Raw genomic sequence first — 41,712 nt, forward strand, 5'->3', positions numbered from 1 at the left:
CCGTTCTCCCGCCTCTCGTCACCTTCCCCAAAATTTCCCTTGCCCGCCCGCGCCCGTTTCGGGTATCACTTTGTACATGATTAGACAGGTACGATTTGACAAGAAACAACGGGTGGTCGACGAACTCGTCCGGCGCATCGAAAGCGGCCTCATGGAGGACGGCTTTCTGTTGCCTGGCGAGCATCAGTTGGCTCAGGAATTCAATGTCAGCCGTGGCACGTTGCGTGAAGCGCTGGCCGAACTGAAGCGGCGCAACTACATCGCCACGCAAAGCGGGGTCGGTTCGATTGTCACGTTCGACGGCGTGGCGCTCGACCAGCGCAGTGGCTGGGCGCAGGCGCTGGCCGACAGCGGGGCGCTGATCAACACCGAAGTGTTGCGCCTGGAAGCCGTGACCCGGCCGGATCTGCTCTCGCGCTTCGGCACCGACCAGTTCATCACCCTCGACCGACGCCGCCGTTCCAATGACGGCACGCTGGTCTCCCTCGAACGCTCGCTGTTGCCGGCCACTGGAGGCCTGGAAAGCCTGCCGCGTGTCGGTCTGATCGACAACTCGCTGACCATCACCCTGGCCGCCTACGGCTACATCGGCGAGCGCGGCGATCAGTGGATCGGCGCCGAACCGCTGAACGCGGTGGACGCCGAACTGCTCGGTCGCGCAGAGGGCACAGTGTTCCTCAAGGCCCTGCGCACCACTTACGACCGGCAGAACCGCTTCATGGAGCAGGTCGAAAGCCTGCTCGACCCGGTGCATTTCCGTCTGCACCTGCAATTTGGAGAACAGAAATGACCGCGCTCAACCGTGCCCTCGGTGCGTTTTATGGCCTGGCCCTCGGTGATGCGCTGGGCATGCCGACGCAATCGCTGAACCGCGAAACGATCAAGACCCGCTTCGGCCACATCACCGATCTGCAGGACGCCGGTCCCCTGCAACCGATCGCCGCCAACATGCCCAAAGGCTCGATCACCGACGACACCGAACAGGCGATTCTGGTTGGCGAGTTGCTGGTTGAAGGCAAAGGCCGGATCGAGCCGGCAGTGCTCGCGCAACGGCTGATCGAGTGGGAAGCCGAGATGCAGGCCAAGGGCTCACAGGATTTGCTCGGCCCATCGACCAAACGCGCCATTGAAATGATTCTCGCCGGCCACTCGCCGGAAGAAGCCGGGCGCTACGGCACCACCAACGGCGCGGCGATGCGCATCACTCCGGTGGGCATCGCGGCAGACGTCGCTGATCCCGAGCGTTTCATCGCGGCCGTGGTGCAGGCCTGTCAGGTCACCCACAACACCACGCTGGGCATTTCCAGCGCGGCGGCGGTGGCGGCGGTGGTTTCCGCCGGGATCAACGGCATGGACCTGGGCGAGGCGCTGAACCTCGGCCAGCAGATTGCGCAACAGGCGGAAGCGCACGGGCACTGGGTCGCGGGTGGACGTATTGCTTCGCGCATCAGTTGGGCGCGAACCATCAGCGTCGACAGCGACAAGGCGCTGCTGGCGGACCTGCTGTACGACGTGATCGGCACGTCGGTGGCATCGCAGGAGTCGGTGGTGGTCTCGTTCGCGCTGGCGCAACAGGTGGCGGTCGGCGAGATGAGCGCGTTCGATGCGTTGTGCATGGCCGCCAGCCTGGGCGGTGACACCGACACCATCGCGGCGATTCTCGGCGCCATGCTCGGGGCCTGCCTGGGCCTCGAGAGCTGGCCGGCGCCGATGATCGCCACGGTCAAAGCGGTCAATCATCTGGAGCTTGAGCCCCTCGTGAAAGGACTCCTCACCTTACGCTGAGGACCCCGTGCAGGAGCTGCCGAAGGCTGCGATCTTTTGATCTTCAGCAGTCTTCAGGCAGCCGGAAAATCAAGATCAAAAGATCGCAGCCTGCGGCAGCTCCTACAGGAGATGTGCAGGCGATTGAATTGCCCACAACCACAATAAAGGCAAACAGGAGCACTGTTCATGAGTTCATCAAACGCCGGGCAAAGCGCCGGGCAACTGGAAACCCGGGGCATCGAGCCGGTGCCGGAAGCCGAGTGCAACGGCCATCCGCTGCAACTGTTCTGGGTCTGGTTCGCCGCCAACATTTCCATTCTCGGCCTGCCGCTGGGCGCCACGCTGGTAGCGTTTCGCGGGTTGGCGATCTGGCAGGCGATCATCGTTGCCATCGTCGGCGCCGCCGGTTCGTTCGCCGTGGTCGGGATCATCTCGATTGCCGGCCGTCGTGGCCGTGCGCCGAGTCTCACGTTGTCGCGAGCGATCTTCGGCGTACGCGGCAACATCGGCCCGACGCTGGTCTCGCTGATGTCGCGTCTGGGCTGGGAAACCGTCAATACCACTACTGCTGCGTTCGTGCTGCTGTCGCTGTGCTCGATCCTGTTCGGCTCGCCGGTTGAAGCGAAGAGTGCGCCGGTGCTGACGCTGATCTTCATCGCGATTTTCGTGCTGCTGACCCTGTCGGTTTCGGGCCTCGGTCATGCGACCTTGCTGGTGATCCAGAAGTGGGCGACCTACGTGTTCGGTGCGCTGAACATTCTGGTCGGCGGCTTCCTTTGCGCGACCATCGACTGGAGCGCGGTGTTCAACGCCACGCCGGCGCCGATGAGCGCGATGATCATCGGCATCGGCACCATGGCCGCCGGCACCGGGATTGGCTGGGCCAACGCCGGCGCCGACATGTCGCGCTATCAGCACCGCAGCGTCAAGGCTGTGCGGCTGGTGGCTTCGGCGGCGTTCGGCGCGGGGATTCCGCTGGTGCTGCTGATCACCCTCGGCGGTCTGCTGTCGGTGGGCAACAATGACCTGGCGTCGGCGACTGACCCGATCGTGGCAATCCGCGACATGCTGCCGACGTGGATGGCTGTGCCGTACCTGATCACCGCTTTCGGCGGTCTGCTGCTGTCGAACAACCTCTCGGTGTACTCCGCCGGTTTGACCACGCTGACCCTGGGCCTCAAGGTCAAACGCGTCTACGCGGTGGTAGTCGACATCGTGGCGATCTTCGCCGGTTCGATCTACTTCATGCTGATCGCCGACAGTTTCTACGGCCCGTTCATCACCTTCATTTCCCTGTTGGCGGTGCCGATCACCGCGTGGGTCGGGATCTTCGTGGTCGATCTGCTTCACCGTCACTACTACAGCCCCAAAGACCTGCTCGACGTCAGCCCGAGCAGCGCCTACTGGTATCGCGGCGGCATCGAGTGGCGCGCGTTCGGCGCGTGGGCGATTGCCATCGTGCTCGGTTTCAGTTTCACCACCATCGGCACCACCGCCGAGAACGTCTGGTTCAAGGGCTTTTTGTCCGACTCGTGGCTGGGCCACAACGGTCTGGGCTGGATCGTGACCTTCGTGGTGGCCGGTGGCATTTACTTCGTCCTCGGCGGGGCGAAAGATCGTCGCGCCGCGCAAGTCGAGAATGCTCATGCCTAAGATGTTGCACACCGGCCAGGTCATCATCGACCTGGTCATGGCGGTTGATCAGCTGCCGCAAATCGGCGGCGATGTGCTGGCGCAATCGGCCGCCTTCGAGGCCGGTGGCGGTTTCAACGTGATGGCCGCTGCCGTGCGCAATGGCTTGCCGGTGGTCTATCTCGGTCGCCACGGCACTGGGCGTTTCGGCGATCTGGCGCGTCAGGCAATGAACGCTGAAGGCATTCATATCGGCATCCAGACGCCCGCGCAACGCGACACCGGGATTTGCGTGGCGCTGACCGATGCGTCGGCCGAGCGCAGTTTCATCTCCTACATCGGCGCTGAAGGTGAGGTGACCGAGGAGGATTTGAACAGCGTGGCCGCTGAGGCGGGCGATTACGTTTATGTGAGCGGATACAGCCTGCTTCACGCGGGCAAGGCGCAGGCGCTGCTGGACTGGACACTGGCGCTGCCAGAGGGGATCAGCGTGGTGTTCGATCCAGGCCCTTTGGTGGAATCGCCGGATTCACCCCTGATGCGGGCGCTGTTGCCGCGCATCGATGTGTGGACCAGCAACAGCGTGGAGGCGTTGCGGTTTACCGGGGCTGCGGACATTGCGGCGGCCCTGGATCGCCTCGCCGAGCATCTACCGAAAGACGTGCTGATGGTGGTGCGCGACGGGCCGCAAGGGTGCTGGATCCAGCAGGCTGGCGAGCGTCGGCAGGTGTCGGGGTTTGCCGTGAAGGCAGTCGACAGCAATGGCGCAGGTGATGCTCATGCCGGGGTGTTCGTTGCCGGATTGGCGCAGGGTTTGAATGCGCTTGAGGCGGCACTCCGGGCGAATGCGGCGGCGGCTTTGGCGGTGACGCGCTGGGGGCCGGCGACTGCGCCGGGGGCGGCTGAGGTGGATGGGTTTATCCGCGAAGTCTGCGGCGACTGATCTGACGCTTTCGCTGGCAAGCCAGCTCCCACAGGTTTACAGGGTGAAACGCAAATTTGTGTACCCCGCAATCCCTGTGGGAGCTGGCTTGCCAGCGATAAGGCCATCAGCCTCACAGCAAAATCAACCGGCCTTGCGCAACGCCGCAATCAACGCATCCTTGCGCATCGAAGAACGCCCGGCGATATTCTTCGCCCGCGCCTCTTTCCTCAGACTGTCCACGGTCTGCGTCTCGCGCGAAGCCTTGCTGTCGCGCGCATGTCCTTCACGACTGGCTACCGCACGCCGCGATGAATCCTTGCGATCTTCGGACTTGGCGCTCGCCGGTTTCCTGCGCCCGGAGCCGCCAGCCTTTTCGCCGCCGCCCGACTGTTTGTTCACCGTCGCCCAGGCTCGCGCCTCGGCTTCGTCTTTGGACAGGCCTTTGTGCTCATAGCTGTCTTCGATATGTGCGGCCTTACGCTTTTGCTCGGCGGTGTATTTGTCTTTGCTTCCACGAGGCATGGGATTACTCCTTGCATCAGTAGATGGATTTCTTGTGTAGGAGCTGCCGAAGGCTGCGATCTTTTGATCTTGTTTTTTTAAATCAAAAGATCGCAGCCTGCGGCAGCTCCTACACGATCATGCATTCACACAATCACAGCCTTTAGACATCAAGTTTTCGCGCCGCTTCGACCCCAGCCGCACTGAGCTTGATCGGCAGATTCAACGAGTGTTCGCCGGCCTCGTTGCAGGTCACATGACCATGGTGAATCAGTCCGCGATCCTGCAGGGCGGCGAGGGCGCTGGCCACCACTTTCTCGCCGCGATAATTGTCCAGCACCTCTTTGCCCAGTCCGCTTGGATGGGCGTGCAGCAGGCGGGTGAGGACTTCTTTTTCCAGGTTTTTATCGACGTTCATGGTTTCCTCTTCATGGATGTGAATAGGACGCTCGCGTCGGCGAACTACTGGCCGCTGCCTTCGGAGCCCGAGCCACCGGTGGTGGTTTTCGAGCCGATGCCGGGGCCGGCATTATCGGGTGTGGCGGGGGAATCGGGAGTGTTCATGCCACCCTGGCGACCGGGGTCACTGCCTTGGGTGCGTGGATCAGTGCCAGTGGCAGGTGGCTGGTTGATCAACGGAACCCCGGAACCATCGGTGTTCATGCCGGGGGCACTGTTGATGGCAGGGGCGCGCGGTGATTGAACCGGATCGGTGGGGCCTGTGCCCGCTGCAGTGGTAGACGCGGCGAAAACCGCAGGGCTCAGCAGGGCGGCGAAGACGAGGGCAGTCAACCTTGACGGGATCATAGGGCTTCTCCAGTGATTGAATTCCTTACCTGTCTTTGGTCTGCCCTTGGATTGGATTGGTGCCTGATGAACGACGAACGGTCGAGACACAGGGTCATCAGTCGAGGCCGATTTCTTCCTTGAACTGCGCCAGGAAAACCTTCAGGCGCTGATGGCGGATCTGTGCCAGACGCTGACCGGTTCCGGTCTGGAAACCGTCGGCGAGGTGCAGCAGTTTGGTCTGGAAGTGGTCGAGGCAGAAGCGTGTGTCGTTGTAGTCGCGCTCCTTGGCTTCAGGGTCCAGCGGGTCGTAAAGCGCACTGCCCATACGCCCGGCGACGTAGAAGGTGCGGGCCACGCCAAGCATGCCCAGCGAGTCGAGGCGGTCGGCATCCTGGACGATTTTTGCTTCGAGGGTCAGCGGGGTGATGTTGGCGGAAAAACTGTGGGCTTCGATAGCGTGGGTAACGGCGGCGATTTTGCTGGCGGGCCAATCCAGTTCCGCCAGCACGCTGGCAGCTTTCTCTGCAGCGAGGTGCGAAGCCTGCGAGCGCAGGGGCGAGTTCTTCTCGACGGACACGCAATCGTGCAGCAATACGGCGGCGAGCAACACTTCCAGGTCCCCGCCTTCCTCGGCTTGCAAGGTGCGCGCGTTGTGCCAGACCCGTTGCAGGTGGGCGAGGTCGTGGGCACCGTCGTCGCCGGGTTCGAGGGCGTGGGGCAGCAGTGCAGCTGCGAGCGCCTCCACGGGCATAAAAATCTCAGTGTTCATGAGCATCCTTTCAGACTGGCGAAGTTCCTGTGGGAGCGGGCTTGCTCGCGAAGGCATCAATCCAGTCACCATCATTGTTGTCTGTCAGACCGCTTTCGCGAGCAAGCCCGCTCCCACATTGCAATATCGGCGCAGGATATTCTCTGCGCTGCCATGTGACGAGCGCCGCATCCGGCCTTAGTATGGCGCTTTCCATTTTCCGACAAGGCCCGTCCATGACGATCGAAATCCGCCCGGCGACCCCCAGCGATGCGCCGCAAATCCTCGCCTTCATCACCGAACTGGCAGATTTCGAAAAGGCCCGCCACGAAGTGATCGCCAGCGTCACCGACATCGAGCGCAGCCTGTTCAGCGAAGGCGCGACCGCCCACGGCCTGATCTGCCTGCGTGATGGTGTGCCGATCGGTTTTGCGGTGTTCTTCTTCAGTTATTCGACATGGCTGGGCAGTAACTGCCTGTACCTCGAAGACCTCTACATCACCCCCGAACAACGCGGCGGCGGTGCCGGCAAAACCCTGCTGCGGCATTTGGCGAAAATCGCCTGCGACAACGACTGCGGCCGCTTCGAATGGAGCGTGCTGGACTGGAACACTCCGGCCATCGAATTCTACAAATCCCTTGGCGCACAGCCGCAGGAAGAGTGGGTGCGCTATCGCATGGATGGCAAGGTGTTGCGTGAGTTTGCCGAAGGCTGAGGAGAGCAGGGCTGGCTGACGCTGCACATCTGTTGCGGTTTCGTCGCCCCCGCCAGCCATTCGTTGCTCAAGGACGGCGCGTTGACGCCGATGGGCTGGTACGTCTATTCCGAGATCGGCCAGTGGACCTCCGAACATCATCTGGACCTCGGCGTGCAAATGGCCGATCTGCTGCAAACGGCTTACGAGCGTAATCAACTGCGCAATTACAACGCCTGGCTCAACGAGCTCGACGACGCTGCGCCGGCCGAACTGGCCTGGCAAACCGACCAAGCCTGGCGACATCTGCAAACTGCCACATCCCCCGACAGCCGTGAGCACTGCCACGCACTGTTCGACCCTGTCGACAACCGCTGGCGCTTCGCCGCGACCGACATCGACATCCATCAGCCGCCCCCGGAACCTCTGAAGCAAGGAGCTTTGAATTGAGTGGTAAACCCGCCGCCCGCGTCACCGACCCGACCGCCTGCCCATTGCCAGGCCATGGCACCAACCCGATCGTTTCCGGCTCGCCCGACGTCTTCTTCGACGGCCTCGCCGCCGCGCGCATGACCGACAAATCAGCCTGTGGCAGCCCGATCACCGGCGCTGTTTCCGGCACCGTATTCATCAACGGCCTGAACGCCGCAACCCTCGACAGCACCGGTGGCCACGGCAATGTCGTGGTCGGTGGTTCGGGCACGGTGATTATTGGACAAAGTGGCGGAGGGGCAGCGTTTAGTGGGTTGTTGCCGATGCCGGTGCATTTCAATGATCGGATGCAAGTGATTAACGAGATAACGGGGGAGCCTATGGCTAATCATCCTTACGCGATTCAACGCGGCGATGGGCGTGTAGAGCATGGCATTACCAATGATGCGGGATTCACTCATACGGTGAGCTCGCACATTCCCGAATCCATCAAGTTGTTCGTGGAGTAGTTTGGATGACTGCTGAAAATCCTGATTTGAAGGGATGTCAAAGGCTAGTAGTAACGCACGATTTGACCTGTAAAACCGATGGTACTGTTAAGCAGGCTACAGTTGCTCCGAAGCAGATCGTCCTGTTTTTTGTGGGTGGGGCGGGGGATAAAGAAAGTTATTACGGAACCGGACCTAATAATAACGTTGCGGAGGCCCTCAAAATTTTTGTGAAGAATATGGATGCAGAGGGGCTTTGCGCGGATACGTACGACGCACACCATATTGGCTACAACTCTTTCGTCAGTGAAGAAGGGCTGAAGGCAAACGTACTGGATAAAATTTCAGACCTTACGACACCGGTCTACATTATCGGACACAGTCTGGGAGGGTGGAACGGAGCTCACTTATCAAAAGTCCTCGCCGACAAGGGGTACCGAATTCCGGTACTGGTTACTCTTGATCCGGTCGGGGAAGGGCAGATCGTATGGGGTATTTCCAATATCTATCAGAAAGAGCCCGCGCCTAAGGCTGAATATTGGGTGAATGTGAGAGCCGATGCCAAGGACTGGAATTTTTCCGACCTGGTGGCTGATTTCGGAGAACAGTGGGATATGAAGAGCGGTCCGAACATGAATGGCAGGGTTGACGTGAACCACGCTGATGCATGGGCCATTTATATTGCCGATCTTGGCGCCGGGATGTCAGCCAGAGATGTTCTGATGGAATCGGTGGTGTTGCATTTTAAAGGAAGGAAATGTGCGTAAGTTAATTCTGATTTTGATGTTTTCGATGTGTGCTTCATGTGCGATAAGCCACGGAAAACCTACTGCCAAAATCGAGTATTTGGGGGTGGAGCGCTACTTGGATCGAAACATTTACCAAGTCAGTTTTTCGTCCGACGTCGATGTCGACAAACTCTTCAAGTCCAAGATAAGTCAGTCGCTGCTTTGTGCTTTGGGGGAGAGTAGAGATTTTTCGCAGTCGCGCAATCTGAATGAATATGGTGAAGGATGGATTGAGCCTCTGAAGCCTGCAGACGGATCCACTTTCAAAGCGGATCTCATGTTTTATCGTGTGAAAGACTCAACGAGTGAAACGCTGATGAGCAGCAAGGACTTAAGCACTGTATTAGCGGGGCGAAAAACAATCGCATGCAAAGTCAGAATCAACTCCTACTCCTACAAAATCTACTATTCAGAAGTGATGAATATTCCTGTTGCTGAGCTGCTAAAGGAAATTGACAAGTATTGAGATCGGGCTTCTTGCCTGATCACAGGAAGCCTTGTTCTGATGCTCATTTCTCTGCGGATTCCCAATGACCGCTGAGCAACCCATCAAGTGTCTTTCGCACGGAAATCTTGAAAGCCCCGGCCTTCTCTTCATCGAAGGCCGCTTTCCAGTAGATGTAGCCCTGGCTGAAATCCGGAATCTGCGCCGTTTCTCCCACGCGCCGAGTCAGGCTGCGCTGCAAAGCCTCGGCCTGAAAAGGCAGGTGGGGCATTGCGGTGATCTCGCCTCCGGTGACCGGGTTGGTCATCCGAATGCCATCAACGCGGATATGCACGACGGTGCCGTAATGCGGATAACTTTCGATTTTGAGGATGGTCAAGGTCGAGGCTTCTTCACCCGGCCGGGTTTTGTAGGCCCAGATGTCGCCCTCCTTGATAGCGGGCAAGGCGCTGGCAATCGCCGCGAAGCAGAGTGCGCCACAGAGCAGTAACGCCTTTAAAGCGGTTTTCATTTTTTCTTCCCTGAACATGTCGAGAGCGGTCGTCGCATCGACGCGGCCGACATTTTAAAGAGTTGGCAGAGAAACGGATGTTACAGTTGTAAATCCCACAATATGGGAATGATATTTATATATTGAGATTTTCCAGCGCCTAGGTTTATAGTCCGTCGCACTCACTGCCAAAAACAAAACAGGTGAAGCGATGCAGGCGCAATTGATCGCGCTCGATTGGGGGACGACCTCATTACGTGCTTACAAACTCGCGGCCGGTGGCGTGGTGCTGGAGCAGCGTGCGCTGTCGTCCGGGATCATGCAGTTACCGAAGACCCCGCGAGTCCTCAACGGTGGTGAATGCGCCGACGGTTTTGAACTGGCCTTCGAAGACGCCTGTGGTGACTGGCTCGATGCGCAGCCAGATCTGCCGGTGATTGCCTGCGGCATGGTCGGCAGCGCCCAGGGCTGGCGCGAAGCGGCCTACTGCGAAACGCCGGCGAACGTCGCCAATCTCGGAAATTCCCTGCAAACAGTGGTCAGTCTGCGCGGCACGCGGGTGCATATTGTGCCTGGCGTGATCCAGCGTTCGCGCCTGCCCAACGTGATGCGCGGCGAAGAAACCCAGGTCCTCGGCGTGCTGCAGAACCTGCCGGTCGATGCTGGCGGCGATCTGTTGATCGGTCTGCCGGGCAGCCATTCCAAGTGGGTGGAAGTGCTCGAGGGTTGCATCACCCATTTCGATACCTTCATGACCGGCGAAGTGTTCGCCGTGCTCAGTGATCACAGCATTCTCGGGCGTACCCAGCAACAGGGTGCGCCATTTGATGGCCAAGCGTTTGACCGTGGCGTGCAAGTGGCACTGTCGGCGGACGGCGAACTTGGTGTGCTCTCTACGTTATTCAGTGCGCGCACTTTGGGCCTGACCGGCCAACTGGCCCCGACGGCGCAAGCGGATTACCTGTCCGGGCTGATGATCGGCCATGAGTTGGTGGCGCTTGCTGCAGCCCAGCGGCGTCGACGCAACAGTGCGCATCTGCCCTCGATCATCCTCATTGGCAACGCGCAACTCTGCGCCCGCTACAGCCGTGCGCTGGACGCCTGCGGTTTCGCCCGAGTGGCGTTGGCCGAGCAAGCCACCGAGCGTGGCCTGTGGCAGCTGGCGCTGGCCGCCGGGCTGCTCGATTCCTCATCCCGTTAACCCTGACTGGAGGCCTGACATGCTCAAGCAAGCACTGGCACAAAACGGTCTGATCGCGATCCTGCGTGGCCTGCATCCGCAGGAAGCCGCCGCTGTCGGAGAAGTCCTGTATGCAGCCGGATTTCGCGTCATCGAAGTACCGCTCAATTCGCCGTCGCCGTACGAAAGTATCCGCATTCTGCGTCAGACCTTGCCCGCCGATTGCCTGATCGGTGCCGGTACGGTGGTGACCGCGGAGCAGGTCGAGTTAGTGAAAGAGGCGGGCGGCCAAGTGATCGTCATGCCGCACAGCGACGCCAAAGTGCTGCGCGCAGCGAAAGCGGCGGGGTTGTATCTGTCGCCGGGTGTCGCCACACCGACCGAAGCCTTTGCGGCGCTGGAGGAGGGCGCAGACATTCTCAAGCTGTTCCCGGCCGAGCAGATGGGCCCGGCGGTGGTCAAGGCATGGCTCGCGGTGTTGCCTTCCGGGACGGTGCTGGCGCCGGTCGGTGGGATCACCCCGGACAACATGCAGGCGTTCATCGACGCTGGCGTGAAAGGTTTCGGCCTGGGTTCCGGCCTGTTCAAACCGGGCATGAGCGTTGAGCAGGTCGCCGTCAATGCCAAGGCTTACGTCGCTGCCTGGAAAGCCCTGCGCTGAGATTAACTGGCGCTGCGTGCGCTGCATCTAACAAGAGAGACAAGCAGATGAAAATCACCAAACTCACCACCTTCATCGTGCCGCCGCGCTGGTGCTTCCTCAAGGTCGAAACCGACGAGGGCGTGACCGGTTGGGGTGAACCCGTGGTCGAAGGCCGCGCCCACACTGTTGCCGCTGCCGTTGAGGAATTGTCCGACTACCTGATCGGCAAAGACCCACGCAACATCGAGGACATCTGGACCGTGCTGTATCGCGGCGGCTTCTACCGTGGTGGTGCGATTCACATGAGTGCGCTGGCCGGTATCGATCAGGCGCTGTGGGACATCAAGGGCAAGGCCCTCGGCGTGTCGGTCAGCGATCTGCTGGGTGGTCAGGTGCGCGACAAGATCCGCGTGTATTCGTGGATCGGCGGCGACCGTCCGGCCGACACTGCACGTGCCGCGAAAGAGGCGGTAAGCCGTGGTTTTACTGCCGTGAAAATGAACGGCACCGAAGAGCTGCAGTTCCTCGATTCCTTCGAGAAAGTCGATCTGGCCCTGGCCAACGTGGCTGCGGTGCGCGATGCTGTCGGGCCGAACGTCGGCATTGGCGTCGACTTCCATGGCCGCGTGCACAAGCCGATGGCCAAGGTGCTGATGAAGGAACTCGATCCGTACAAACTGATGTTCATCGAAGAGCCGGTGCTCAGCGAAAACTACGAAGCGCTGAAAGAGCTGGCGCCGCTGACCAGTACGCCGATTGCCCTCGGTGAGCGGCTGTTCTCGCGCTGGGACTTCAAGCGGGTGTTGAGTGAAGGCTACGTTGACATCATCCAGCCGGATGCTTCCCACGCTGGTGGAATCACCGAAACCCGCAAGATCGCCAACATGGCCGAAGCCTACGACGTGGCGCTGGCGCTGCATTGCCCGCTGGGGCCGATTGCGCTGGCGGCGTGCCTGCAACTCGACGCGGCTTGCTACAACGCGTTCATTCAGGAGCAAAGCCTGGGCATCCATTACAACGAGAGCAACGATCTGCTCGACTACGTGAAGGATCCGCGAGTGTTCGACTACGACCAGGGCTTCGTGAAGATTCCGAACGGGCCGGGGCTGGGTATCGAGATCAACGAGGAATACGTGATCGAACGCGCCGCCGTCGGCCACCGCTGGCGCAACCCGATCTGGCGCCATGCCGATGGCAGTTTTGCCGAGTGGTGAGTGCCCTCTGACCCACCACAAATCCCCTGTGGGAGCTGGCTTGCCAGCGATGACGGCGGCACATCCGGCATTGATGTGACAGATTCACCGCTATCGCTGGCAAGCCAGCTCCCACAGGGTTAGGCGCAAGTTTTACGACTGTCCTCAAATAATCATAAAAAGAGGCACCCCCCATGCCACCGCAAACCCTCACCGGGCAGGCGTCTTTAGTCACGCCCAGCCGCAAGCGGTTTTTCATCATGGTGCTGTTGTTCATCACCGTGGTCATCAACTACCTCGACCGCAGCAACCTGTCGATTGCCGCGCCCGCGCTGACCAGCGAACTGGGCATCGATCCGGTGCATGTCGGGCTGATTTTCTCCGCGTTCGGCTGGACCTACGCCGCGATGCAGATCCCCGGCGGCTGGCTGGTGGATCGGGTGCCGCCGCGTATCCTCTACAGCGTCGCCCTGCTGCTGTGGTCGCTGGCTACCGTGATGCTCGGCTTTGCCGCGAGTTTCATTGCGCTGTTCGTGCTGCGCATGGCGGTCGGCGCGCTGGAAGCACCGGCCTATCCGATCAACAGCCGCGTGGTCACCACCTGGTTTCCCGAGCGTGAGCGAGCCACGGCGATTGGTTTCTACACTTCCGGGCAGTTTGTCGGTCTGGCCTTTCTGACCCCGGTGCTGGCGTGGCTGCAACATGAGTTCGGCTGGCACATGGTTTTTGTCGCCACCGGTGCGGCGGGGGTTGTCTGGGCGGCGATCTGGTACGCGGTGTATCGCGAACCGCGGGACTTCAAGGGCGCCAACGACGCGGAGATCGACCTGATCCGCGAAGGCGGCGGGCTGGTGGATATTCAAGCGCAGACGGCCAAGGCCTCGTTCAGCTGGACCGACCTCGGTATTGTTCTGAGCAAACGCAAGTTGTGGGGCATCTACCTCGGCCAGTTCTGCCTGAACTCGACGCTGTGGTTTTTCCTGACGTGGTTCCCGACCTACCTGGTGAAATATCGCGGCATGGACTTCATCAAGTCCGGCCTGCTGGCATCACTGCCGTTTCTGGCCGCGTTCATTGGTGTGCTGTGTTCGGGGTTCTTTTCCGACTTGCTGATTCGCCGTGGCTGCAGCGTGGGTTTTGCGCGCAAGTTGCCGATCATTGGCGGGTTGCTGATTTCCACCTCGATCATCGGCGCCAACTTCGTTGAATCGACGCCGCTGGTGATCGCCTTCCTGGCGCTGGCGTTTTTCGGCAACGGCCTGGCGTCGATCACCTGGTCGCTGGTCTCGACCCTCGCGCCGGCACGCTTGCTCGGTTTGACTGGCGGGGTGTTCAACTTCATCGGCAACCTGTCGGCAATTGCCACGCCGATTGTCATCGGTTTCCTTGCCAGCGGTGATTCGTTTGCCCCGGCGATCACCTATATCGCGATTCTGGCGCTGATCGGTGCATTGTCCTACGTGCTGCTGGTGGGCAAGGTCGAGCGTATCGAGTTGTAGTGGTCAGCGTCGGGCGACCATAATGCCGCCCGTTCCCTCGCTCAACGGTAAAGGCTGGATATGCAGGAAGACGCCCCGGAAAAAACCAAGGACGCCGCACCCACCGGCACCCAGACCCTGCTTCGCGGGCTGGGCGTGGTGCAGGCGGTGGCCAGTGGCGCCCGCGATCTGAAAGAGATCGCCCGACTGATCGGCACCACGCGCAGCACCACCCATCGTCTGGCCAGTTGTCTGGTGGACGAACGTTACCTGCGCGTGGTGCCGCAAATCGGCTATCTGCTGGGGCCAAAATTGATCGAGCTGGGGTTTCAGGCCCGCGAAGAGCTGCCGCTGGTGAGTCTGGCCGCGCCGTATCTGGACGAGTTGTCGGCGCTGACCGGCGACACCGTGCACCTGGGGATTCGCGAAGGCGACGAGGTGTTGTACCTGCTGAAGAATCCGGGGCGCAATGGCCCGGAAATGCGCTCGCGGGTCGGCCATCGCATGCCGCTGGCACGCACCGGGATCGGCAAGGCCTTGATGCTCGACGATGCACCGCAGGATTGGCAAAGGCTGTACGACATCAGCCTGCCGGCGGGTGGGAAAAGTCAGTTCTGGCCGCAGCATCCCCAGCAATCGTGGGAGCAGCTCGAGCAGCGCATGACCGAGTACGTGGCCGGCGGATACGCCTTCGATCTGGAAGACAACGAACCGTCGATCCGCTGCGTGGCGGCGCCGATTCGTGATGCGAGCAAGCGCATTGTGGCGGCGATCAGTATCGCCAGCACCGTGCCGTACATGCCGCTGGAAAAAATGGCCGAGCTGATTCCCCTGATCAAAGGGGTCACAGCCCGGCTGTCGGCAGAACTCGGTCTGAAGGTTTAAAGCTTCAACGTCGCCATGTCGATCACGAAGCGATACTTCACGTCACCGGCAATCATTCGGGCGTAAGCCTCGTTGATCTGGCGGATGTCGAGCATTTCGATGTCGCAGGTGATGTTGTGCTCGGCGCAGAAATCCAGCACTTCCTGGGTTTCGGCGATGCCGCCGATCAACGAACCGGCCAGTACGCGGCGGCCCAGCACCAGGTTGGCGGCGTGCACGGGCGGATCGATCGGTTCGATCAGGCCGACCAGAATGTGCACGCCATCAAAGCGCAGGGTTTGCAGGTACGGGTTGAGGTCGTGCTGCACCGGAATGGTGTCGAGCAGGAAGTCGAATTGACCTGCGGCGGCGGCCATCTGCTCGGCATCGGTGGAGACGATCACATGATCGGCGCCCTGACGACGACCTTCCTCGGCCTTGCTCGCCGAACGGGTGAACAGCGTGACTTCCGCGCCCATCGCCTTGGCGAACTTGATGCCCATGTGGCCGAGGCCGCCCATACCGAGAATTCCGACCTTGTCGCCGGCCTTGACCCCGTAATGCTTGAGCGGCGAGTAGGTGGTGATGCCGGCGCAGAGGATTGGCGCAGCGCTGGCCAGATCCAGTTTCTCCGGGATACGCACCACGAAGTGTTCGCTGACGACGATGCTGTCGGAGTAGCCGCCCATGGTGTTGCTGCCGTCGACCCGATCCGGGGTGGCGTAGGTCATGGTCGGGCCTTCGAGGCAATATTGCTCGAGGTTCTGCTGGCAGGCGGCGCAGGTGCGGCAGGAGTCGACCATGCAGCCAACACCGACCAGATCGCCTACTTTATGTTGGGTGACGTTCGCACCGATGGCGGTGACTTTTCCGACGATCTCGTGGCCGGGCATCAGCGGATAAACGGCGATGCCCCATTCATTGCGCGCCTGATGGATGTCGGAGTGGCAGACGCCGCAGTACAGGATCTCGATCGCCACGTCGTCAGCGCGCGGGCTGCGGCGTTCGAATTTCATCGGGGCGAGGGGAGTGGTGGCCGATTGAGCGGCATAACCGATAGCGGTGTACATGAGAAACCTCGCAGAAGCAGTAACAGGTGAGGTGGCGCATTCTGGGCGCCGTCTGCCGTTGCGGCCATGACGATTCCTCCGGGTCTTATGCCTAATCCTCCGGCATGCGGGTCTGGGCGATCGCATTGGCAAAAGGATCTGCGATGATGCTTGCATGCCTTTTTCCGTGACTTTTTTGAAGACCCCTCCAATGCAGTTGACCCGCCACCTTGATGCCAATGCCACGCTGGTTTCGCTGATCGAGCCGCTGGCGCTCCGCGACGGTTACAGCCAGACCGGGTTGCCGGGCGTGCAGGTGTTGCGCGCCAGTTGCGACGTGGCGCGTGGCCCGCACATTTACGAGCCGAGCCTGATGATCATCGCCCAGGGTAGCAAACTGGCGTTCCTCGGCCCGCGCACCATGGAATATGGCGCCGGGCACTACCTGATTCAGGCGCTGCCGGTGCCGTTCGAGTGCGAAACCTTTGCCTTGCCGGACGCGCCGTTGCTGGGGGTGTCGGTAGCGATCGACCGGGTGCTGCTCGGCGAACTGGTGCTGGCCATGGGGCTGGCGCCCGGGCGGCACATTCCGGCGCAAACGCCGGAGTCGATGACCTCGGTGGTGCTCGACGATGACATGCGCGGCTGTGTCGAGCGCTTGTTGCGCTGCCTGCACGATCCGCTGGAGCGGCAGATTCTCGGGCCGGCGCGGGTGCGTGAATTGTTGTTCACCGCGCTGCGCGGGCCACAGGCCGATGTGTTGCGCGCGCTGGTGGAGCAGCAGGGGCAGTTCGCCCGGGTCGCGGCGTCGATCAGCCATCTGCATGCGCATTACACCGAACCGTTGAACGTCGAGACCCTGGCCAGTTGCGCGAACATGAGCGTTTCGTCCTTCCACGAGCACTTCAAGCGCAGCACGCTGTTGTCGCCGGTGCAGTACCTCAAGCGCTTGCGCCTGCTGAAGGCGCAGACCTTGCTGGTCGCCGAAGGACTGGGCGTGGCGCAGGTGGCGCATCGGGTGGGGTATCAGAGTACGTCGCAGTTCAGCCGTGAGTACAAGCGCTACTTCGAGCGTAGCCCGGGTGAGGAGCGCGTTGCCTGAGTCAGTGGCAATATTCCTGATGGGCCCGCGATCCCTGTAGGAGCTGCGGCACGCTGCGATCTTTTGATTTTTCAGATCAGCGTCAAGAGATCGCAGCGTGCCGCAGCTCCTACAGGGGAACGCAGAAATCCTGGGCAACAAAAAGGCCCCCATTCCGGGAGCCTCGTTGTTCAGCGGTTCGACTTACATGTTTGGGTAAGTCGGGCCGCCAGCGCCTTCCGGCGTGACCCAGGTGATGTTCTGCGAAGGGTCCTTGATGTCACAGGTCTTGCAGTGCACGCAGTTCTGGGCGTTGATCTGGAAGCGTTTTTCGCCGTCTTCTTTGGTGATCACTTCGTACACACCGGCCGGGCAGTAGCGCTGCGCCGGTTCGTCGTACATCGGCAGGTTGCGACTCAGCGGGATGCTCGGGTCGGTCAGCTTCAGGTGGCAAGGCTGTTCTTCTTCGTGGTTGGTACCAGAGATGAACACCGAGCTCAATTTGTCGAAGCTGAGTTTGCCGTCCGGCTTCGGATAGTCGATCTTCTTGCAGTCGGCTGCGAGCTTGAGGCAGGCATAATCCGGCTTGGTGTCGTGCAGGGTGAACGGCAGTTTGCCGCCGAAGATGTTCTGGTCCAGCCAGTTGAAACCACCGCCGACGATCGCACCGAACTTGTGGATCGCCGGGCCGAAGTTACGGCTGGCGAACAGTTCGTCGTAGAGCCAGCTCTTCTTGAACGCGTCGACGTAGGAAGTCAGCTCTTCAGTGCCATCCTTCTCGGCGAACAGTGCGTCAGCCACCGACTCGGCGGCCAGCATGCCGGACTTCATTGCGGTGTGGCTGCCCTTGATCTTGGCGAAGTTCAGGGTGCCGAGGTCGCAACCGATCAGCGCGCCGCCCTTGAAGACCATTTTCGGCAGCGAGTTCAGGCCGCCCTTGCAGATGGCGCGAGCGCCGTAGCTGACGCGTTTGCCGCCTTCCAGGTATTGCTTGAGCACCGGGTGATGCTTGAGGCGCTGGAACTCGTCGAACGGCGACAGGTAGGTGTTGCTGTAGGACAGGTCAACGATCAGACCGACCACCACCTGGTTGTTTTCCAGGTGATAGAGGAACGAGCCGCCAGTGTTTTCGGTGCCCATGATGTCCAGCGGCCAGCCGGCGGTGTGTACTACCAGGCCCGGCTGGTGCTTGGCCGGGTCGATTTCCCAGATTTCTTTGAGGCCGATGCCGTAGTGCTGGGCGTCGGCATCGCTGTCGAGGTTGTAGCGCTTGATCAGCTGCTTGCCGATGTGGCCACGGCAACCTTCGGCGAACAGCGTGTATTTGCCACGCAGTTCCATGCCCGGGGTGTACAGGCCTTCTTTCGGATTGCCTTCGCGATCGACGCCCAGATCACCGGTGATGATCCCGCGTACGATGCCGTTTTCGTCGATCAAGGCTTCCTGAGCGGCGAACCCCGGGTAGATTTCCACGCCGAGGTTCTCGGCCTGCTGGGCCAGCCAGCGGCACAGGTTGCCCAGGGAAATAATGTAGTTGCCTTCGTTGTGCATGGTCTTGGGCACAAAGAAGTCAGGAATCTTCTGCGCGCTTTCGGCGTTTTTCAGCACGAAAATATCGTCGCGGGTGACCGGGGTGTTCAGCGGGGCGCCGAGTTCTTTCCAGTCCGGGAACAGTTCGTTCAGAGCGCGTGGTTCGAACACGGCACCGGAAAGGATGTGTGCGCCGACTTCGGAGCCTTTTTCGACCACGCAGACGCTGATTTCCTTACCGGCTTCGGCGGCCTTCTGCTTCAGACGGCAGGCGGCGGACAGGCCAGCGGGGCCGGCACCGACGATGACCACGTCGAATTCCATGTATTCGCGTTCCACAGGCTATCTCCTACTCAAGGCTCAACAGTTTTTTTTCTAATTTGGAGGTTCGGTGTCGTATCCGTTATTGCCTTTACGTTAACGTCAAGGGTAATAATGGGCAAACCACCTTTCTCTCTAGGCGGCGCATTATATCTACACCACTCCGAGCGTCCAATACAAACGTTTGTTTGAATCGGCTCCAGCCCAGAGAAATCAAAGAAGCACGGCTTATGAACGGCCATTTTGCCGTATTGACCGGAATAGGCGTTCCGGTCAAGATACGGGCGGTTTTGCGCTCGCCGTAGGCAGACTGGCGGTTTCAAGAGCACCTCTAAAGACAGGGCACAGGCAGTTCAAGGTGATGCGCAGCGCAACTCCGGCGCGCAGTTTACACACCGTGCGAATCAATGACCCGTCGGTCACCACTGACGAACGGTCATCGCCCTCAGCCGGCGTTTTTAGAGGTGCCCTTGTGCCCGATGAGCATCAACCGCCAGGTTCGCCTAGGCGACTTTCTTTTCACCGGAGAGTAACGAGGAATCCATGAAGGTTCTTGTAGCTGTCAAACGCGTTGTGGATTACAACGTCAAGGTTCGCGTCAAAGCGGACAATTCCGGCGTAGACCTCGCCAACGTCAAGATGTCGATGAACCCGTTCTGCGAAATCGCAGTGGAAGAAGCCGTCCGCCTGAAAGAAAAAGGCGTTGCGACTGAAATCGTCGTCGTCTCCATCGGCCCGACCACCGCTCAGGAACAGCTGCGTACCGCACTGGCTCTGGGTGCCGACCGCGCCATCCTCGTCGAATCCGCTGAAGACCTGACTTCGCTGGCCGTGGCCAAGCTGCTCAAGGCAGTGGTCGACAAGGAACAGCCTCAGCTGGTGATCCTGGGCAAACAGGCCATCGACAGCGACAACAACCAGACCGGCCAGATGCTCGCTGCACTGAGCGGCTACGGTCAGGGCACATTCGCTTCGAAAGTCGAAGTGTCCGGCGACAGCGTTGCCGTGACCCGCGAAATCGACGGCGGCGCGCAGACCGTTTCCCTGAAACTGCCGGCCATCGTCACCACCGACCTGCGTTTGAACGAGCCGCGTTATGCGTCCCTGCCAAACATCATGAAAGCCAAGAAGAAGCCTCTCGAAGTGCTGACTCCGGACGCTTTGGGCGTTTCCACCGCCTCCACCAACAAGACCCTGAAAGTCGAAGCGCCGGCTGCACGCAGCGCGGGCATCAAGGTCAAGTCCGTGGCTGAACTGGTCGAGAAACTGAAAAACGAAGCGAAGGTAATCTGATCATGACTATCTTGGTAATCGCTGAACACGACAACAAAGTGCTGGCTCCGGCCACACTGAACACCGTGGCTGCTGCTGCCAAAATCGGCGGCGACATCCACGTTCTGGTTGCAGGCCAGGGCGCTGGCGCCGTGGCTGAAGCCGCTGCGAAAATCGCTGGCGTGAGCAAAGTCCTGAACGCTGACAATGCCGCTTACGCGCATCAGCTGCCGGAAAACGTTGCGCCGCTGGTTGCAGAGCTGGGCAAGGGCTACAGCCACATCCTGGCCGCCGCCACGTCCAACGGCAAAAACATTCTGCCGCGCGTCGCCGCTGCACTGGACGTTGACCAGATTTCCGAGATCATCTCGGTAGAAAGCGCCGACACCTTCAAGCGCCCGATCTACGCCGGTAACGCCATCGCGACCGTGCAGTCGACCGCACCGATCAAAGTGATCACCGTGCGTGCCACCGGTTTCGACCCGGTTGCCGCTGAAGGTGGTTCGGCGGCCGTTGAAGCCGTTGCTGCTGCACACGATGCCGGCACTTCCAGCTTCGTCAGCGAAGAACTGGCCAAGTCCGATCGTCCTGAACTGACCGCTGCCAAGATCGTCGTTTCCGGCGGCCGCGGCATGCAGAACGGCGACAACTTCAAACACCTGTACGCTCTGGCCGACAAGCTGGGCGCTGCCGTCGGTGCTTCCCGCGCCGCAGTCGACGCAGGTTTCGTACCGAACGACATGCAGGTCGGTCAGACCGGCAAGATCGTTGCGCCACAGCTGTACATCGCCGTTGGTATCTCCGGGGCGATCCAGCACCTGGCCGGTATGAAAGACTCCAAAGTGATCGTCGCGATCAACAAGGACGAAGAAGCGCCGATCTTCCAGGTGGCCGATTACGGTCTGGTGGCGGATCTGTTCGAAGCAGTCCCTGAGCTGGAGAAGCTGGTCTAATCCGGCGGCTTCACTTATAAAGAGCCCGGCCTTGTGGTCGGGCTTTTTTTTGTCTCGAATTTGAGTGGGAGTGTTTTGCCATGGATTTGCGCCGCTGGCTGTTATCGGGATTGATCCTGTTGCCGGGCATGGCTGCGGCCGCCGGCAAATGCGAGCGCCTCGTCGTCACCGGTAGCCCGGATGCGCCGCCGTACCTGTGGCAGGACCCGCAGAACCCCAAACACTTGATCGGCGCCAGTGCCGACCTGTTGCAGCAAGTGGCCAAGGATCTGGGGATCAAGGTCGAGCTGCTCTACGCCGGCAAACGCTCGCAGGCCCTCGATGAAGTGCGTAGCGGCCGAATGGACATGCTGGCCGACACGCCGCTGATGTTCAACGAGCTGGAAAACCTCGACTACATCTATCCGCCGTTGCTGGAAAACGACTACCTGGTGTGGACGCGCAAAGGCTCGACGCTGGTCTACAGCGAAGCCAAAGACCTGCACGGGCACACGGGCGGGATGTCGGAAAAGTCTCGAATGACCCAGGCATTCGGCACTTTCGCCGAGCAGAATCTGACCCTGACGCGTACGGCAAATATCACTCAGGCCTTTCAGAAATTGCTGCTGGGGGAGGTGGAATATGTACTCGCCGGTCGCTACTCGGGCATGGCGGCTGCGCAGGCATTGGGCATGGCCAATGATCTACTGGCCTTCGAGCAACCGATTGACCGGCCAGGTCTGTTCCTCGCGGTTTCGCACAACTCCGCCTGCAACGATCCGTGGTTGCGCGGACAGCTCGCTAAAAAGATGACAGAATTGCCCGCGTCCGGACTGACCGAAGCCGCGCTGCAACGCAACATCGAGCGCTGGAAGGCGCAGCAGCAACAGCCGCAGCCACCTGTCAGTGCCCCAAAACAGTAGGGATTTTTAGTGAGTATTCGACCTCTTTTCGCGGCTGTGGCCGTTCTCGCCCTGGCCGGCTGCGCCAACGATCCTGCGCCCAATGAACAAATGCGCCTGACCGAACAGGCCATCGCCCAGGCCAAGGCTGTCGGTGCGACTGCCGATGAAATGCCGGAAATGAAACTGGCCGAAGACAAGTTCAATCGCGCCAAGGGCAACATGACCGACGAGTCTTACAAGAACGCGCGCATGCGTTCCGAACAGGCCGAGCTGGATGCGCGTCTGGCCGAAGCCAAAGTGCTGACGCAAAAGAGCGAAGAGCAATTGAATGTGTTGAACACCCGCATCATCCGTCTGCGCAAGCAGCTGGGAGATGCCCAATGAGCCTCAAGTCAAAAGCCCTCGGCGGCCTGATCCTGGCCGGTTGCGCGAGCCTCTACGGTTGCGCGGGTCAGCACGGCGAAGCGGCCTTGCAACAGGCCGGCAGTGATTTTCAGAAGGTCAAGGAAGATTCCAACGTGCTGCGTATCGCGCCAAAAGACGTGATTCGTGCCGGCGAGTCCCTGGCTCGGGCCGATCGTCTGTCGACCTACTGGGGCAGCGGTTCGGACGTGGTGCACTACGCCTACCTGAGTCAGCGCTACAGCGAAATCGCACGTGAACACACCAATCTGGTGCTCAACGAAGAACGCGCGGCGAAGCTGGAACTGGAACGTCAGCGCCTGCAACTGGCCCTGCGCGAATCCAAACTGCTGAGCGTGCAGCAGCAGGGCAAGTGGCTCGAAGAACAGATCGTGGCGCTGGCCACCACACAGACCGATCGCGGTCTGGTCATGACCCTCGGCGACGTGCTGTTCGACACCGGTGAGGCGGAGCTGAAGAGTTCGGCCAACCGCGTGGTGTTGAAGATCGTGCAGTTCCTGCAACTCAACCCGAAGCGTGTGGTGCGTATCGAGGGCTACACCGACAGCACCGGCGGTAAACAGGACAACCTCAAGCTGTCGCGCGATCGCGCCCAGGCCGTGGCGGATGTGCTGATGGATCTGGGTATCGAAGACAAGCGGATTCAGGTCGAAGGTTACGGCGACGAATACCCGGTGGACGCCAATGCTTCCGAGCGCGGGCGGGCACAGAACCGTCGGGTGGAAATCGTGTTCTCCGACGAAAAAGGCCAGCTCGGCGCCGCCCGCTGAATTTCGGGTTCGGCGCAGTCTCCTGAACGACGCGTCCCCCTGTAGGAGCTGGCGAAGCCTGCGATCTGTTGATCTTGAAAAAGCAAGATCAACAGATCGCAGCCTCGTTTCACTCGACAGCTCCTACAAAGGCCCGGCCTGTCATGCAGAGCCGGGCTTTTTTACGTCTGTCGATTGGCACGCAAATCCATACAGTTGTAGCTGACACTGCACTGTATGGTCGACTATGGTGGCAACTGTCCCAGTACACTTCTAAACTGTTCCGGTATTGTTTCACACAAGAATAAAACGCCCGTGAAATCGAGTGCTGCGTCATGACCAACCTCCTGCTCTACCAACGTATTGCTCAACAACTGGCGGAAGACATCCGGCGCGGTGTCTATCAGCCCGGGGAACGCGTGCCGTCGGTGCGCAAGATGAGTTCGCAGCTCAATGTCAGCCATGCAACGGTGTTGCAGGCCTACGCCAATCTCGAAGATCAGGGTTTGATCCGGGCGCGGCCGCAGTCCGGTTACTACGTGCATCAGACCCCGGCGCTGACAGCCCCGACCCCGGACATCGCCCGGGTCGAACGCCCAGGCCTGGTCACCCGCGCGAGCATCATTCAGCAAGTATTGGTCGAATCCCGGCGCGAAGGGGTGTTCCCTTTGGGCGCTGCGGTGCCGAGTGTCGATTACCTCCCGGTTCGCGCGCTGCATCAGCAATTGGCCAAGGTCACCCGATTCCATAGCCCGCGGGCGTTCAGCTACATGTTCAGCCCCGGTTTCGAACCGTTGCGCCGGCAAGTGGCGATCCGCATGCGCGATGCTGGCGTGGTGGTCGATCCGTCAGAAGTGGTGATCACCCACGGTTGCGTCGATGCCTTGCAGATGTCGCTGCGGGTGCTGACCCGTCCGGGTGATCTGATCGCTGCCGAGTCGCCGACCTATTACGGTTTACTGCAACTGGCCGATCTGCTGGGCCTGAAAGTGATCGAGATCCCCAGCGATCCGGCCACCGGCATGAGCCTCGAAGCCCTGCAACTGGCCGCCAACCAATGGTCGATCAAGGCCTTGGTGCTGACCACGCGGCTGAGCAATCCACTGGGCGGCACCATGCCGGAAGAGCGGCAGAAACAACTGCTGCGCCTGGCCTCGGACTTCGATATCCAGATCGTCGAAGACGACATCTATGGCGAGTTGATGTTCGAGCAGGGCCGCACCAAGGCCTTGAAGGCCTACGACCGACTGGATCGGGTGATCTACTGCTCGAGCTTTTCCAAAACGTTATCACCAGGCGTGCGGGTCGGATGGATGATTGCCGGCAAGTTCCAGCAGGAAATCCAGCGTCTGCAGACGTTCACCACGCATTCGGCGTGCAGCGTGACGCAAATGGCGATTGCCGCTTATCTGGAAAATGGCGGTTATGACCGGCATTTACGGTACATCCGTCAGGAGTACCGGAAAAACCTCAGCGCGTTCCAGCTGGCGGTGCAGCAGTACTTCCCCGAAGGCACGCAAATGACCCGGCCCACGGGCGGTTTCATCCTGTGGGTGAGCCTGCCGGGGCGGGTCAATACCCAGGATTTGCATGTGCGCGCCTTGCAGCAGGGCATCAGCATTGCGCCGGGGCTGATCTTCAGTAATACCGAGCAGTTCAACCACTGTATCCGCCTGAACTGCGGCACGCCGTGGAATCGCGAGGCGGAAAGGGCGCTGATGACGCTTGGTTTGCTGGCCACTCAACTGTGTCAGGAAACCGCTGGCGGTTTCTGAACGAGCGGCGCGTCGTGCTTGTCTTGTGACGCTCAACAGGCGAGCATATGGCCCTCTGCCGTCAGTGTTGTAGGGTTCATGAAAGCGATTGTTCCTGCCGTCTGGATTTTGCTTTGTTTGATGATGGGCCACGTGCCCGGTGTCATGGCTGCCGCCGTTCAGGAAAAACCCGCGACGTCCGCCCCGGCGAGCAAAGCGACTGCCGGCAAAAAAGCCGATGCGGATAAAAAAGCTCAGGACAAAAAAGCCCCGCAGAAGAAAGCCGCCCCGGTGAAGAAACGGCCACCGATTGCCTCCAAGTCGAAACCGGCCAGTGAAGTGGTGAAAACCAAACTGCCGCCGGCCAAGCTGGACCTGAGCCTGCCCAAGGACATGGTTCAGCAACTCAAACCTGCCGGCACTGTGCCGATGCCCAAACACGACGCGATTCTGCCGCAGATGTTTGGCGAGAAGAACAGTGGATTCCAGCTCAATGGCCGCTTGCTCAGCAACGAAATGCAGTTGCAGCTGCGCAACGAAGAGCGTCGCGAAGTCGAAGGCGCTGCGCTGGATTTCGAGTTCAAGCAATAAATTCAATCGATCCGTGACCCGCGAACCAGACGCTTTGTCGGAGACTGGTCGGTCACATTCAGTTATCGGTAAAAACCCCGGTTCAGGGAATTTGAAACAACCGTTTTAGCGGTTACTCTGTCCGTGTCTCTTTAACACATCGCCCGTCGCGAGGACTTGCCCGTCATGAAATGCCGTGAAGGCTGTGGCGCTTGCTGTATTGCCCCTTCCATCAGCTCTGCCATTCCGGGCATGCCCAACGGCAAACCTGCCGGCGAACGTTGCGTGCAGCTCTCGGTCGAAAACCTGTGCAGCATTTTCGGCCAGCCGGAGCGTCCGGCGGTCTGCTCTGGATTTGCCGCCGATGTCGAAGTCTGTGGCAGCAGCTCGGAAGAAGCGATCAAGTTGATCGGCTGGTGGGAGCAGATGACGGCGGCGTGATGTGTCAAACGAACGGAACTTCAACAATAAGGAATAAGACTATGGGTTCGCTGCATCGTATCGCTGTGTTGTGTGGTTTGACGGCTGTGCTGGCCACGTCGGTAGCTCAGGCTGAGGACTGGAAAGTCGCCAAGGAGCAGGACGGGATCAAGGTCTCGCTGGCCGAAGTGCCGGGTTCCGATTACAAGTCCTACCAGGGTGTTGCCCTGATGAAGACTACCGTTGCCAAACTGCGTGCCTTGCAGGAAGACGTGGCCGGGGCCTGCGCCTGGATTCACGAGTGTAAAACCCAGAAACTGCTCAAGCACGAAGGTGATCAGAGCTGGACCTACACCCAGTTCAATACGCCGTGGCCAGTCACCCCACGCGATTCGGTACTGCACGTCACCACCGTTGAAGGCGCCGATGGCAGCCTGACCCGCAACCTCGAAGGCGTGCCGAAGTACATTCCCGAGGAGAAGGGTTTTGTCCGTGTCGCTCAGGTCAAAGGCTTCTGGAAGTTCGTGCCCAAGGGTGATCAGGTTGAAGTGACCTATCAGGTGCACACCGAGCCGGGCGGCAGCGTGCCGAGCATGATTGCCAACAAGTTCGTGGTCGACGCACCCTTCAACACACTCAAAGCCCTGAAAGAACGCGCCGAGAAGTAGTTTTCGCGCTCACAGCAAAACGCCCCGGTCGAATCGGGGCGTTTTTGTTTTGTCGTTATATTGTGTTTCCAGATATGCGTTGGACGAAATTTTCACAAAGTGTTCCAGACAATTCGCCCGCGCAACTCGGTTTGTCCCCCCGCCCAGGTACTTGCATGAAAGAGTCGGGCAGCGGGGCAGTAATCAATGGCAATGCTGCCGTTGATCGTGCAACATTTGCGCACCGCGCACGCCCCGGGGCCTGGAATGGCCAATAGAGGGCATGGCGCCGCTGTATTTTGCAACTTCAACTTCCAATGGGTCCTAAAACGACATGGCAAACCCGGACGCCCTGAATCAGCAGCGATCTTCCACTCGCCTGCTGCAACCGACCGTCAAATCGCATCTGGCCTACACACTGCTGTGTGCCCTGGTCATGATGGTGATGTTTTCCGTGCTGCGCCTCGCGCTGCTGGTCTACAACCGCGAGATGATCCTCGATACCCCGGCTTCGACCTTCCTCGAAGCTTTCGCCAATGGCCTGCGTTTCGACCTGCGCCTGGTGGTCTATGTCTGCGTTCCGCTGGTGCTGGCACTGTTCAGTGCCCGGGCGATGGCTGCTCGCGGGTTCTTCCGTCTGTGGCTGACCGTGGCGTCCAGCATCGCGCTGTTCCTCGGCCTGATGGAAATGGACTTCTACCGTGAGTTCCACCAGCGCCTCAACGGCCTGGTGTTCCAGTACGTGAAAGAAGACCCGAAAACCGTGATGAGCATGCTCTGGTACGGTTTCCCGGTGGTGCGTTACCTGCTGGCGTGGGTCATCGGCACGGTGATCCTGACCCTGGCCTTCAAGGGCGCCGACCGCGCGACCCGTCCACGTGGCCCGTTCAGCGGCGGCAACGTTGGCACCCGGCAAGTAGCACCGTGGTACACCCGCCTGGCGGTGTTCGTGGTCTGCCTGCTGATCTGCGTCGTGGCCGCCCGTGGCACCCTGCGTCAAGGGCCGCCGCTGCGCTGGGGTGACGTGTACACCACCGAATCGAACTTTGCCAATCAGCTTGGCCTCAATGGTACCCTGTCGCTGATCGCGGCCGCCAAGGACCGCATGGGCGAGGACCGCGACAACATCTGGAAAGCCACGCTGCCGCAGGAACAGGCGCAGAAAGTGGTGCGCGAGATGCTGGTGATGCCGGACGACAAACTGGTCGATGCCGACATCGCTGCCGTGCGTCGTGACTACACGCCGCCGGCCGACAAGACCCTGCCGATCAAGAATGTCGTTGTGATCCTGATGGAAAGCATGGCCGGTCACTCGGTCGGTGCCTTGGGCGCGCCGGGCAACATCACCCCGTACCTCGACAAGCTGTCGAAGGAAGGTCTGTTGTTCGACCGCTTCTTCTCCAACGGCACGCACACCCACCAGGGCATGTTTGCGACCATGGCCTGCTTCCCGAACCTGCCGGGTTTCGAATACCTGATGCAGACCCCGGAAGGCAGCCACAAGCTCTCCGGCCTGCCGCAGCTGCTCAGCGCGCGCAAGTATGACGACGTGTACGTCTACAACGGTGACTTCGCCTGGGACAACCAGTCGGGCTTCTTCAGCAACCAGGGCATGACCAACTTCGTTGGCCGTAACGACTTCGTCAACCCGGTGTTCTCCGATCCGACCTGGGGCGTGTCCGACCAGGACATGTTCGACCGCGGTCTGGTGGAACTGAAGGCACGGGAAAACGGCAAGCCGTTCTACGCGCTGCTGCAAACCCTGTCCAACCACACGCCGTACGCCTTGCCGACGCCATTGCCGGTTGAGCGCGTAACCGATCGCGGCACGCTCAACGAACACCTGACCGCCATGCGTTACGCCGACTGGGCACTGGGTCAGTTCTTCGAAAAGGCGCGCAAAGAGCCGTACTTCAAGGAAACCCTGTTCGTGATCGTCGGTGACCACGGTTTCGGCAACGAGCGCCAGATCACCGAAATGGACCTGGGCCGCTTCAACGTGCCGATGCTGATGATCGCACCGGGCATCCAGGAGAAATTCGGCACCCGTGACCACACCGTGGGTACGCAGATCGACATCGTGCCGACCATCATGGGTCGTCTGGGTGGTGAAGTGCGTCACCAGTGCTGGGGTCGCGACCTGCTGAACCTGCCGGCCGGCGACACCGGTTTCGGTGTGATCAAGCCGTCGGGCAGCGAGCAGACCACCGCCATCGTCACCGCCGACCAGATCCTGGTGCTGCCGAAAGAGAAGGAAATGGCGCCGAAGATCTACCAGTACCAACTGGGCGCGAACCCTTCTGCCGAGATCATTCCGGACGCACCGCGTACCGCCGAACTGAAACTCAAGCTTGAAGCGTTCCTGCAAACGGCGACCAAGAGCCTGATGGACAACACCGCGGGTGTGGTCAACGGCAAGCCAGACTGATGTCGTTGCTTTAACAACCGCGCAATAAAAAAGAGGCCCTTTCGGGGCCTCTTTTTTTTACCGGCTAATTCGTCATATCCGGCCAAGTAACAGCAGTACCAACAGCACCACCAACACCACGCCGATAATGCCCGAAGGACCGTAACCCCAACTTCTGGAGTGCGGGAAGACCGGCAGACCACCGATCAGCAACAGGATCAGGATAATGATAAGAATTGTGCCCATGTCGATTTCCTTGTTGATAGTGTTCGAGAAGTCTTGGTGTTCAAGGGCGGCTGGAAGCTAACTAATTCCAGCCGGCTTACAAGTTCGGACTGGTGCGAATGAAAGAAAATTCAATGTTTTTTTAATGTATTTGGATTACTCGTTTATTTCCTTTAAAGCGCGAGATCAAAAGATCGCAGCCTTCGGCAGCTCCTACACCGATTCCTGTAGGAGCTGCCGAAGGCTGCGATCTTTTGATCCTGTATTCAGCATTCTGATGGAGCGTGGGATACCCGGGATCCTTCGCTACACTTCGCGCAACTCCTACAGAACAACAAGGCTGTCTGCTATGCAAAATCGCATGATGATCACTGGCGCGGGCTCGGGGCTGGGGCGCGAAATCGCGTTGCGCTGGGCGCGTGAGGGTTGGCAACTGGCCTTGTCCGACGTCAGCGAAGCCGGCCTGCAGGAAACCCTGAAGCTGGTGCGCGAGGCTGGTGGCGACGGTTTCATCCAGCGTTGCGATGTGCGTGATTACAGCCAGCTCACTGCGTTTGCCCAGGCCTGCGAAGAGAAGTTCGGTGGCATCGACATCATCGTCAACAACGCCGGCGTGGCGTCCGGCGGATTTTTCAGCGAGTTGTCACTGGAAGACTGGGACTGGCAGATCGCAATCAACCTGATGGGCGTGGTCAAGGGTTGCAAAGCCTTCCTGCCGCTGCTGGAGCAGAGCAAGGGCAAGATCATCAACATCGCCTCGATGGCGGCGTTGATGCAAGGCCCGGCCATGAGCAACTACAACGTGGCCAAGGCCGGGGTGGTGGCGCTGTCGGAAAGTTTGCTGGTGGAACTGGCGCAACAGGAAGTCGGCGTACATGTGGTTTGCCCGTCGTTCTTTCAGACCAACTTGCTCGACTCGTTCCGCGGCCCGACGCCTGCGATGAAAGCGCAGGTCGGCAAGTTGCTGGAAAGTTCGCCGATCAGCGCCGCCGACATCGCCGGCTACATCTATCAGCAAGTGGCCGCCGGCGAGTTCATGATCCTGCCTCACGAGCAGGGGCGCATGGCGTGGGCGATCAAGCAGAAGAACCCGCAACTGATCTACAACGAAATGACCACCATGGCCGATAAAATGCGCGCCAAGGCCAGACAAACCAACGGCTGAACTTGCCCACCGCGTATCGCGTCGTTAGGGTGGCCGCAATGGTCACCCTGTCGAGACGCATCAATGCTCAATTACCTGTGGTTCTTCCTTGCGGCGCTGTTTGAAATCGCCGGCTGTTTCGCCTTTTTCATGTGGCTGCGTCAGGGCAAAAGTGCCTTGTGGGTGATCCCGGCGCTGCTCAGCCTGACCCTGTTCGCCCTGTTGCTGACGCGCGTGGAAGCGGCTTACGCCGGACGCGCCTATGCCGCGTATGGCGGGATCTACATCGTCACGTCGATCGGCTGGCTGGCGGTGGTCGAGCGGGTGCGCCCGCTGGGTTCGGACTGGATCGGCGTGGCGCTGTGTGTGCTTGGCGCCAGCGTGATCCTGTTCGGGCCGCGATTTACCGCTGCGTGAGGCGAGACTGTTTAGCCATTTGCAGGAAACGTCTGAAGGGTGCGGCGACTCAGGGTGTAGGGCAAGACTGAATTGCGCGCGCCCCATTGTAGAGCGCGTGCCCACCGCGCATCTTCAGGGCTGGCTAACCCTGAAGGACGAACTCCATGCTTGTACTCAGCCGTGTTGTGGGCGAGTTGATTTCCATCGGTGACGACATTTCCGTGCGTGTATTGTCAGTCAACGGTTCCAGTGTGCGCTTTGGTGTCGAGGCGCCACAGAAGATCAATGTGCACCGTTCTGAAGTCTACCAGCGGATCCAGCGCAAACAGGCCACTGAAAAAGTCCGCTGAAATCTCAGTCGAACAGATGCTTGGGCACATCGTGTTTGAGCATCAATTGGCATTGCTCGCTTTCCGGGTCGAAGACAATCAGTGCCTGACCTTTGGTCAGCGCCTGGCGTACGCGCAGTACGCGGGTCTCCAGCGGCGTGTCGTCACCGTTGTCGGTGCCGTCGCGGGTGACGAAATCCTCGATCAGGCGGGTGAGGGTGTCGACTTCAAGAGCGTCGTAGGGAATCAGCATGGGCACCTCGGTTCAAACAATGTCGGGATGCTACGGCGATTAATGTAGGGCTGCCAGTTTTTGTATTGCCTGTGCAGCCCTCATCGCTGGCAAGCCAGCTCCCACAGGTTTCTGGGTGGATCACCTTCTTGTGTACACCATCAAACTCTGTGGGAGCTGGCTTGCCAGCGATGGGGCCAGTCCAGCCACCACAGAACCCCGGATCAACTGTCGGACCGCTGCCCCACCAGACTGTCCACCGACGGCACCCGCGTATCGCTCTCCATCTGCGTGTCATGCTCGATCTGGTGACTGAAGCGATCCAGCGAAGCATTGGCCGGCGCCGCATCGCTGGCGAATACCGGCGGACTCAGAATGTACGCCCCGAGCAAACGACTGAGCGCCGCGAGGCTGTCGATGTGCGTGCGTTCATAACCATGGGTGGCATCGCAGCCAAAGGCCAGCAGGGCAGTGCGGATGTCATGCCCGGCGGTGACCGCCGAGTGCGCATCACTGAAGTAATAGCGAAACAGGTCACGGCGCACAGGCAGGTCGTTTTCGCCGGCCAGGCGCAGCAAATGCCGTGACAGGTGATAGTCGTATGGCCCGCCGGAATCTTGCATCGCCACGCTCACCGCATGCTCGCTGGAGTGCTGGCCGGGCGCGACCGGCGCAATGTCGATGCCGACGAATTCGCTGACATCCCACGGCAGTGCCGCCGCAGCACCGCTGCCGGTTTCTTCGGTGATGGTGAACAGCGGGTGACAGTCGATCATCAGTTCCTGACCGCTGTCGACGATGGCTTTGAGCGAGGCGAGCAGGGCTGCAACGCCAGCCTTGTCATCGAGGTGACGGGCGCTGATGTGGCCGCTCTCGGTGAATTCTGGCAGCGGATCGAACGCCACTACGTCGCCGACGCTGATGCCCAGTGAATCGCAGTCGGCCTTGGTTGCGCAGTAGGCATCCAGACGCAGTTCGACGTGATCCCAACTGATCGGCATCTCGTCGACGGCGGTGTTGAAGGCGTGCCCGGAGGCCATCAACGGCAGCACACTGCCACGGATCACGCCGTTATCGGTGAACAGGCTGACCCGGCTGCCCTCGGCAAAGCGACTCGACCAGCAACCGACCGGGGCCAGCGTCAGGCGGCCGTTGTCTTTCACCGCGCGCACGGCAGCACCAATGGTGTCGAGGTGCGCGGAGACGGCGCGGTCAGGGCTGTTTTTCTTGCCCTTGAGGGTCGCGCGAATCGTGCCGCGACGGGTCATCTCGAAAGGAATGCCGAGTTCTTCCAGACGCTCGGCGACGTAACGCACGATGGTGTCGGTGAACCCGGTAGGGCTGGGAATGGCGAGCATTTCCAGCAGGACTTTCTGCAGGTAGTTGAGATCCGGTTCGGGGATTTGTGTGGTCATGGAAACTCCTGATGAGTTGAGGCGCATCGATGGTTTCGATGAGGAAAATTTGTGGCGCCTGTCAGGGCCTCATCGCTGGCAAGCCAGCTCCCACAGTGATTGGGTACACCGGTAAACCTGTGGGAGCTGGCTTGCCAGCGATGGGGCCGTTTCAGGCTCTACATGATCAAGAAACAGCCGGCTGACTGTGCGGAAACAACAGATCGACAAACCGCTCCGCCGTCGGTTGCGGTTCATGGTTGGCCAGGCCGGCGCGTTCGTTGGCTTCGATAAACACGTACTCTGCTTGATCCGCCGCCGGCACCATCAGGTCGAGCCCGACCATCGGAATGTCCAGCGCCCGCGCCGCGCGCACTGCTGCATCAACCAAGGTCGGGTGCAGAATCGCCGTGACGTCTTCCAGCGTGCCACCGGTGTGCAGATTTGCCGTGCGGCGCACGAACAGATGCTCGCCGGCCGGCAGGATGCTGCTGTAGTCATAACCGGCGGCGTGCAGGGTGCGCTGGGTTTCGTGATCCAGCGGGATCTTGCTCTCGCCGCTGGTGGCCGCTTGCCGACGGCGGCTCTGCGCTTCGATCAACGCACCGATCGAATGGTGACCGTCACCGACCACTTCCGCTGGGCGGCGAATGGCTGCGGCCACCACCTCAAAACCGATCACCAGAATCCGCAGGTCGAGACCTTCGTGGAAACTTTCCAGCAGCACGCGGCTGTCAAAATGTTTGGCGGCTTCGATGGCTTGCTGCACCTCCTCGATGCTCTGCAAATCCACCGCCACGCCTTGGCCCTGTTCACCGTCGAGCGGCTTGACCACCACGCGCTGATGCTCATCGAGAAACGCCAGATTGTCGTCGGCATTGCCCGCCAGTTGCTGCGAGGGCAGCTTCAGGCCGGCGGCTTTCAGCACTTTGTGGGTCAGGCTTTTGTCCTGGCACAGGCTCATGCTGATCGCGCTGGTCAGATCGCTCAGCGATTCGCGGCAACGCACCCGACGGCCGCCGTGGCTGAGGGTGAACAGCCCGGCTTCGGCATCATCCACTTGCACATCGATGCCACGGCGATGAGCTTCTTCGACGATTATCCGCGCGTAAGGGTTGAAGTTGGCTTCCGGCCCGGGACCGAGGAACAGCGTCTGGTTGATGCCGTTCTTGCGCTTGATCGCGAAGGTCGAGAGGTTGCGAAAACCGAGCTTGGCGTAGAGGTTCTTCGCCTGACGGTTATCGTGCAGCACCGACAGATCCAGATAACTCAGGCCGCGACTCATGAAGTGCTCGATCAAATGCCGCACCAGCACTTCGCCGACACCGGGCCGCGAGCATTGCGGGTCAACTGCCAGGCACCACAGGCTGCTGCCGTGTTCCGGATCGTTGAAGGCTTTCTGGTGATTGAGGCCCATGACGCTGCCGATCACCGCGCCGCTGTCCTCATCTTCGGCGAGCCAGTACACCGGGCCGCCCTGATGATGCGGGGTCAGTCGTGTGGCATCGATCGGCAGCATGCCGCGTGCCTGGTACAGCAGGTTGATCGCCTGCCAGTCCGCTTCGCTTTGCGCCCGGCGGATACGAAAGCCGCGAAACACGCGGGTGGCCTGGCGATAATCGCTGAACCACAGGCGCAGAGTGTCGGACGGGTCGAGAAACAGTTGCGTCGGTTCCAGCCCCAGAATCTGCTGCGGCGCGGCGACGTACAGGGCGATATCACGTTCGCCGGGCTGCTCGTTGAGCAGTTCCTGCGCCAGCGTCGCCGGGTCAGGAAAGGTGTGACCGATCAGCAGCCGGCCCCAGCCGCAATGCACGGCAATGGGGTCGGCACCGAGTTCGCTGCCGTCTTCGGCCAGACGCGCCTGCAAGCGTTCATACGACGGTGTCTGACCGCGCAGCAAGCGTTGGTTGATCGCCGTGGCGTGAGGTTTCATCAATCAGATTCCTTGTTCACTGAGCCACAGGTTCAGGGCCGCCAGTTGCCACAGTTTCGAACCGCGCAATGGCGTCAGTTGGCCTTGCGGATCAGTCAGCAGTTTGTCGAGCATGGCCGGGTTGAACAGGCCGCGATCCTGACTCGGATCCAGCAGCAGTTCACGCACCCAGTTCAGGGTGTCGCCCTGCAAATGCTTGAGGCCCGGCACCGGGAAGTAGCCTTTCTTGCGGTCGATCACTTCGCTTGGAATCACCAGACGCGCCGCTTCTTTGAGCACCTGTTTGCCGCCGTCCGGCAGCTTGAACTGGCCGGGAATCCGCGCCGACAGTTCCACCAGTCGATAGTCGAGAAACGGCGTGCGCGCTTCCAGGCCCCAGGCCATGGTCATGTTGTCGACGCGTTTGACCGGGTCGTCCACCAGCATCACCGTGCTGTCCAGACGCAGGGCTTTATCGACGGCGGCATCGGCGCCGGGTTGTGCGAAATGTTCCTTCACGAAGTCGCCAGCGGCGTCATTCGCGGTCAGCCATTTCGGTTGCACGGTGGCGGCGTAGTCGTCATAGCTGCGGTCGAAAAACGCTGCGCGATAGGCCGCGTACGGATCCGCTGCGCCATCGACTTGCGGATACCAGTGATACCCGGCAAACAACTCGTCCGCGCCCTGGCCGCTTTGCACCACTTTGCAGTGCTTGGCCACTTCGCGGGACAACAGGTAGAAAGCGATGCAGTCGTGGCTGACCATCGGCTCGCTCATCGCGCGGAATGCGGCGGGCAATTGCTCGATGATCTCTTTCTCGTCGATGCGCAACTGATGGTGCTGCGTGCCGTAGTGTTTGGCGATCAGATCGGAATACTGGAATTCGTCACCGCGCTCGCCGCCGGCATCCTGGAAACCGATGGAAAAGGTCGACAGGTTCTCGACGCCGACTTCACGCAACAAGCCAACCAACATGCTCGAATCGACACCGCCGGACAGCAGCACACCAACATCCACCGCTGCGCGTTGACGGATTGCCACGGCCTCGCGAGTGCTGTCGAGCACGCGGTCGCGCCAGTCTTCGAGGGTCAGGTTTTTCTCGTCGTCGTGTGGGCCGTAGGGCAGGGTCCACCAGGTTTTCTGCTCGGTGCGGCCATCGGCTTCGACGCGCATCCAGGTCGCTGGCGGCAGCTTTTCGATGCCCGCGAGCAAGGTGCGTGGAGCAGGCACCACCGCATGGAAATTCAAATAGTGATTGAGCGCTACCGGATCGAGGATCGGGTTGATATCGCCGCCCTTGAGCAGCGCCGGCAGGGCCGAGGCAAAGCGCAAACGCTGGCCGGTGCGCGACAGGTACAAAGGCTTCACGCCGAGACGGTCGCGAGCGATGAACAGGCGTTGGGCGTCACGCTCCCAGATGGCGAAGGCAAACATGCCGTTGAGTTTCGGCAGCAACGCTTCGCCCCAGGCGTGGTAGCCCTTGAGCAGCACTTCGGTGTCGCCACCGGAATAGAAGGCGTAACCGAGGGCTTCTAGCTCTGCGCGCAGTTCCGGGAAGTTGTAGATCGCGCCGTTGAAGGCCAGGGACAAGCCCAGTTGGCTGTCAATCATCGGCTGCGCCGAGCCGTCCGACAGGTCCATGATTTTCAGGCGACGATGGCCCAGGGCAATCGGCCCTTGGGCATGGAAGCCCCACGCGTCGGGGCCGCGAGGGGCCAGGTGATGGGTGATTCGCTCTACCGCTGCAAGGTCTGCAGGTTGATGATCAAAACGTAACTCGCCAGCTAATCCGCACATAAAGTCCTTACCGGTTTTTCCGTTGGGGAGGGGGCATTCAAGTTCGGCCAAAACGGCCGCTACTCAGAAACTGACCCGCTGCAGATGTGGGAGTTTTAGAACGATGAGTTATAAGTGGGGGTGACTGACCAGCGGCCAGTCGCAATCTTTCATTTGCCGCGAATCAATGTGCGCAGCGCGAAACGGTTGGGGTGGCAGGCCTCGGCGACGCTTCGGGGCAGTGGCAGCGGCTCGTTGTCCAGCCACGCCGCGAGCAGTTCGCCAGACAGCGGCGCGGTGATCAGCCCGCGGGAGCCGTGGCCGCTGTTGATGTACAGGCCGTCGAGCCAAGGGCAGGCGATGGCCGGCACTTGTCGCGCATCCTTGCTCAACACGGCAAAGGCCTGAGCGAAGGCTTCGCGGTCGGCCAGCGGGCCGACGATCGGCAGATAATCGGGGCTGGTGCAGCGGAACGCGGCGCGTCCTTCCAGGGTTTCCGGGGTCAGCTGATTGATGTGCAGGCGCGTCACCAGATCGCTGGAGATCTCTTCGAGCATGGCCAGATTGCCCAGGTGTTCGGCGGTGGTCGGCGTCAGGTCGTCGCTGTTGAAGTCGAAGCTGGCGCCGAGGGTGTGTTCGCCCAGACGTGCTGGCGCGACATAACCTTCGGCGCAGACCACGGTACGCAGCGCTTGGCTCTCGGCGGTTTGTGGCAGGCGCGTGATCTGTCCGCGGATGCGTTTGAGCGGCAGCTCGGTACTTTGCGCGAAGCGTTTGATCTCCGCTGCGCCGGCCAATACCACTACCGGTGCGCTGGCGAGCACGCGCTCGCCGGCGAGGGCTTGCCACTGACCCTCGACCTTGCGCAGTTCCAGCGCATCGTGATGCTTGAGCAGTTCGATGTTTGCTTGCGCGGCTTGGGCCTGACACAGCGCGGGCGGATGCACCCAGCCGCCTTCGGGGTAGAACAAGCCGCCGTGCGCCACAGCAATCCCGGCTTGAGTTTCGGCTTGCGGCTGATCGAGCCAATGCACCAGATCTTCCGGGAACGCTGCTGCCAGTTGCGCCTGACGCTCGGCCTCCTTGGCATTGAAAGCCAGTTGCAGCACGCCGCAATCGTCCCAGTCGGTGCCGCGTTGCAGGGTTTCCAGCAGACGACGGGTGTAGCCGAAACCGCTGACAATCAGTTGCGACAACGCGGTGCCGTGGGCCGACAACTTCAGGTACAGCACGCCCTGCGGATTGCCCGACGCTTCCTGCGCCACAGCCTCGTGACGCTCCAGCAGACTGACTTGCCAACCGCGTGCAGCGAGGCTGGCGGCCGTAGCGCAACCGGCCAGCCCGGCGCCGATCACCAGTGCGCGACGCTCACCGGTCAACGGGGCAGGGCGGGCGAACCACGGTTTGTCCGGCAGCGGCGGCGCGACATCCTGCGGCCAGCCGAGAAACTCGCCGCGCAGGATCTCCCACTTGTGGCCGATGCCCGGTGTGCGTTTCATCTTGAACCCGGCGGCGTTGAGCAGACGCCGCACCCAACCGGTGCTGGTGAAGGTGCTGATGGTCGAGCCGGGCGCGGCCAGTCGAGCCAGTTCGGCGAACAGTTCGGCGGTCCACATGTCGGGGTTCTTCGCCGGGGCGAAACCGTCGAGGAACCATGCGTCGATCTGCGCATCGAGTTGCGGCAGTTGCTCCAGCGCATCGCCGATCAACAGGGTCAGCGTGACCCGGCCGTTGCCGAGGACGATCCGCTGAAAGCCCTGATGGATCGCCACGTAATGCGTCAGCAGTTGATCGGCCAGCGGCTTGAGCGCCGGCCACAGGGCCAGAGCCCGTTGCAGGTCCGCCGGACTCAATGGGTACTTTTCGACGCTGACGAAATGCAGCCGCGCGCCGGCCACCGCGTGTTGCTCGAACAGCTGCCAGGCGCAGAGAAAATTCAGCCCGGTGCCGAAGCCGGTTTCGCCGATCACCAGTCGCCCGTGCGCCGGCAGCGCGGCAAAGCGCTCGGCCAGACGGTTCTGTTCGAGGAACACGTAACGGGTTTCATCCAGCCCCGACTGGTCGGAAAAATATACATCATCGAACACCCGCGAGCGCGGACGTCCGTGGTCATCCCAGTCGAGTTGGGCGTGGGGCAATACAGGTTTCATGGCAGGCTCGGCAACGACAAGGCGGCCATTCTAGCTGATCGGGCGCAGGGTGCTTGATCCATGGCAAGGCTGGTTCAGGGCAGGTCAGGGAAAATGTCAAAAGATCGCAGCCTGCGGCAGCTCCTACATGGGAAACGCATTTCAAATGTAGGAGCTGCCGCAGGTTCGGGCCGCGATCGGACGATCTGTTCAGGTGTTGCAATCATCCGCTAGTCTTGCTGAATCCTGGAAGGAGCCGTCCCCATGTTTGAATCCGCCGAAATCGGCCATGCCATCGACAAAGAGACTTACGACGCCGCGGTGCCCGCACTGCGTGAAGCACTGCTCGAGGCGCAGTTCGAGTTGCAGCAGCAGAAGCGTTTTCCGGTGATTGTCCTGATCAACGGCATCGAAGGCGCGGGCAAGGGCGAGACCGTCAAGTTGCTCAACGAGTGGATGGACCCGCGCCTGATCGAAGTGCGCACGTTCGATCAGCAGACCGATGAAGAACTGGCGCGGCCACCGGCCTGGCGCTACTGGCGGATGCTGCCGGCCAAGGGGCGGATGGGGATTTTCTTTGGCAACTGGTACAGCCAGATGCTCCAGGGGCGGGTCCACGGGCTGTTCAAGGATCCACGGCTGGATCAGGCGATCAATGCCGCCGAGCGTCTGGAGAAGATGCTCTGCGATGAAGGCGCGCTGATCTTCAAGTTCTGGTTTCACCTGTCCAAAAAGCAGATGAAGGCTCGCCTCAAGGCGCTGGCCGACGACCCGCTGCACAGCTGGCGCATCAGCCCGCTGGACTGGCAGCAATCGCAGACCTACGACAAGTTCGTCAAATACGGCGAGCGCGTATTGCGCCGCACCAGCCGCGACTACGCGCCGTGGCACATCATCGAAGGCATGGACGCCAACTACCGCAGCCTGGCGGTTGGCAAGATCCTGCTCGAAGGCCTGCAGAATGCGCTCAAGCGTGCGCAGGTAGAGACTGAGGAGGTCAACGCCGCACCGCTGGGCACGGCGGTCGATCAACTCAATCTGCTCGACAGCCTCGACCTCAATCAGCGGCTGGAAAAGAAAGACTACGAAGAACAACTGATCACCGAGCAGGCACGGTTGTCCGGGCTGATGCGCGACAAACGCATGCGTCGCCATGCACTGGTGGCGGTGTTCGAAGGCAACGATGCGGCAGGCAAGGGCGGGGCCATTCGCCGGGTGGCGGCGGCGCTCGATCCGCGTCAATACAATATCGTGCCGATTGCCGCGCCGACCGAGGAGGAACGCGCGCAACCGTATCTGTGGCGCTTCTGGCGACACCTGCCGGCGCGGGGCAAGTTCACCGTGTTCGACCGCTCGTGGTACGGCCGGGTGCTGGTCGAGCGGATCGAGGGCTTCTGCAGCCCGGCCGACTGGCTGCGGGCCTACAGCGAGATCAACGACTTCGAAGAGCAGATCGCCGACGCCGGGGTGATCGTCGTCAAGTTCTGGCTGGCGATCGACAAGGACACGCAGATGGAACGTTTCCAGGCCCGCGAAGAGATCCCGTTCAAGCGCTTCAAGATCACCGAGGACGACTGGCGCAACCGCGACAAGTGGGACGCCTACCGCGCCGCCGTGGGCGACATGGTCGACCGCACTAGCACCGAGATTTCGCCGTGGACGCTGGTCGAGGCCAATGACAAGCGCTGGGCGCGGGTCAAGGTGCTGCGCACGATCAACCGCGCGCTCGAGGAAGCCTTCGAGAAATCCGACAAGCACGCGAAAAAACACAAGCGCTGAGCCATGGACACGCATACGCGAGGTGAATGATTGTCGCGGTCGGCGGCGGGCTGGACTTATCCTCGGTTGACTCTCTCCGACAACAACAATTGAGGTATGCCATGCGTGAAGTGGTGATCGTCGACAGCGTGCGGACCGGCCTGGCCAAGTCCTTTCGTGGCAAGTTCAATCAGACCCGTCCCGACGATATGGCGGCCCATTGCGTCAACGCGCTGCTGTCGCGCAACGACATCGACCCGGCCAGCGTCGAGGACTGCATTGTCGGCGCCGGCTCCAACGAAGGCGCGCAGGGTTACAACATCGGCCGCAACGTGGCGGTGCTGTCGCGGCTGGGCACCAATGTGGCCGGCATGACCCTCAATCGCTTCTGCTCCTCGGGTTTGCAGGCGATTGCGATTGCCGCCAACCAGATTGCTTCCGGTTGCAGCGACATCATTGTGGCCGGCGGCGTCGAGTCGATCAGCCTGACCCTGAAAAGCGTCAACACCGATCACCTGATCAACCCGTTGCTCAAGCAGCAGGTGCCGGGCATTTACTACACCATGGGCCAGACTGCCGAAGTGGTGGCGCGCCGTTATGACGTGAGTCGCGAGGCGCAGGATCGCTATGCGCTGCAAAGTCAGTTGCGCACCGCCCAGGCTCAGGCCGCCGGGCTGTTTGATGATGAAATTGTGCCGATGGCGGTCAAGTACCGGGTCGAGGACAAGAACAGCGGCGCTGTGCAGATCCTTGACGGCATCGTCGATCGCGACGACTGCAACCGCCCGGACACCACCTACGAAAGTCTGGCCGGACTGAAACCGGTGTTTGCCGAGGACGGTTCGGTAACCGCCGGCAACTCATCGCAGCTGTCGGACGGTGCCTCGATGACGCTGGTGATGAGTCTGGAGAAAGCCCTGCAACTGGGGCTCAAGCCCAAAGCGTTTTTCCGTGGCTTCACCGTCGCCGGTTGCGAGCCGGACGAGATGGGCATCGGCCCGGTGTTCTCGGTGCCGAAACTGCTCAAGGCCAAAGGCTTGCAGGTGGCGGACATTGATCTGTGGGAGCTGAACGAGGCGTTTGCTTCGCAGTGCCTGTATGCCCGTGATCGGCTGGAGATCGACAACGACAAATACAACGTCAATGGCGGCTCGATCTCCATCGGCCACCCGTTCGGCATGACCGGATCGCGGCAGGTCGGGCATCTGGTGCGTGAGTTGCAGCGGCGCAATTTGCGTTACGGCATCGTGACCATGTGCGTGGGGGGCGGGATGGGGGCGACGGGGTTGTTTG

At 60.7% G+C, this 41,712-nt stretch carries 43 protein-coding genes; 30 read left to right on the forward strand and 13 right to left on the reverse strand.

Annotated elements, in window-relative coordinates; translation table 11 throughout:
* Positions 1-76: 76 nt before the first annotated feature.
* From DBR18_RS00110 to DBR18_RS00125, 4 genes are all read left to right on the forward strand, one after another.
* On the forward strand, positions 77-790 hold the full coding sequence (locus tag DBR18_RS00110; protein ID WP_108588814.1) for a GntR family transcriptional regulator: 714 nt from the start codon (positions 77-79) through the stop codon (positions 788-790).
* Positions 787-1,785: an ADP-ribosylglycohydrolase family protein gene (locus DBR18_RS00115; RefSeq protein ID WP_108588815.1), complete on the forward strand. Its 999-nt coding sequence runs from the start codon at positions 787-789 to the stop codon at positions 1,783-1,785. Before DBR18_RS00110 ends, DBR18_RS00115 begins: the two co-directional genes overlap by 4 nt.
* Positions 1,786-1,953: 168 nt before the next feature.
* Positions 1,954-3,420, forward strand: a complete 1,467-nt coding sequence (locus DBR18_RS00120; protein WP_108588816.1) for a cytosine permease — start codon at positions 1,954-1,956, stop codon at positions 3,418-3,420.
* Positions 3,413-4,342: a PfkB family carbohydrate kinase gene (locus DBR18_RS00125; RefSeq protein ID WP_108588845.1), complete on the forward strand. Its 930-nt coding sequence runs from the start codon at positions 3,413-3,415 to the stop codon at positions 4,340-4,342. The genes DBR18_RS00120 and DBR18_RS00125 overlap by 8 nt, the downstream gene beginning before the upstream one ends.
* A gap of 123 nt (positions 4,343-4,465) precedes the next feature.
* Here DBR18_RS00125 and DBR18_RS00130 read toward each other — a convergent pair whose 3' ends face one another.
* From DBR18_RS00130 to DBR18_RS00145, 4 genes are all read right to left on the reverse strand, one after another.
* Positions 4,466-4,846 (reverse strand): termination factor Rho, encoded by a 381-nt coding sequence (locus DBR18_RS00130; RefSeq protein ID WP_108588817.1) that lies wholly within the window; start codon positions 4,844-4,846, stop codon positions 4,466-4,468.
* Between the two features lie 142 nt (positions 4,847-4,988).
* Entirely contained in the window at positions 4,989-5,243 is a 255-nt protein-coding gene (locus tag DBR18_RS00135; protein WP_007961959.1) for a hypothetical protein, read from the reverse strand.
* A 44-nt stretch (positions 5,244-5,287) separates the two neighbouring features.
* Positions 5,288-5,632 (reverse strand): hypothetical protein, encoded by a 345-nt coding sequence (locus DBR18_RS00140; protein WP_108588818.1) that lies wholly within the window; start codon positions 5,630-5,632, stop codon positions 5,288-5,290.
* Between the two features lie 97 nt (positions 5,633-5,729).
* The gene (locus tag DBR18_RS00145; RefSeq protein WP_108588819.1) at positions 5,730-6,383 is read right to left on the reverse strand and encodes an HD domain-containing protein; all 654 of its coding nucleotides are present in this window, start codon (positions 6,381-6,383) and stop codon (positions 5,730-5,732) included.
* Positions 6,384-6,598: 215 nt separating this feature from the next.
* Here DBR18_RS00145 and DBR18_RS00155 point away from each other — a divergent pair, with 215 nt between their 5' ends.
* The 5 genes from DBR18_RS00155 (at position 6,599) to DBR18_RS00175 (ending at position 9,231) form a co-directional block, all read left to right on the forward strand.
* Positions 6,599-7,078, forward strand: a complete 480-nt coding sequence (locus DBR18_RS00155; RefSeq protein WP_007961964.1) for a GNAT family N-acetyltransferase — start codon at positions 6,599-6,601, stop codon at positions 7,076-7,078.
* A 63-nt stretch (positions 7,079-7,141) separates the two neighbouring features.
* On the forward strand, positions 7,142-7,507 hold the full coding sequence (locus DBR18_RS00160; protein WP_256588473.1) for a hypothetical protein: 366 nt from the start codon (positions 7,142-7,144) through the stop codon (positions 7,505-7,507).
* Positions 7,504-7,998: a PAAR domain-containing protein gene (locus tag DBR18_RS00165; RefSeq protein WP_108588821.1), complete on the forward strand. Its 495-nt coding sequence runs from the start codon at positions 7,504-7,506 to the stop codon at positions 7,996-7,998. The genes DBR18_RS00160 and DBR18_RS00165 overlap by 4 nt, the downstream gene beginning before the upstream one ends.
* Positions 7,999-8,003: 5 nt before the next feature.
* A complete protein-coding gene (locus DBR18_RS00170) occupies positions 8,004-8,744 on the forward strand; it encodes an alpha/beta hydrolase (protein ID WP_108588822.1) in 741 nt (246 codons plus the stop codon).
* Positions 8,737-9,231, forward strand: a complete 495-nt coding sequence (locus DBR18_RS00175; protein WP_095137229.1) for a hypothetical protein — start codon at positions 8,737-8,739, stop codon at positions 9,229-9,231. Before DBR18_RS00170 ends, DBR18_RS00175 begins: the two co-directional genes overlap by 8 nt.
* A 43-nt stretch (positions 9,232-9,274) precedes the next feature.
* On the opposite strand, the gene DBR18_RS00180 is transcribed toward DBR18_RS00175, so the two are convergent.
* Positions 9,275-9,721 carry a hypothetical protein gene (locus tag DBR18_RS00180; protein WP_108588823.1) on the reverse strand — a complete coding sequence of 149 codons (447 nt, stop codon included), beginning with the start codon at positions 9,719-9,721 and terminating at the stop codon, positions 9,275-9,277.
* Between the two features lie 190 nt (positions 9,722-9,911).
* On the opposite strand from DBR18_RS00180, the gene DBR18_RS00185 reads away from it, so the two are divergent.
* The 5 genes from DBR18_RS00185 (at position 9,912) to DBR18_RS00205 (ending at position 15,079) form a co-directional block, all read left to right on the forward strand.
* A complete protein-coding gene (locus tag DBR18_RS00185; protein WP_108588824.1) occupies positions 9,912-10,901 on the forward strand; it encodes a 2-dehydro-3-deoxygalactonokinase in 990 nt (329 codons plus the stop codon).
* 19 nt (positions 10,902-10,920) lie between these two features.
* Entirely contained in the window at positions 10,921-11,541 is a 621-nt protein-coding gene (locus DBR18_RS00190; protein WP_108588825.1) for a 2-dehydro-3-deoxy-6-phosphogalactonate aldolase, read from the forward strand.
* 47 nt (positions 11,542-11,588) lie between these two features.
* Complete coding sequence (dgoD, locus tag DBR18_RS00195) at positions 11,589-12,737, forward strand: galactonate dehydratase (protein WP_007961968.1); 1,149 nt, start codon at positions 11,589-11,591, stop codon at positions 12,735-12,737.
* Positions 12,738-12,910: 173 nt separating this feature from the next.
* Positions 12,911-14,215: an MFS transporter gene (locus DBR18_RS00200; protein ID WP_108588826.1), complete on the forward strand. Its 1,305-nt coding sequence runs from the start codon at positions 12,911-12,913 to the stop codon at positions 14,213-14,215.
* Between the two features lie 60 nt (positions 14,216-14,275).
* Positions 14,276-15,079: an IclR family transcriptional regulator gene (locus tag DBR18_RS00205; protein ID WP_007961970.1), complete on the forward strand. Its 804-nt coding sequence runs from the start codon at positions 14,276-14,278 to the stop codon at positions 15,077-15,079.
* Here the strand turns inward: DBR18_RS00205 and DBR18_RS00210 are convergent.
* Positions 15,076-16,128 carry an NAD(P)-dependent alcohol dehydrogenase gene (locus DBR18_RS00210; protein ID WP_108588827.1) on the reverse strand — a complete coding sequence of 351 codons (1,053 nt, stop codon included), beginning with the start codon at positions 16,126-16,128 and terminating at the stop codon, positions 15,076-15,078. The genes DBR18_RS00205 and DBR18_RS00210 overlap by 4 nt on opposite strands.
* Positions 16,129-16,318: 190 nt before the next feature.
* Between DBR18_RS00210 and DBR18_RS00215 the strand changes: the two genes are divergently transcribed.
* Positions 16,319-17,209, forward strand: a complete 891-nt coding sequence (locus DBR18_RS00215) for an AraC family transcriptional regulator (RefSeq protein ID WP_108588828.1) — start codon at positions 16,319-16,321, stop codon at positions 17,207-17,209.
* 183 nt (positions 17,210-17,392) lie between these two features.
* Here the strand turns inward: DBR18_RS00215 and DBR18_RS00220 are convergent, their stop codons facing one another.
* On the reverse strand, positions 17,393-19,057 hold the full coding sequence (locus tag DBR18_RS00220) for an electron transfer flavoprotein-ubiquinone oxidoreductase (protein WP_108588829.1): 1,665 nt from the start codon (positions 19,055-19,057) through the stop codon (positions 17,393-17,395).
* Positions 19,058-19,582: 525 nt separating this feature from the next.
* Here DBR18_RS00220 and DBR18_RS00225 point away from each other — a divergent pair.
* The 10 genes from DBR18_RS00225 to DBR18_RS00270 all read left to right on the forward strand — a co-directional run bounded on the left by DBR18_RS00225 (position 19,583) and on the right by DBR18_RS00270 (position 29,139).
* A complete protein-coding gene (locus tag DBR18_RS00225; RefSeq protein WP_007908338.1) occupies positions 19,583-20,332 on the forward strand; it encodes an electron transfer flavoprotein subunit beta/FixA family protein in 750 nt (249 codons plus the stop codon).
* Positions 20,333-20,334: 2 nt separating this feature from the next.
* Positions 20,335-21,264 (forward strand): electron transfer flavoprotein subunit alpha/FixB family protein, encoded by a 930-nt coding sequence (locus tag DBR18_RS00230; RefSeq protein ID WP_086794169.1) that lies wholly within the window; start codon positions 20,335-20,337, stop codon positions 21,262-21,264.
* An 80-nt stretch (positions 21,265-21,344) separates the two neighbouring features.
* Entirely contained in the window at positions 21,345-22,166 is an 822-nt protein-coding gene (locus DBR18_RS00235) for an ABC transporter substrate-binding protein (protein WP_108588830.1), read from the forward strand.
* A 9-nt stretch (positions 22,167-22,175) separates the two neighbouring features.
* Complete coding sequence (locus DBR18_RS00240; RefSeq protein WP_108588831.1) at positions 22,176-22,532, forward strand: DUF4398 domain-containing protein; 357 nt, start codon at positions 22,176-22,178, stop codon at positions 22,530-22,532.
* On the forward strand, positions 22,529-23,341 hold the full coding sequence (locus DBR18_RS00245) for an OmpA family protein (RefSeq protein WP_108588832.1): 813 nt from the start codon (positions 22,529-22,531) through the stop codon (positions 23,339-23,341). The genes DBR18_RS00240 and DBR18_RS00245 overlap by 4 nt, the downstream gene beginning before the upstream one ends.
* A 314-nt stretch (positions 23,342-23,655) precedes the next feature.
* A complete protein-coding gene (locus DBR18_RS00250) occupies positions 23,656-25,095 on the forward strand; it encodes a PLP-dependent aminotransferase family protein (protein WP_108588833.1) in 1,440 nt (479 codons plus the stop codon).
* Between the two features lie 78 nt (positions 25,096-25,173).
* Positions 25,174-25,665, forward strand: a complete 492-nt coding sequence (locus DBR18_RS00255) for a translation initiation factor 2 (RefSeq protein ID WP_108588834.1) — start codon at positions 25,174-25,176, stop codon at positions 25,663-25,665.
* A 165-nt stretch (positions 25,666-25,830) separates the two neighbouring features.
* On the forward strand, positions 25,831-26,085 hold the full coding sequence (locus DBR18_RS00260; protein WP_041069283.1) for a YkgJ family cysteine cluster protein: 255 nt from the start codon (positions 25,831-25,833) through the stop codon (positions 26,083-26,085).
* A 41-nt stretch (positions 26,086-26,126) separates the two neighbouring features.
* The gene (locus DBR18_RS00265) at positions 26,127-26,732 is read left to right on the forward strand and encodes an START domain-containing protein (RefSeq protein ID WP_108588835.1); all 606 of its coding nucleotides are present in this window, start codon (positions 26,127-26,129) and stop codon (positions 26,730-26,732) included.
* Positions 26,733-27,045: 313 nt separating this feature from the next.
* Positions 27,046-29,139, forward strand: a complete 2,094-nt coding sequence (locus tag DBR18_RS00270) for an LTA synthase family protein (RefSeq protein WP_108588836.1) — start codon at positions 27,046-27,048, stop codon at positions 29,137-29,139.
* 72 nt (positions 29,140-29,211) lie between these two features.
* On the opposite strand, the gene DBR18_RS00275 is transcribed toward DBR18_RS00270, so the two are convergent.
* Positions 29,212-29,370, reverse strand: coding sequence for a DUF3309 family protein (locus DBR18_RS00275; protein ID WP_169432680.1), 159 nt, complete (start codon positions 29,368-29,370; stop codon positions 29,212-29,214).
* A gap of 322 nt (positions 29,371-29,692) precedes the next feature.
* Between DBR18_RS00275 and DBR18_RS00280 the strand changes: the two genes are divergently transcribed.
* The 3 genes from DBR18_RS00280 (at position 29,693) to csrA (ending at position 31,236) form a co-directional block, all read left to right on the forward strand.
* Positions 29,693-30,508: an SDR family oxidoreductase gene (locus DBR18_RS00280; protein ID WP_108588837.1), complete on the forward strand. Its 816-nt coding sequence runs from the start codon at positions 29,693-29,695 to the stop codon at positions 30,506-30,508.
* A gap of 63 nt (positions 30,509-30,571) precedes the next feature.
* Positions 30,572-30,904, forward strand: coding sequence for a YnfA family protein (locus DBR18_RS00285; RefSeq protein ID WP_108588838.1), 333 nt, complete (start codon positions 30,572-30,574; stop codon positions 30,902-30,904).
* Positions 30,905-31,050: 146 nt separating this feature from the next.
* On the forward strand, positions 31,051-31,236 hold the full coding sequence (gene csrA / locus DBR18_RS00290) for a carbon storage regulator CsrA (RefSeq protein ID WP_108588839.1): 186 nt from the start codon (positions 31,051-31,053) through the stop codon (positions 31,234-31,236).
* A gap of 4 nt (positions 31,237-31,240) precedes the next feature.
* Here the strand turns inward: csrA and DBR18_RS00295 are convergent, their stop codons facing one another.
* The 5 genes from DBR18_RS00295 to mnmC form a co-directional block, all read right to left on the reverse strand.
* A complete protein-coding gene (locus tag DBR18_RS00295; protein ID WP_003192759.1) occupies positions 31,241-31,468 on the reverse strand; it encodes a YheU family protein in 228 nt (75 codons plus the stop codon).
* A 203-nt stretch (positions 31,469-31,671) separates the two neighbouring features.
* The gene (locus DBR18_RS00300; RefSeq protein WP_108588840.1) at positions 31,672-32,862 is read right to left on the reverse strand and encodes an osmoprotectant NAGGN system M42 family peptidase; all 1,191 of its coding nucleotides are present in this window, start codon (positions 32,860-32,862) and stop codon (positions 31,672-31,674) included.
* Positions 32,863-33,028: 166 nt separating this feature from the next.
* A complete protein-coding gene (gene ngg / locus DBR18_RS00305) occupies positions 33,029-34,777 on the reverse strand; it encodes an N-acetylglutaminylglutamine synthetase (RefSeq protein ID WP_108588841.1) in 1,749 nt (582 codons plus the stop codon).
* A 3-nt stretch (positions 34,778-34,780) separates the two neighbouring features.
* Positions 34,781-36,553 carry an N-acetylglutaminylglutamine amidotransferase gene (locus DBR18_RS00310; RefSeq protein WP_047598738.1) on the reverse strand — a complete coding sequence of 591 codons (1,773 nt, stop codon included), beginning with the start codon at positions 36,551-36,553 and terminating at the stop codon, positions 34,781-34,783.
* A 149-nt stretch (positions 36,554-36,702) separates the two neighbouring features.
* On the reverse strand, positions 36,703-38,682 hold the full coding sequence (mnmC, locus tag DBR18_RS00315) for a bifunctional tRNA (5-methylaminomethyl-2-thiouridine)(34)-methyltransferase MnmD/FAD-dependent 5-carboxymethylaminomethyl-2-thiouridine(34) oxidoreductase MnmC (protein ID WP_108588842.1): 1,980 nt from the start codon (positions 38,680-38,682) through the stop codon (positions 36,703-36,705).
* 243 nt (positions 38,683-38,925) lie between these two features.
* Between mnmC and pap the strand changes: the two genes are divergently transcribed.
* Positions 38,926-40,440 (forward strand): polyphosphate:AMP phosphotransferase, encoded by a 1,515-nt coding sequence (gene pap, locus DBR18_RS00320; RefSeq protein ID WP_108588843.1) that lies wholly within the window; start codon positions 38,926-38,928, stop codon positions 40,438-40,440.
* Between the two features lie 101 nt (positions 40,441-40,541).
* On the forward strand, positions 40,542-41,712 hold a 1,171-nt coding region (locus tag DBR18_RS00325; protein ID WP_108588844.1), incomplete at its 3' end, for a thiolase family protein.

Origin of the sequence: Pseudomonas sp. HMWF021, assembly GCF_003061005.1 — a bacterium.
Taxonomy (GTDB): Bacteria; Pseudomonadota; Gammaproteobacteria; order Pseudomonadales; family Pseudomonadaceae; genus Aquipseudomonas.

Bases quoted from the DNA above. Each gene is read 5' to 3' on its own strand.
- DBR18_RS00110 (WP_108588814.1), top strand. From the start codon at position 77: ATGATTAGACAGGTACGATTTGACAAGAAACAACGGGTGGTCGACGAA.
- DBR18_RS00115 (WP_108588815.1), top strand. From the start codon at position 787: ATGACCGCGCTCAACCGTGCCCTCGGTGCGTTTTATGGCCTGGCCCTC.
- DBR18_RS00120 (WP_108588816.1), top strand. From the start codon at position 1,954: ATGAGTTCATCAAACGCCGGGCAAAGCGCCGGGCAACTGGAAACCCGG.
- DBR18_RS00125 (WP_108588845.1), top strand. From the start codon at position 3,413: ATGCCTAAGATGTTGCACACCGGCCAGGTCATCATCGACCTGGTCATG.
- DBR18_RS00130 (WP_108588817.1), bottom strand. From the start codon at position 4,846: ATGCCTCGTGGAAGCAAAGACAAATACACCGCCGAGCAAAAGCGTAAG.
- DBR18_RS00135 (WP_007961959.1), bottom strand. From the start codon at position 5,243: ATGAACGTCGATAAAAACCTGGAAAAAGAAGTCCTCACCCGCCTGCTG.
- DBR18_RS00140 (WP_108588818.1), bottom strand. From the start codon at position 5,632: ATGATCCCGTCAAGGTTGACTGCCCTCGTCTTCGCCGCCCTGCTGAGC.
- DBR18_RS00145 (WP_108588819.1), bottom strand. From the start codon at position 6,383: ATGAACACTGAGATTTTTATGCCCGTGGAGGCGCTCGCAGCTGCACTG.
- DBR18_RS00155 (WP_007961964.1), top strand. From the start codon at position 6,599: ATGACGATCGAAATCCGCCCGGCGACCCCCAGCGATGCGCCGCAAATC.
- DBR18_RS00170 (WP_108588822.1), top strand. From the start codon at position 8,004: ATGACTGCTGAAAATCCTGATTTGAAGGGATGTCAAAGGCTAGTAGTA.
- DBR18_RS00180 (WP_108588823.1), bottom strand. From the start codon at position 9,721: ATGAAAACCGCTTTAAAGGCGTTACTGCTCTGTGGCGCACTCTGCTTC.
- DBR18_RS00185 (WP_108588824.1), top strand. From the start codon at position 9,912: ATGCAGGCGCAATTGATCGCGCTCGATTGGGGGACGACCTCATTACGT.
- DBR18_RS00190 (WP_108588825.1), top strand. From the start codon at position 10,921: ATGCTCAAGCAAGCACTGGCACAAAACGGTCTGATCGCGATCCTGCGT.
- dgoD (WP_007961968.1), top strand. From the start codon at position 11,589: ATGAAAATCACCAAACTCACCACCTTCATCGTGCCGCCGCGCTGGTGC.
- DBR18_RS00200 (WP_108588826.1), top strand. From the start codon at position 12,911: ATGCCACCGCAAACCCTCACCGGGCAGGCGTCTTTAGTCACGCCCAGC.
- DBR18_RS00205 (WP_007961970.1), top strand. From the start codon at position 14,276: ATGCAGGAAGACGCCCCGGAAAAAACCAAGGACGCCGCACCCACCGGC.
- DBR18_RS00210 (WP_108588827.1), bottom strand. From the start codon at position 16,128: ATGTACACCGCTATCGGTTATGCCGCTCAATCGGCCACCACTCCCCTC.
- DBR18_RS00215 (WP_108588828.1), top strand. From the start codon at position 16,319: ATGCAGTTGACCCGCCACCTTGATGCCAATGCCACGCTGGTTTCGCTG.
- DBR18_RS00225 (WP_007908338.1), top strand. From the start codon at position 19,583: ATGAAGGTTCTTGTAGCTGTCAAACGCGTTGTGGATTACAACGTCAAG.
- DBR18_RS00230 (WP_086794169.1), top strand. From the start codon at position 20,335: ATGACTATCTTGGTAATCGCTGAACACGACAACAAAGTGCTGGCTCCG.
- DBR18_RS00235 (WP_108588830.1), top strand. From the start codon at position 21,345: ATGGATTTGCGCCGCTGGCTGTTATCGGGATTGATCCTGTTGCCGGGC.
- DBR18_RS00245 (WP_108588832.1), top strand. From the start codon at position 22,529: ATGAGCCTCAAGTCAAAAGCCCTCGGCGGCCTGATCCTGGCCGGTTGC.
- DBR18_RS00250 (WP_108588833.1), top strand. From the start codon at position 23,656: ATGACCAACCTCCTGCTCTACCAACGTATTGCTCAACAACTGGCGGAA.
- DBR18_RS00255 (WP_108588834.1), top strand. From the start codon at position 25,174: ATGAAAGCGATTGTTCCTGCCGTCTGGATTTTGCTTTGTTTGATGATG.
- DBR18_RS00260 (WP_041069283.1), top strand. From the start codon at position 25,831: ATGAAATGCCGTGAAGGCTGTGGCGCTTGCTGTATTGCCCCTTCCATC.
- DBR18_RS00265 (WP_108588835.1), top strand. From the start codon at position 26,127: ATGGGTTCGCTGCATCGTATCGCTGTGTTGTGTGGTTTGACGGCTGTG.
- DBR18_RS00270 (WP_108588836.1), top strand. From the start codon at position 27,046: ATGGCAAACCCGGACGCCCTGAATCAGCAGCGATCTTCCACTCGCCTG.
- DBR18_RS00280 (WP_108588837.1), top strand. From the start codon at position 29,693: ATGCAAAATCGCATGATGATCACTGGCGCGGGCTCGGGGCTGGGGCGC.
- DBR18_RS00285 (WP_108588838.1), top strand. From the start codon at position 30,572: ATGCTCAATTACCTGTGGTTCTTCCTTGCGGCGCTGTTTGAAATCGCC.
- csrA (WP_108588839.1), top strand. From the start codon at position 31,051: ATGCTTGTACTCAGCCGTGTTGTGGGCGAGTTGATTTCCATCGGTGAC.
- DBR18_RS00295 (WP_003192759.1), bottom strand. From the start codon at position 31,468: ATGCTGATTCCCTACGACGCTCTTGAAGTCGACACCCTCACCCGCCTG.
- DBR18_RS00300 (WP_108588840.1), bottom strand. From the start codon at position 32,862: ATGACCACACAAATCCCCGAACCGGATCTCAACTACCTGCAGAAAGTC.
- ngg (WP_108588841.1), bottom strand. From the start codon at position 34,777: ATGAAACCTCACGCCACGGCGATCAACCAACGCTTGCTGCGCGGTCAG.
- DBR18_RS00310 (WP_047598738.1), bottom strand. From the start codon at position 36,553: ATGTGCGGATTAGCTGGCGAGTTACGTTTTGATCATCAACCTGCAGAC.
- mnmC (WP_108588842.1), bottom strand. From the start codon at position 38,682: ATGAAACCTGTATTGCCCCACGCCCAACTCGACTGGGATGACCACGGA.
- pap (WP_108588843.1), top strand. From the start codon at position 38,926: ATGTTTGAATCCGCCGAAATCGGCCATGCCATCGACAAAGAGACTTAC.